The organism is Trinickia dinghuensis (assembly GCF_003367175.1).
Lineage (GTDB): Bacteria > Pseudomonadota > Gammaproteobacteria > Burkholderiales > Burkholderiaceae > Trinickia > Trinickia dinghuensis.
In genome coordinates this window covers 778,820-827,646 of the sequence record NZ_QRGA01000001.1, presented here as the reverse complement: position 1 = coordinate 827,646, position 48,827 = coordinate 778,820, and the positions used below count along the sequence as shown (strand labels likewise).

The window sequence follows — 48,827 nt, the reverse complement described above, 5'->3', positions numbered from 1 at the left end:
GTCGCGCGCTCAAGTCAAGGCTGAACTCATTCAGTTCGAACAAGCCGGTGGCCGCGCCAACATGAGCAACGACCCGTACTATCCGGAAGATGCTCAAGTTGCCCAAGCGCGCGTCATTGCGCAAAACGGCAACAACGAAGGTTTCGGCGGCGTGCAAGCCGGTTCGTCGGCTTCGGGCTCCCCCGCGCACGCCGACGGCGTGAAGCCGGTGTTCTTCGGCCAGTAATCGGCTTTAGTCAGAAAGCTCGCTCGGCGGCGCCAGAAATGGCGCCGCCGTTGTCATTTGGGCGACGGAAAGCCACCCGTCGACGCACCGAGCGACAGTCGATTATGAACAAAACGGCAATGGTGATTTATCAAACTAGGCGTTAACCCTAGGCACTCCAGCCTCTACACTGCAGTCATCGGTTCTCGCAACGAACACGATGCAAATAGCAGCAAGACAAATAAACTCTGGAGGTAGTAATCATGAAATCGCTCATTCAAGCCGTTGTTATCGCCGCCGCCATCTCCGCTCCGGTGGCCGTTTTCGCCCAATCGAACGCGCCGCTTACCCGCGCTCAAGTCCAAGCTCAACTCGTTCAGTTCGAACAAGCCGGCGGCCGCGTCAACATGAGCAACGATCCGTACTATCCGGAAGACGCGCAACTCGCCCAAGCGCGTGTTAATGCACAAAGCGGCAACAATGAAGGTTTCGGCGGTGTGCAAGCCGGTTCGTCCGCCTCGGGTGCACCGACGTATGCGGCCGGCGTGAAGCCGGTGTTCTTCGGCCAGTAAGCCGTGCCGAAGTCGGTCGCGCGGGTGGGCCGAGAAAATCGCCCGCCGCGCGGCATAAAAGATTTTCGCTGAATCGAATTGAATACGGCTTGCGTCGGGTAACGACAGCAAGCCGTTTTTACATCGATACCTCCGCCGCCGGTCACCGGCGGTTTCCGCCTAGCCCTTCATTCGGCTAGGCGCCTTTTTCCGCAAAAGTCTCCGCGAGCCAGTCGTGCATCATCCGATAGGATCGAGCAGCGGCCTTTGCGTCATACCGGCAAACGCCCGTCTTCGCCGCCACCGCATCGTCATAAACGAGCACGCTTTTGAAGGTCGTGCCGTCGAGCTTCCAATCGACGGGCTTGGTCACCATCTTCGCAAACACGGGCGCTGCCATGAGAATGCCAAGCAGGATAAAAGCGGAGCGCACGAGTCGCAGGTCGGTGTTCTCTCATTGGGTTGAACGGGCGTTTGGATGTCGAAACCGGCGCACCGGCCTGACGAGCGGGCCGTTGAGTGAGCCAGATGCTGCCGATGATGCACACAATACCGACGATGTGGATTGACGTCAGCGTTTGATCGAAATGCGCGTCAAACCTCGTCCTTCAGGCGGCGAGGAAGGATGGTGCGGGTTCGCTGCTGCTCGATCCGCTGACGCACGATCTAAGTCGGCGCCCCCGGTCGTCGCCTCTAGGACATCTCTCATCGCCGATTGGCTTGCATGTATTCTTGCGACATCGTGTTCGCCTAACAAGGCAACTGTCGTTACCGGTATCAGCAATACCCCGCTATCCAAGGTCGACACATGGCCCAAAACATCTACGACAATCCCGATTTCTTCGCCGGATACCGGCAATTGCCGCGACAGGTACAAGGACTGGATGGCGCCCCTGAGTGGGCCACGGTCCGGGCCATGTTGCCCGACCTGAGCATGAAGCGCGTCGTCGATCTCGGGTGTGGCTTCGGATGGGCTTCACGCTGGATGCGCGAACACGGCGCGGCATCAGTGCTCGGCATCGATCTCTCGCAGAACATGATCGATCGAGCCGTAACGACTACGAACGACCCGGCGATCGAATATCGCATCGCCGATCTCGACGCGCTGGAGCTACCCGACGCCGCGTTCGACCTCGCTTATAGCTCGCTGGCGCTTCATTACGTGAAGGACTTCCGTCGCATCGTACGGATGATTCGTCACGCGCTCGTCCCCGGAGGCCATTTCGTATTCACGATCGAGCATCCGATCTTCACGGCAGCGGCCCATGCACATTGGATCACCGACGAAGATGGCCGCAAGACTTGGCCTGTCAACCAATACTTCGCCGAAGGCGAACGTCGACGGGAATGGTTCGTCCAGGACGTACTGAAATATCACCGGACGCTCGCAACGACCTTGAACACGCTGATCGATGCGAGCTTTCAAATTCGGCGAGTCGAAGAGTTCGCCCCGACCGCCGAACAAATCCAGCAGATGCCGGGACTGGCAAAAGAGTTGGAGCGCCCCATGATGCTCGTTGTCTCCGCGTCCGCGTAGCGAAGAGGCGATGAAGCGGAATCGCCGGCCTAAGGCTGAATGACGGTTATATTGAACGGTCCGCCGTGCGCGGCCGCGTGATCGACCGCCTCGTTCGCCGCGTCGAGCGCGAATGTCGTCACGTCGAAGTGTCCAAGGTCGAGCAAGCCGGCCCGGATCAACCCCGCCATGCGCGTCACCGCTTCGGGCGGACACATCCACTTGCCGCGCACCGTAATGTCGTTGCGCATGAGCCACGGATACGGCAGGCTGAGTTCGTCGCCACCGAGCATGCCCACGCCGCCCATCAAAATCACGCGGCCGTAGGGACGAACAGTCATGAGCGCCGTGCGGACCACCTTTGTCGGTGCCGACGGCGGCAGCAGATCGAGGACGCAATCGATCGGACCCGGTGCGGCCAGCAGCATCCGTGCGCGGTCTTCGTCCTCATCGCCTGAAAGCCGAACCGTTCGCACGCGTTCGCCGAAGCGGCGCTGCAAATCGTCGAGTACTTTTTGATTACGACCGGGTGCAACGACACAGCGAGCGCCCATCGCAAGCGCGACAGCCACGCAAGCGCTTCCGAAATTGCCCGTTGCCCCGCTCACCAGCAATGTCTCGCCGGCTTGGAGCGAAGCAGCAAGCAGCCCACCATAGGGCACGAGCAGAACAACGAGCGCGCACCAACGCGCGGCATCCGTCGGATCGATATCGCCGATACGAATCGCATTTTCCGTCGGCATGCGAATCATCTCGGCTAATGGGCCATCATGGTAGAACCGCTGCAAACGCAGCCCGCCTTCGCTGCGCGCGCTCCAGCCCTGCAATGTGATGTCGGGCATCAAGGCGTCGTCGCGCGAGCGCACGGTCGGATCGCAGAACACCCAGTCGCCCACCTTCAAATGCGTTGCATCGGGTCCGCTCGCCCTGACCCGGCCGATCGCGCCGCAGCCGGGCACGATCGGCAATTCCATCGAATAGCGGCGCTCGCCGCTGAACACCTCGTTTGCGTAAGGCAACACCGGTGCCGCGACAACGTCCACGATCACTTCGCCCGTGCCCAGTTCAGGGGCGGGTATCTGCTCGATCGCGAGCGGCTGGCCGAGTGACTTCAGAATGGCGGCTTTCATCGTCTACTCCGTGAATGATGGTTGGACGAGACGATTCTGGCAGGCCTAGAATTGGGAACAAGGCCTGGTACTATCCTAGGATTCGTCGATACCACCGTGAGACATAAAAACGAGCATGCAGACATCGAGGCGAAGCGAGTTTGGAGAGTTCTTGCGGTCGCGCCGGGAGAAGCTATCGCCGGACGCGCGCATGCTCAAAAGCGGGCGACGCCGCCGTACCCCGGGCTTGCGTCGGGAAGAAGTGGCGGAGCTGGCCGGAATCGGCGTGGATTGGTATGTGCGGCTCGAGCAGGGAAGAACGGTCAGTCCATCCGATGCAACCCTCGATGCACTTGCTCACGCGCTACGACTGAATAAAGCGGAAGCCGCGCATCTGCGCGCGCTCGCGCAAGGCGATGAACATCGGGCATTCGTTCCCGAGCGCGTGCCGCCGGCGATCGAGCGGATGGTGTCACGTCTGTCGCTGCCCGCCTATATCACCGGCCGGCGCTGGGACATTCTGGCGTGGAACCGAGCCGCCCATGATCTATTCGGCTTCGGTCGCGCGGCGCAGGCCGACCGCAACGTTCTGATCTTCATGTTCATCGAACAGAGCGCGCGGCAACTGTTCGGATCGACCTGGGCCGATGAAGCGCGCCGCATGATTGCGCTCTTTCGCGCGACGCACGACCTCCATGCTAGCGACCCGGCGTTCGTGGAATTGGTCGAGCGGCTGCGGTCGGCGAATCCACAATTCGCGAAATGGTGGAACGCACATGACGTGCGCAGCGGCGCGTCGGGACAGAAAGTACTGGAGCACCCCAAGCGCGGCACGCAGCGCTACGAATATGCGACATTCCAAGCGAACGACGACCCGGCCCTGAAGCTTGCGATTTATACGCCGGTGTGAAGACGCGGCAGCGTCGTTTGGTCGGCACCCGCAAGAAACAACGTCACCACCACTTCGTCGAACGAAGTCGCGAACGCAAACGGGAATTCGAAGCCGGTCAGCATCATCAGGCAAGTCGTTCATCGTTCGTCTCACCTCGGTTTTTCTTGCTGTTTCTGATTCTGTTTCCGCTGCCGCGCTTGTTCCGATTGGCTCCATCGACTAGCGAGCGCCGCACTTTCCTTGCGATCCAATATAATCGGCCACGGTTCCATGGGACGGAGCCATTTCATTATTCCGAAGGGAACCACTTTGGATACGATCATTCTGTCGGACTGGCTCGCGGCCCGGCTCGAGCGCGGTGCGGCGGAGCCGATGTATCGTCAGGTGCTGCGCCTCGTGCAGCACGCGATCTTGACGGGGCAACTGGCTCCCGGCACGAAGCTGCCGAGTTCGAGAACGCTGGCGGACGATCTCGAGATCGCGCGAAACACTGTGCTGCGCGTGTACGACCAATTGACGGCCGAAGGGTACGTGCTGTCGACGACGGGCAGCGGCACCTATGTGGCCGATACTCGTCCCGACGCGGCCGCGGTCCGCCCTCGGTCTTCGCCCCGCGCGAGCGAGCCGGGCATGTCGCGCGAAGCGCTGGCCCAGCAAAGCCTGTCCACGCGTGGACGGCGTCTGATCGGCCGGGCGGGCGTAGCGCCGAAGCAATGGGGCGCCTTCATGCCGGGGGTACCGGACGTGACCGAATTTCCGTCGCGCACATGGAGCCGCTTGCAGGCTCGGCTCTGGAAATCGGCCAATCCCGAGCTTCTGACCTACGCGCCCGGCGGCGGCTATCGGCCGTTGCGGCGAGCCCTATCGGATTACCTACGCGTGGCGCGCTCGGTCAAATGCACGCCCGATCAAATCATCCTCACCACCGGGATTCATCAGTCGATGGATCTTGCCGTGCGGCTGCTCACCGACGTCGGCGATCGCGCGTGGGTCGAGGAGCCTTGTTATTGGGGGGCGCGCAGCGTACTGCAATCGACGGGGTTGGAGATCGATCCGATCCCGGTGGATAGCGAGGGGCTGAATCCGCGCGAACGCGAGTTCGGACCCGCCGCACCGCCGCGTCTTGCGGTGGTGACGCCTTCTCATCAATATCCGCTCGGCATGGTGATGAGCCTGGCCCGCCGGCGGACCTTGCTCGAATACGCGCGCCAGCACGGCGTTTGGATCCTGGAGGACGACTACGACAGCGAGTTCCGCTACGGCAGCCGGCCGATCGCTTCTCTGCAAGGGCTCGACGAAGCCGGTCGCGTCATTTACGTCGGCAGTCTCGGGAAGATTTTGTATCCGGGGTTGCGCATCGGCTATATGGTCGCGCCCGAGCATTTGGTGGATACGTTCCGCACGGGCGTGGCCGAACTCTATCGTGAAGGCCAGCTCATGCATCAAGCGGTGCTGGCCGAGTTCATCATGGACGGCTATTTGACGTCGCACGTGCGCCGCATGAGGGCGTTGTATGGCGAGCGCCGGCAGATCCTCATCGACGCGGTCACCTCGCGCTTCGGCAATGCGCTGCCCGTCATGGGCGACGAAGCGGGGCTGCACTTCGTGCTCGGACTGCCCGAGGGGGCCGACGATCGCGCCATGACTTCGGCCGCGTTCGAGGCGGGCGTGATCGTGCGGCCGCTGTCGGCCTACTACAGCCAGGAAAGCGCGGCGCAATCGGGGCTGCTGCTCGGCTACGCCTGCGTGCCGCACGAGCGGATCGCGCCGGCGTTCGATGCGCTGGCGCGGGTCATCGAAAAGGAGATCGCGTCCGCGGCAGCGCGGGTGGTGTAGCAGGCCTCGCTCGTTGCACGCCTTAGTGCCCCGCCCCTCCATCAAGCGCCGCTGCGCGCAGCGCCTGTGCCGGATCGGTGAACACCCGTTGCCGTAGCTGCGCCACCTGCGCATCGCGATCGGCAGCGGACAGGCCCATCGCGTCGATGCGCGCGCGTTGCGCTGCGTAGTCGGCGTATTTCGCGTGCCATGCGTCGTTGTCCTGCTGCATTTTCACGATCCGTTCGGCCGCCTGCGGTCCAAGCTTCTGCGTCGCTTGCGCGCGTAGCTGATCGAGCGTCATCCCCTGCTGCGCGAGTTGTGCCACTGCATGAACCTGCGCCTGCGCATGTCGATCTCGGTCGAGTGCCGCGCGCTCCTGAGGCGGCAGACTTTCTTCAAGTGCTTGTAGGCGAGCGGCCTTTTGGGCGTCGGTCAAAGTCGGATCGCGCTGAACGCGCCAGCGCTCGATCATGTAATGCGCGTGCCGCCAATCGGGCCCGAAGAACGCCTCGTTCCAATCGGGGCCGAGCGTTCGGCTCGCCAGCGCAGCACGCTGGTCGAGCGAAGACTGCATCGCATCGAGGTCGCTCGTGCGACCGACGGCATCGGCAGGTGCCTGTGCGGAAAGCATGTCGAGGCTGCCCAGCGCCTTGAGGTAGGCCTGATAGCGCTGCCATACATCGAGCGCTTCGGGTTCGGCCACCGTGCCGTCGAGTTGCGCGGCAATCTCCTGATGCACGAGTGCATCGAGCGCCTTGTGCGGCATCTGGTTCTGCGCCGTCAGGAAATAGTCGAAGAAATCGCGCACACTGCGCGCTTTGCGCAAATGGCCTCGCTCGTCGAGCGGCAGCCGCGGCGGCATCGAGCCCGCCAGAGCGCCGGGCAACGACGGCGCGGCCGGAATCGACCCGGCCCGCGCCGCCTGCGCGAGCGGCGCGGCGGCCGCCGTGGCGATGGGCTGCGCGCCCGCGTGCGGCGCCCTGGCCGGCGCGTTGAAATACCAGACCACGGCAGCCGCGGCGAAACCGGCGAGGCCGAACAGCGCGAGCGTACCCGCGGTCTTCTTTGCATCGGCAGGGCGCATCGTCATTGTTACAGCCCCTGGAGTTTCAAACGATTGGCATGCGTGCGAATGGCCGCGACCGGATCTTCGGCGTTTTGGCCCAGCACGCCCAGCACTTGGTTGATTTCGTCGACGTGATCCCAGTGGTAGCTCGTGCTCAGCACTTGGCCGAACAGCGCGCTACAGACCGATACGAGACCGTCGTTCGGGCCCGAGTTGCGATTGATCATCACCGTGCCCGAACCGAGCAAGGTAAGCGTCGACGGGTCCAAGACATTGGCCGGATCGAACGGTCCGGATACGCTCGTGTCGCTCGCGCCCTGCATGCCGAGTGCCGACCAAGTGGGTTGAATCGCGCTGCCGGCCCACGAATAGAGGTAGTGCAAGTTGCCGTCGACCATTTCCGTCGGCGCGCCCGTCTGACACGAGCCGGGCGCCCCGAGGCCAGCGCTCGGCACCGCTTGGTTGAATTGAGCCGCGCCCGAAGTCGTCAGCGCGGTCAATGCGGCGATTGCATCCTGGTTCGTGTTGAAGTTGCTGCTGAACAGCGTGCCCAGCAGATTGGCGAACTGCCCAATCAACGGCTCGGCCAACCCCGTCGGATCTTTCGCCAGGACTCCGGCGACGAAGTCCGCGAATTCCGAACCGCGATGCGGCGTACCGATCGTCGTCACGGACGCGACCAGTTGAGGCGCCACCGCCGCCACGTACCGTACGTCGAGTCCGCCTTGGCTGTGACCGATCAGGTTGACCTTTTGCGCGCCCGTGGCGGCGAGCACTTGCTGGACGTAGGCGAGCAATTGTTCGCCGCGGCCGTTCGGGCCCAAATCGCCTTGGAAGCCCGACAAGTTCGCGACGTAGACATGCGCGCCGTGCGATTCGAGATCGGATGGGATGCCGTACCAGTAGTCGATCACGTTCGCGTAACGGTCGGTGCCCGAGAGACCGTGGACCAGCACGATCGGATATTGCGTCGCCGCGTAATTGTCGACCGACGGTGCGGTGTCGGCCATTGCGGCGCTCGGTGCGGCAAGCGAAAGAAATACCGTCAAAGTTGCGAAGCCGGCAAGCGGGGCACTGCCGACCGTTAATGCAGTCAAACCGGTCAGGATTTTTTTCTTGAAAGACCTGGTCATACCACTTCCTCCAATTTATTCGGCAAAACGCCGATTGACATTCATACGGTGTTTTAAACGATGCCGCGATGGAACCCTTAGCGGGTGCGCCGGACGGCGAATTGGAGTGAAGCAGCAAACTGCGTTTTGCGTAAGGGAAATTCTCTGATTAGATAGGTGTCACTAATCTTATCTAACTATTATGTATGATAAATTTTCGATTACATTACAATGAAATGCATTAACACGGAATTTCATTTCAATCTATCGATTAAGGATTCAAATAACAAATTTACTACCAATTTCTTTAGGCAAATTCGACGCTTTCATCGCATCGGCTCCAGGTAGCGACAGGCGAGATGAAGGCGAAAAAAAGCCGGCGCAGAGCCGGCTTCCAAGGCGATTGTGAGATTGCTCAAGCCACGGCCGCCGCCGTCGCTACCGGTTCGGCCGGGGACACCGGCCGTGCGTCGAGCCCCTTCGTCAACTCGAGTGCCTGACGTTCGAACAACCGCCGATACAAGCCGTGCTCGAGCCGGATCAGCGCATCGTGATCGCCTTCTTCGACGATGCGTCCTTTGTCGAGCACGAGCAAGCGATCGAGCGCCCGCACGGTAGAGAGCCGGTGCGCCACGACGAGCGTCGTGCGTCCCACCATCAACCGCTCCATCGCCTCCTGAATCAACGCTTCGCTCTCGCTGTCGAGGCTCGACGTGGCCTCGTCGAAGATCAGCACGGGCGCATCGGCGAGAAACGCCCGCGCGATCGCGACGCGTTGCCGCTCGCCGCCCGACAGCTTCACGCCACGCTCGCCAACCAGCGTGTCATACCCCTTCGGCAGCGACGTGATGAACTCGTGCGCGTTCGCGAGCCGCGCCGCACGCTCGATTTCCACGGCCGAAGCGCCGGGCCGGGCATAGGCGATGTTCTCGGCAAGCGACCGGTGAAACAGCAGCGGCTCTTGCTGGACGATCGCAATCTGCGCGCGCAGCGAAGTTTGACGAACGCCGGCGATGTTTTGCCCGTCGATCGTGATCTCGCCGCCCGAGACATCGTACAGACGTTGAATCAGCTTGATGAACGTCGTCTTGCCCGAGCCCGAATGGCCGATCAGCCCCACGCGCTCGCCCGGCGCGATCCGCGCGGAGAAGTCGGCATAAAGCGGCGCCGCATGCGCGTCGTACCGGAACGTCACGTGTTCGAAGCGGATTTCGCCGCGCTCGACCACGAGCGAGCCGGCACCGGGCTTGTCGTCAATGCCGAGCGGCTGGCGCGTCAGCTGCGCCAGCTCTTCCATATCGTTGACGGACCGCTGCAGTTGACGCACGAGCATGCCGACGTCGCGCAGATAGCCTTGCAGAACGAGGAACATCGTCAGTGCGAACGCGATGTCGCCCACGCCGGCCCGCCCGTTCATCCACAGATAGAGCGCGACGCCGAGCATCGCCGCCTGCATCCCCGCAAGCATGACGTTCTGCACGCTGCCGTTGACGGTACCGCGCACCCATGCCCGGCTCGTGCGATGCCGCCACTTGCCGATCACGCGCGCGAAGCGTTGCTCTTCGCGCACTTCCGCGCCGAACGCCTTGACGACTGAATTACAGGTGACGGCGTCCGCCAGCGCGCCGCCCATGCGGGTGTCCCACGCATTGCCGAGACGTGCGGCCGGCGCGACCAGGCCGATCGTCAGCGCGACGGTAGTCGCGATATAGAGCACGGCGCCCGCGCCGACGACGGCACCCATCACCGGCCAATGCATGCCGAGCAAGACCGTGGCGCCGACGAGCATGACCACCGACGGCAACAAGCCGAGGATCAGCGTGTCGTTGAGCATGTCGAGCGCCCACATGCCGCGCGTGATCTTGCGCACGGTCGAGCCGGCGAAGCTGTTCGCATGCCAGTCGGTGGACAGGCGCTGCACGCGGTGGAACGCGTCGCCGCCGATCTCGCTCATCATCCGCAGCGTCAGCGCGATGATGCCCGCGAACGTCAGATAGCGGAGCAAGGCACTGCCGAGCGCAAGCGCGATCAGCGCCGCGAACGATTCGAGGGCGCCGTGCAGCGCGCTCGCTTTGGCATGGCCCGCACCGGCCAGTGCATCGACGAGACGTCCCGCGAACAGTGGCGTCAGCACGTCGACCAAGGCCATCGACAATGCGACCGCGACGATGCCGGCAATTCGCCAGCGCTGCCGCATCCAGTAGGTAAAGGCGAATCTAAAGACGTCCTTGAACGTCTGTCCGCCAAGATCGAGTATCTTGCGAGTCATAGGCGCTCCGCCCGGGGAACATGCCGCACCCGGGGCCATTGAAATGAAAAGAAAACGCTTCGCGACGCAGACGGTAAACGTCGGCGACGCCGCTACGCCGCTTGGAGCGGCGAACTAGTTGGAATGCAGGAAATGCAAGAAAGCCGGTTTGCGCGCCGGATGACTCCGGCTGAACGCGGCGACGAGAATCGCGACGTCAGCGTCGCATGCCGCGAGGGAGAACACGTGCCACGTTCGGGACGGCTGCAAGCGCGGTTTTGGACATCGAACGCCTCCCTAGGTGGTTGAGTGTGGTGGATAGGATTGATACGACGATAGCGCGACTAGTGTAGCAGCGTCGCCCAATTTCGGTGCAAATGCCACGGCGCGGATGCGGCTATTACGCAACAGCGATCACGGAACAAAAAACAGAGAACGGAAATCCGTGATCGAAGGCGGCCCGCCGCCGGCGCGCAAAGGCGCTCGGCAGCGAGTGCCTCGCCCGATCGTCCGATCAGCTCGCCGGCGCGAGATCGACGCGTGTTGCCGGGCCGTTGTCCTTCATGCCCTCCGTCCCAAAATGCGGCGCGACGATCGTGAGCCGGCTCGCATCGATTTTCTGGCTCAGATATTGGCGAACGTTTTGCGCGCGCTGATCGGCGAGCGCCTGCACGCTCGTGTCGTTCACGGGCGCATGGAAAGCGAGCGCTCGCTTCATGTCCTCATCGGGAAGCGTCTTCGTTAGGCCTACGAAATTTCGTGGCTTCTTGAAATCGGCATCCTTGTACACCTGGACCAGGTAGCGGTGGTATTCGTCCGGGCTGACCGTGACGGTCGACGGATCGACAGGCTGCCCGCCGCTTCCCGATGCTTTCGCCTTCGCCTGTTTGACGAGATCGTCGACATAGGCCATCCGCAGGCCCGGCGTATCAACGTTCTGGTCGGCGCGCCCGCTCAAATCGAGCTTCACGCCGGGCTTTTCGCCGAGCAGCTTGACGAGCGTATCGAGCTTCGCGCGCGCCGAATCGGACAGCGCGGCCGAGCCCGGCGCGAACGCGATGTATTGGAGGTTCGCCGCGCTGGCCGAGCCGTTTCCACCACCGCCCAACGCGTTCGCGAGCAGCGAGAACGGCGCGGTGACGGCCCGCTCGATCAGGTGCCTCACGGCGCCCCAGATCACGCTGCCCAAGCTGAACTGCGGATTCGACAGCGATCCCGAAACCGGAATGCGGACATCGATCTTGCCGTGCGAATCCTTCAGAAGCGCGATCGCCAGGCGGACCGGCAAGTGGGTCTCGGTGCCGTTTTCGACGTGATCGCCGAACGTCAATTGATCGATGACGAGATGGTTTTCGGCGGTGAGTTGATCGTTGTCGAGCTTGTAGTGCAGATCGACGTCGAGGCTGCCCTGCGTGATCGGATAGCCTGCGTACTTCAGCGAGTAAGGCGTGAGGTTCTTCAGTTCGATATCGTGCGCGCTCGCGCTCAGATCGAGCGTCGGCTTCGGTGCCAGCGGGTTCGCCGTGCCGCGAATCGCGATCGGGCCGTTGTTGGCCAGGCTCGCGCTGATATCCACCGGCGCCGGCGTCGCGATGTCGGTGCCGAACGTGCCGATCGTGCCGGTGATGTCCTCGAGGTCGGCCTTGTAATTCGGCTTGACGAAGTCGTCCGTGTAATTGACGTGACCCTGCTGCAGCAAAATCTGGCCGATGCGCGCGTGCAGCGGCATCGACGGCGCGCTCGGCGCCGGCGTTTGAACTTGCGCGGTAGCCGTCGGCGCCTTCTGCTGCTTACCCGCCGGCTCGTTCGATGCCTCGCGCTGCCGCGCCAGCACATCGTTCAGGTTCAGCTTGCCTTGCGGATCGAGCAGCACCTGCCCGAAGAAGTGCGCGAAGGTCACGCGCGCGATGTCGAGGTTCAAGCCATGCGAATCGTAGCGCGCGTTGATGCCGCCGATTCCCAGCGTGCCCCAGCCGGCGAGCGGCGCCGAGTTCGTACGGTCGAGCAAGCGCACGTCGACGAGCGACGCGAAGCCGCGATAGCTGTAGGACGGCGCACCGCTCTTCGGCATGACGGCCTTGACCTGGCCGCGCGCGTTCAACTCCGCCTTGGCGATCTTCGCATTGAGGCTGCTGCCGAAATACGGCTCGAACGGCGAGAGATCGAGCCGGTTCGCCTCCACCGTCAACGAAGCGTCGAGCGGGCTCGGCACGATATTGCCGCCCACGTCCAACGTGCCTTTGCCATTGAGCGATGCCTCGAGTTTGATCGCGAGCGGCCGGCTCAGGTCCTCGGTGATGTTGCGGACGTCGAGCTGGATCGGCGCAACGTGCAGCTTCGCGGGGCTCGGCGCGGCTTCGTCGGTGATGTCGGCGGCGCCGTCCTTCAGGAGGAGTTCGCCGATCCGGTAGTGCCAGCCGGATTGCGCCGATTTCGTCTCGGTTGCCTTGGTCGGCTCGTCAGCGCGATGCGCGTTCGAATTCGCATGCGGATGATGTTCCGCCCCATGCTCCGAAACCTTCTCCGTTTCCGCCCTTTCCCTTCGTTGCGCTTGTTGCGCTTGTTGCCTTTGTTCCTTCTGCGTCGCTCGCGGCGGCTGGGCAAGTTCGGCGAAGCTGATACGGCCATCCTTCTCGCGCGAGCCGGACACCGTGAGTCCGATCGCTTCGACACGCTCGATGTCGGCCGACTGCGCCGCCATATCGACGCTCTTGATGGCGACGCTGCCCTGCGTCAGCGCGACGGCCGGCGCGGCGCCTTTCGCCGTGTCGGGGCCCATCACCTTCAGCGATTTGAGCGTCACCTCGCCGGCGCCGACACGCAGCTGAGTGGTTGCTTTCGACCAGTCGGCATCGAGCGCGAGCTTGGCGCCGAGCGTGCCGTCGGCCACGCGGGCACCGGTGACCCCATCCAAGTAAGGCTGCGCCACCGGCAAGGCAAGGCTGTCGATCGTCAACTGAGCATCGGCTTGCTTTGCCGCCAAGCCGAGCGCACCGGTCGCCGCGATGGAGCCGCCTTGTTTGAGTGCCGTCTGAATCGAGTAGTGCGCTTTGTCCGCGCCCACGGTCGAAAGATCGTCGACCGTCGCCGTCAGTTTCGTGAGATCTAGCGATACGGCCCGATCAAGTACCCGATCTTCGAGCGCGATGCTGCCGTCGTTCAAAGCGAAGTGCTTGATCGACACATCGAGCGGAGCCGGCTGGGCCGCGCTCGCCGCGGCCGGGGCAGATGCGCCCGAGCCGGAAGCGGCGGACGCCGCAGAAGGGGCGGAGGCAGCAGATGCAGCAGAGACCGCAGAGGCAGTAGAAACCGTAGAAGCCGCGGAGGCCCGCGTCGAGGCAGAACCGGCCGGCGCGGATGCGGCGGCGGCACCCGATGCATCCGAAGCGGCTTGCGCTTGGCCGGCTTTCCCATCGGCAGGATGAGACTGCGAGGCGAACGCACTCGCGATACTCAGCGCGCCCGAATGTTCGCGCGTCAGATGCAACGACGGCTGATCGAGACGGATTTCGTCGAAACGATAAACGCCCGCGAGCGGCTGGAGCCCCGCCGCCGCGACGTGCAGCGCCTGCGCCGAGAAAAACGGCGCCTTGGTGGCGTCGAGGATCTGGGCATCGGTCAGATCGGCCGTGCCCGTGACCGTCAGCGTCGGCTTCTCGGCCGACATCACGAAGCGGAGTTTGAGATCGCCGGCGAGCTTGCCGCTCTGCACCTCGAGCGGCAGCTTCGTCGGCACGTAGGAAAGCAGACGCGGCACGTCGAGGCCGCTGAACGTCAATGCCACGTCCGACTCGCGCGATTTCGCGAACGGCTTGGTCTTGCCGCTGATCGAAATCGGCGAGCCGTCTACGCGCGCCGAAAAACTCGGATCGACGAAGATGTCGGTCTGCGACGGCAACGTCGCAATGAACGGCACGCCGAGCGAAAGCTGATCGACGACGTGCTTCGCGCCGAGCAGGCGGTCGTCGAACGTCACATGACCGTTGTCGACCGCGATGTTGGACACCGAGAACAGCGTCGGGCCCGACGACGGCTGCGCCGACGGTTTCGCGAATTTCTCGGCGATGTCGCTGAAATTGAAGCGCTGCGCGTCGTAGCGCACCACGTTGACGCTCGGAGAATCGACCCGCAGCTCCGTCACGATCGGCGCGAAACGCAGCAGCGTCATCCACGACACGCGCACGACGAGCCGCCCGATCGACGCGAATTCACCGGCGCCGCCGCGCTCGGCCACATGCACGCCGTCCACTTCGAGCCGAAGCGTGTAGGGATTGAGCGCGACCTTGCCGATCGTCGTGGGCCGATCGAGCGTCTTGCCGAGTTGCTGCTGGGCGACGTGCCGAATCAGCGGCGGCGCCGCGAAAAAGCCGAGCAACCCGTACAGCGCCACGGCAATCACTACGCCGATCGCCGTGCGGCGAGCGCCGCGCGACCGCACCTTATCGCCCAGTCGGCTCGCCAGGCTGCCCTTCGGCTCGCTCGTCATCGCACGGCTCCAGTCACGCTCGCTCACTCCACTGCATTCGCTTCAAACCTCTGACGTTACTTCGATGCTATCGACGCACGACCGCCGGCGGCATCCAGCTTCCGTCCGTCGCCGACGCCTGCGGCGCATACAGCCGCATGACGAGTTGGAACGGACCCTCGGGAGCCGGCAGCCAATTCGCCGCATGCGCCCGGCCCGGCGACTTCGACGACACGTAGATGTCGATGGAGCCGTCGCGGTTGCGCCGCAAGCGATCGTGCGAATCGATCGAACGATGCGGCACATGCCCCGCAACCAGCGCGCCATCCGGCGTGTAGGCCGTGATCGTCCAGTATGCGCGGGCCGGCGGCAACGCCTTGCGCGTGAAATGCATCACGTAGTCGTTGCTGCCGTCGAGCGGCTTGCCGTCTCCGTCGACGAGCGCCGTCGGGAACACTTCGTCGTGCGAAGTCGCGGCGCCCGCGTGCGAAACCGTCGCATAGGCCCGCAGCGCGTAATCGTCGCGGTAGTTGCCCGTGCCGTCGCCGGTCCAACTCCAACCGTTGCCCGACACGGCATTGACGGGCGGCTGCTGCACCCGCTTGACGCCGGCTGCCACGCCTGCCGCGATCGCCGTAGCCGAACCGTTGGGGAAGTGAACCGCGTCGCCCGGCTTCACGCCGATATCGGCCAGCTCTTTCAACGCATTGCCGTCGGCGTCCGACGGAGGATTGTCGCGCATCGCGTCCGCGAGCTTTCCAAAGAATCCATTCGCGTCGAGCTGCGTGACGGCGGCCGCGTTCGCGTCGAGGCCCGTCGAGACCACGGCGACGCTTTCTTGCGAATCGTCGTCGCGGTCACGCGCGGCGATACGCTCGCGCTTGCCGTGCTTGCCCTTGCCGCGAGCGGCATGGCGTTCATGCTCGTCGCTCACATAAGCGGACAGCGGCGCGACCCGCACTTCGTTCAGCAGCCGGCGTGCCCACGGTACTTCGCGCGCATCGAGCGCGGCAATGCGCACGCCGAGCCACAGGTTCTTGCTCGGTGCGTCGACACGCTCGACCCCCGACGGCAATTGGCCGTCCCAGCCCGGCGGAACGAGCGCGATCGTCTGCGCCTTGGGCGCGCCCGTGCGCGCGTTCGCTCCCGCGCCCGTCGACCAGACGACGTTCGTCCACATGTCGAGGACGCGCGCGTCGAGAAAACGTCCGCGCGTATTGGGCACCGAGACGATCACGGGCTCTTGCGACAGGTCGAGCCATGCGTTGGCCGATAAGGTGTCGACGTCGGCCAACGGCGGCAGATCGTCGCCCGCCGTTTCAGTCATCGGCATGGCGTGGAGCGTGTTCAGCGCCGCCCCCGCATCGGTGCCCGCGGCCGCGACGGCCTGGGCGCGCGCCGTCGACATGACGACGAGCGGATAACCGAACACGTAGGAATCGACGACTTCGTCCTGGGTCCAGCCGCTCGTGCTCGACGCCGGGGGCGCCTTCTGAGGCGCGGCACACCCCGCGAAGACGACGGCGGCAACGCATGCCAGCCAAGGACGGGCCCCCACGGGCAGCAGTGGTTTTCGATTTTTAATTGTCATGTGTACGTTCTGTTTTAACTAGGCATCGGGCGGCCTAGTGTCCGCCTTGCACCGTATGCGGCGTCCGATCCGGCCGGGATCTCGCGCTACCTCGACTCTGCTTCGGATTGTGCTTCGAATTCCCCTTCGAATGACGAATAACAAATCACGAATCGCGAGAGCGTTTTATCGTATCCTCGGCCGCGAAGCAAGAAGTAGCCCAAACTCGAGGATAAAACGGCGATGTGACGTTCAGTCCGTTGCGCGTCGGGCATCGCGGCACCGATCCCACTATCTATCGCTATCGGCTGCTATCGGCGCGCTCCCTTGCACCGATGCGCATGCGCACGACGGACCCCGTTCAAGCGCTTGACCTTCCCATCATGGGAAGGATGATAGTGTGTTCATTGCAGCAATCGCCCGCCCGTTTTTGTCGTCTCAGCCATCATGACCGACTTAGTCTCTCTCACCGGCGTCGACGTGTCGACGACCGAACTCGATATCGAAGGCATGACGTGCGCCTCGTGCGCCGCGCGCGTCGAAAAAGCGCTCGCGCGTGTGCCCGGGGTGACCGGGGCCTCCGTCAATCTGGCCACCGAGCGCGCGACGGTGCGAGCCGCCGCACCGGCTGCACCCGGCGACGTGCAACAGTTCGTCGACGCCGTCGTCCGCGCGGGGTATCAGGCACGGCCCGTCGTGCACGAGCAGGACCCGAGCGGTGCGGACGAGCACGCTTCGACGAACATAGGCGACACTCGTGTGCGGCAGGCGCGGCGAGAGCTGGGCGCGCTCGTGCTGGCGGCACTCCTGAGCGCACCGCTCGCGCTGCCGATGCTGACCGCACCGTTCGGCATCGCGTCGGTGCTGCCGGCATGGCTGCAGCTCGCGCTGGCCAGCATCGTCCAATTCGTCTGCGGCGCCCGGTTTTACGTCAGCGCCTATCGCGCCGTGCGGGCACGGGCCGGCAACATGGATTTGCTCGTCGCGCTCGGCACGTCGGCCGCATACGGCTTGAGCGTCTGGCAGATGGCCGCGCACCCCGGCGATGCCATGCACCTGTATTTCGAGGCATCGGCCGTCGTCATCACGCTCGTGCGGCTCGGCAAGTGGCTCGAAGCCCGCGCCAAGCGCGAAACGACCGACGCCATTCGCGCGTTGGCCGCGCTGCGGCCCGACCGGGCACGGGTCAAGGACGAACTCGGCGACGTGCGCGAGGTACCGCTCGAACAGGTGCGTGTCGGGACGATCGTCGTCGTGAGGCCCGGTGAGCGCGTGCCTGTCGATGGGCTCGTTGCCGCGGGGCAAACGCACGTCGACGAATCGCTGATCACCGGAGAAAGCCTGCCCGTCGCAAAAGGTCCCGGCGAGCGCGTGACCGCCGGATCGGTCAACGGCGAAGGCACGCTCGACGTGACGACGACCGCCACGGGCGCGGAAACGACACTCGCACGCATCATTCGGCTCGTCGAGAGCGCGCAAGCGGAGAAGGCGCCGATTCAGCGGCTAGTGGACCGCGTCAGCGCCGTGTTCGTGCCGACGATCCTCGTGCTCGCGGCGGCAACGCTCGCGGGGTGGCTGCTCGCGGGCGCGCCGGCGCAAACCGCGATTCTCGACGCGGTATCCGTGCTCGTCATTGCCTGCCCCTGCGCACTCGGGCTCGCGACGCCGGCGGCACTGATGGCCGGCACGGGCGTCGCCGCGCGCCATGGGGTGCTGATCAAGGACGCCGAGGCGCTCGAACTCGCGCAGCGCGTATCGATCGTCGCGTTCGACAAGACGGGGACGCTGACGACGGGCAAACCGACGCTCGTCGCATTCGAGTCGTTCGGCATCGCCCGCGATGCCGCCTTGGCCCTCGCCGCCGCGGTCGAGCACAACAGCGATCATCCGCTGGCACGTGCCCTCCTGGCCGAGTACGACGCACAGTCGGCGCCGTCACGGTCTCTCGACGAGGGCGAAGACGAGGGCGAGCTACGCGAGCCGTCTTCGAGCCTGCCCGCCGCCCGGCACGCGCAGGCGGTTGCCGGGCGCGGGATGCAAGCCGAGATCGGCGGGCGCATCGTTTGCGTCGGCAACGACCGCTGGCTCGGCGAACTCGGCGCCGAGCCGCCCGCGCAGGCGCGTGCCCGCGCCGAGCAGCTGGAAGCCGCGGGCAACACCGTCTCTTGGCTCATCCGCGCCGGTGCCGGCGAGGTGCCGGCGGAAACGCTCGCGTTGCTCGCCTTCGGCGATACCGTCAAACCCAGCGCCCGCGCCGCCGTCGAGCAACTGGCCGCGCGCGGCGTGAGGAGCGTGCTCGTGACGGGCGACAACCGAGGCGCGGCAGCCAGCGTCGCGGCCGCACTCGGTATCGACGAGGTCCATGCGCAGGTCCTTCCGGAAGACAAAGCCGTCATCGTCGCGCAACTCAAGGCGCGCACGGGCCAGGTGGTCGCGATGGCCGGCGACGGCATCAACGATGCGCCCGCACTCGCAGCGGCCGACATCGGCATCGCGCTCGCAACGGGCACCGACGTGGCCATGCATGCGGCCGGAATCACGCTCATGCGCGGCGATCCCGCGCTCGTGGCCGATGCGATCGACATCTCGCGCCGCACGTATCGGAAGATTCAGCAGAACCTGTTTTGGGCCTTCGTCTACAACTTGATCGGCATTCCGCTCGCGGCGCTCGGGCTGCTCAATCCGATGTTTGCCGGGGCGGCGATGGCGTTTTCGAGCGTCAGCGTCGTGACGAACGCGCTGTTGCTGAAACGATGGAAGGGAGTCGAACGAGGATGATGGAAGCTCCGGCGCCGCACGCCATCGGCGGCGCCGAGCGGTTGCCCGGCGCCACGGCCGGGCAAGTCGAAGCGGGATCAATGCCCGGCTAAATCAGTGCCCGGCATACGTGGACCGCATCCATTCCCTTTCCGCTTCCGTTTGCCTTGCCCGTACTCTGCGATGCCGCGCGTGAGTGGACTTGGCATGGTGCGCCGGATGCTGCTCGGCGGCATTCGCCGCGGATGCCACGGGCGCCCCGTCAGGCGCCGTCACCTGGCCATCGCTCGTGTGCAGGCCCGCCGACAATGCCGACGGAGCGCTCGCCAAGGCCGTCAACGTGGCTTGCTGCTGGTTCAAGGCCGACTGCTGCTGATCCTGCGTGGCTTGCAGACGATTGTCGAAGCCGAGCAGCGCAACGATCAGGCCGATGGCCACGACGAGGAGCACTGCCAGCCCTCCCGCGGCAAAGGTCAGCCCGCGCCGCATACGGTGCAAGCGCGCTTCGGCCGCACCCCGCTCTTCGACGAAAGCCTCCTCCAGCGAGGCGAGGTTCATGGCGAGTGCGGCCGTTTCGGATTTGCCGAACCCGAGCGAGCCTTCATCGACGAAATACGTTGCGGCGCCGGTAGGCGGCCGACGGATTGAACGTCCGCCGGCCTGCATGGCACGCGCGGCGTCGCCGAGCGCGCCCGGTCTTGCTCGCGCGGGCTCCGGGCGGGACTCCCGCTCCGGCGTCGCGACCTTCGCAGGGGAAAACGCAGCAGCGGAAACGGCATCATCGCGCGCAGCTTCCTCGTCCTGCATGGGCGGCGCCGCTCGACCCGCGGCAGCCGGTCTCTCGGCTGCGGCAAGCCTTTCAATCGCTCCCGGTTTCTCGTCGACAACCGGTTTCTCGATCGTTGCCGGCTGCTCAACTTCAACCGGCTCCTCCACCGCAGCCTGCTTCTCGACCGCAGCCTGCTTCTCGACCGCAGCCGGCTTATCAACCGTTGCCGGCTGCGCAACTTCAACCGGCTTCTCAACCGCTACCGAGTCCTCAACCGCAGCCGGACTCCCCTGCGCGGCATCGCCGGCTTCTCCCGCCGCCGCCGGCTCGGCAAGGACATGCTCGTTCTCAGTCGTCATCGTCATAGCGACCACCCTATCCACCCTATCGGCCGGCAGCTCGAAGCCCAGCAGCGTGCCTTGGCGCGGATCGAAGTTCTGCAAGGACGCCAAAGAGCCGTCCTGCTCAAGGTTATCCGCGCGCGCCGTCTGCCGTTCCGGCTCGGCCGCGGTGCGTGCGGGTCGGCGCTCTTCGCTCGACGAAGCGGCGCGCGCCCGGCTTTTGGCGGGCGAAGCGCCTCGCAAACGGGAGGAAGAGGATGCTGCTGAATCTGCCATGGCGTGTGGTGACGGCCGCGCTCGCGCGCGACTCGTTGGAATTGTTTTCAAGCATATTGCGTACCCGGTATTGTCTCATGATCGGTTCGCCCCGCGACCTCGGCGGCAAGCAGCGAATAGCCGCCTCCCTCGACGGCCGTGCCCCAAGCGAAAGATCTCAGCGGCCGTCGGCTCGCGCATCTTCGCTGCCGTTGCCGCTCTCGCCGTTCTCGATCTCTTCGCGCAGGTCCCGCACGCACGACGCACGACGAAGCAGGTCGCACAACTTGATGAACTCGTCGTTGGAGACGCGCGAGAAGCCGATCACGACGTCGTCGTACTCCGGCTCCTCCTCGCTTTGCTGAACGATGAATTGCTTGACCCGCTCGCTCGAGCGCCCAAGTATTGACCGCAGCGAATCGAGCATGAGCGCGCCGTGCTCCACCCGCAATGTCACGCGCCGCCGTAGCCGCATGGAGATGTAGTGCCGCTCGATCGGCTTCATTCCGGCCAGGATCGCCAGGATGATGACGGTTGCCGCGATCGCGGCCGTATTGAGCCCCGCGCCGACCGCCAAGCCGATCGCGGCGACGGCCCACACGCTCGCCGCCGTCGTCAGCCCGCGAATCACCTCGCCGCGCAGCAAAATGGCGCCGGCCCCAAGAAAGCCGATACCTGACACGACCTGCGCCGCAATCCGCGATGGGTCGAGCACGACGTTCGGGCGGCCTAGCACGTCGGCAAAACCGAACGCCGACACGATCATGACGAGCGCCGAACTCACGCAGACGAGCATGTGCGTGCGCAAACCCGCCGCCCACGACTGCCGCTCCCGCTCGAACCCGATGACGCTGCCGAGGATGGCGGCCAGGATCAGCCGCATGATGAGTTCGCTGTTGCCAAGCATGGTCCAGCCTCCTTTCTCGTCGCCGGGCTGCCTGCCGCCGCGGCTTTGCATTATCCTTTGCGCTTCGCGCGGCGCCATATCGCCGTATGGGCGCGCGCCGTTTCGTCCCCAAGCCAAACCGCATCATGTCCATTTCGATCGAGCGTTCGATCGCGGCCGAGGCCGCAGCCCTGCACGCACATTACGTGCAAACCGTCCTACCAATCTGGCGCGGACCCGGCTACAACCATGCCCTGCAATTACCGTACGAGGCCGTCGGCGCGGACGATCACGCGCCGCTGCCGGTCCTGCGCTACCGGGCCATGGCCTGCGCGCGGCAATTGTTCGTATTTTCGGCGGCGGGCGATGCGGCGCATGCCGAGCAACTCTTTCATGCGATGCGCCGGTATTTCCATGATGCGAAGCACGGCGGATGGATTTACAGCGTCGACGCGCAAGGCGCGCCGCTCGACACGACGAAGGACCTTTACACGCACGCGTTCGTGATTTTTGCCTGCGCGCAGTACGCCGCCGCGACGGGCGATCGCGATGCATTGCGTGTCATCGACGAAACGGCCTCGCTCGTGCAGGCACGGTTCGCCGCGTCCGATTCGCTGCTGCATGCCGCGCTCGACGCCGATTTCTCGACGCCGCGCACCGGTCCGCTGCAAAACCCGCTGATGCATTTGACGGAGGCCTACCTGGCCGCCTACGAGGCAACGGGCGAGCCCGGCTACGAAGCTGCTTTGAAGGAATTGACGGGCGCCGTGGCGCGCGGCTTCGTCCATGCGCCGACGGGGGCGATCGCCGAGCTGCCGATCGGCAGCGCCGACAATCGGCTCGAGCCGGGGCATCAATTCGAATGGTTCTATCTGGTCAAGCGGGCAGGGCCGGTCGTCTCGGCATCGGGGCTGGAAGGCGACCTGGCGCGCGCGTTCGATTTCGCGCAGCGGCACGGCGTCGATCACGCAACGGGCGGCGTGTGCGCGGCGCTCGACGAAACGGGTGGAGTCAAAGACGCGACGCAGCGGATCTGGGCGCAGACGGAATATCTGCGCGCGCTCGCCACGCGAGGTCGTGCCGAGGATTTGGAAACGCTGGTGCTGCAGATCCCGCGCTTCCAAGCACGGTTCTTGCACGCGCGCGGCTGGTACGAGTGCCTCACGCCGGCCGGCGACGTGGCGCGCGCCGACATGCCGTCGACGACGCCCTATCACCTGGCCACGGCATACGCCTCGCTGACGGTTTGAGTGTCTCTTACGCGAACGCGGCACGCGCGGCATAGGCGAGCCGGTTCGGACGATATGAGCCGGTTCGGCGGCCATGCAGACCGCCGAAATCGCCGAGACGGCCGAAGGACTGCGAAGTTCAGTAGGCGAGCATCGGCCCGCTGGAGGCCGCATGCGCGGCGGCGGCGAAGCGCGCGTCGCCGAGCACGGCCGGCGAAATCTCGAATACCGAGACGGCTTCCTTGAGCTGGCGCGTCTGATCGTGCAGCGACGAGGCCGCCGCGGCCGCCTCTTCCACGAGCGCCGCGTTTTGCTGCGTCATGTGGTCCATCTGCACAACGGCCTGATTGACCTGCTCGATGCCCGTGCTCTGCTCATGCGAGGACGCGCTGATCTCGGCCATCATCTGAGCGACGCGCGAGATCGACGTCGACACCTTCTGCATGGCGCCGCCGGCACGCTCCACGAGTTCCGAGCCGCCTTCGATCTGCGCCACCGATTCGCTGATGAGCGCCTTGATTTCCTTGGCCGACTGCGCGCTGCGCTGCGCAAGGCCGCGCACCTCGCCCGCCACCACGGCAAAGCCGCGGCCCTGCTCGCCCGCGCGCGCCGCCTCGACGGCCGCATTCAGCGCGAGGATGTTCGTCTGGAACGCAATGCCGTCGATAACCGTGATGATTTCGGCGATCCGGTCCGAGCTTTGCGCGATGCCGCGCATCTTGTCGACGACGCTGTCGACCACGCTTGCGCCCTCCGACGTCGAACGCAGTGCGTCGTCCGCCAGTGAATTCGCTTCGCGCGCATGTTCGGCATTCTGACGCACGGTGGCCGTCAGCTCTTCCATGCTCGATGCGGTTTCTTCGAGCGAGGCGGCTTGATTCTCGGTGCGCGCAGAAAGATCGACATTGCCCGTCGCGATCTCGTCGGCGCCCAGATGAATCGAGTCGGCGGAGTCGCGCACGGTCCTCACGGTCTGGGCCACGCTCGCCTGCATGCGGGCGAGACCGTCGAACAGACGGCCGATTTCGTTCGTGCCGCGCGAGGCGATCGGCTCGACGAGCTTGCCGCGCGCGATGCGCTCGAAGTGGCGTCCGGCTTCCTCGAGCGGGGCGACGACGCCGCGCTTGAGAGCTGCATAAACGGCGGCCGTGCCGGCGAGCAGCGCGGCGAGGATCGCCAGGCTCACGCCGCGGAACATCGCCAGGCGCGAATCGATTGAATCGAGCGACGCGCGGCTCTGCGCATCGCCGAATTGCGTGAAGGCGTGCTGCTCGCCGACGAACGCGTCTTGGAACGACTGCGTCGGCTGATCCATGAACGCCTTCACGTTGTTGGCGTCGAGATACTGAGACAGCTCCGTGAGCGCCGTGTGCAGCGCTTGGTATTTCTCGGCGAGGGCCGCCGCATGCGCGCGGTCTTCATCGCTCGATTTCGGCGCGGCGGTAAACCGCGCGAACGATTTGTCGGCAAGCGCAAGCTGCTCGCGCGCGTGATCGACGATCTGCGTGGGTTCTGCGCCGCCGCCGACCATGCGCGTGCCGGCGCGCGAAAGATTGATGCGCGCGTCCATCAGGTGCTGCGTCGTTTCGTTGACCGCGTTGACTTGGACGAGCGCGACGTTGTTGAGGTCGCCGACGTCGCCGTGGGTGCTCGTCAGAAACCAAAATCCGATTCCGCCCGTCACGAGCTGCAGCAGGCAAAATGCGGCCAATACGAACAACAGGCCGGAAGCGAGCTTAATCTTGCTGAACATCTAGAACATCCGAAAGAAAAACGAAAGGAAAGCCGATACGGCACTACTTAGGGTTAACGGCAGGTCGTCGGCTTGCTTGAGCCCCTGGTCGGGAGAGGCCGCCGAATGCGCCGCTACTTCGCTACTTCGCTACTTCGCTACTTCGCTACACCGCTATTCGTCGAAGCCGCGGAACGAAATGAGAAACAACCGCTCGCTTCCTTGACGCAACGCGGCTGCCCTTCCTAGAGTGGAACGCGACACGACACGGGGCCTCGCCCCGAAGGGAGCCGGCATGACCGATTTTTTCGATCTCGCGCGCAGTGCACTTCACGCTCAGCCGTTCAGCACCTTGCTCGGCACGGAACTCGTGGAGATCGGCGAGCGCGAGGTGACACTGCGGCTGCCGATCCGCGACGAGCTGCGTCAGCAGCAGGGCTTTGTGCACGGCGGCGTCACGAGCTACCTGGCCGACAACGCATTGACGTTCGCCGGCGCGCTCGCGCTGGGGCCGCGCGTCGTCACGGCCGAGTACAAGATTAATTACCTGCGGCCGGCGGTGCGCGGCACGCTGCTCGCGCACGCCGAACTCATCTACGCCGGGCGCGGACACGCCATCTGCCAGTGCCGGATCGTGGTGGTCGATGGAGAAAAGGAAGCGCTCGTCGCGTTGGCGCAAGGCACGATCAACCGCGTCGGCGACGGGCCGAACGCTTCGCTGCCGCACGCGGATCACGAGATGCACGACGACGAACGCGCCTGAGCCTAACGAATATTCGGCGCCCCTGGATCGCGAGCGCCAGGAACGCTAAAATGGCGGCCCTTCAAAAAAGCGCGCGCGGCCTCGTTTGCGCGCGCCGTCGTTCGATCCCATGGCAAAACTTCTGACTGATACCGAATTCCAGCGCTTTTCCGAACTGCAGCAAAAGCAAGCCAGCTTCACCATCACCGCCGAGGAAGCCGATGAACTGCGCGGCATCGTCGAGCGTGCGCAGCAAAAGCGCGACGATCGCGCCGCGGCCATGCAGGCCATCGAGACCTATATCGCTCAGTTCGAAATCACGCCCGACGAGCTGTTTTCGCCCGATCAGATCGGCGAAGCGGCACGGGCCTACGGCCTCATCGCGGCCACGAAGAAAGAACGCACGCTGCCGCCCGCGCTGACGCACAACGGCAAGACCTACCAATGGACGCGCGCGCTGCCCGACGACATTCGGGTGCCGCTGTTCGACGCGTTCAAGGCCGGAGAGTCGATCAAACCCTTCCTCGCCACGCCGAAGGACACGACGCGCAACGCCGCGACGATCGCGCGGCTCGAGCGCGAGACGGGCAGCGTCTACGGCGAAGCGTGGCTCGAAGAGCTGTCGATCCCGCGCAGCCTCATCGAGGAAGCCGCGTCGAAGCTCGCCGCCTGAGCCGGCAGCCGGCCCTAACCCTCCGCCGCCATGCGCGGCGGCGCCCCACGCGCGCCCTGTACCCGCCGTACCTGCTTTACCCGCTTACGGAGCGCGCGTGTCGTCCCGCAGCCGCATCAATACCTCGACAACGGCCGGGTCCGCCGTCGAACTCGTCGCGAAGCCCACCGCCTTGGCGAGCCCCAGCATCGGGCGATTCTCGCGCAGCACCTCCCCGACGATACAGCCCGTGCCGCGCGTACGGACATAGGCCACGATGCGCTCCATCAGCATCCGGCCCAGCCCCTTGCCCTTCATATCCGATCGCACGGCCAGCGCGAATTCGGCGCATTCGTTGTCCGGATCGGTGATCGTACGAACCACGGCCAGCGTGGTCGCTCCACCGCCCTCGCCGATCGTCGCGATCAACGCCATCTCCCGGTCGTAGTCGATCTGCGTCATGCGCGCGAGCTGCGTGTGGTCGAAGCCGCTGACCGCACCGAAGAAGCGCAGGCGCAAATCGTTAGGCGTCATCGCGGAAACGAACGCGCTGTGGGCAGGCTCGTCTTCGGGGCGAATCGGCCGTATCGTCAATCGCTCGCCGTGCCAATCGATCGTCTCCTCGAGTTGCCGCGGATACGGCACGATCGCGAGCCGGCCGCGCGTGCGCGCCAGCGTGACCCGCGGCGCCACGAGGCGCGCATGCGCGCGGGTCACCCGAATCGTCACCGTCAAGCCGACCATCTGCTCCACGCAGCAGACCGCTTCCGACAAGGCCGTCAACGCTTCGAGCACGGGCGTGACCGGCGCACGCCGCGCGTAAGGCGAGCGCGAGACAATCTCGCGCGCCAGCATCGGGTTCAGCGGCGGCAGACCGTAGAACGCGAACGGCGCCGACGCCCCATCCGCGGCCGGCGTGGCGAATTCGAAGACAGGACCGAAATTCGAGTCGTCGCGCAGGCTCACTGCGATGTCGACGATATGCTCGTCGTCGCCGAGACGATCCACGGCCGCGAGCGCCAGCTCGTCGTCGGCGACCTGCAATCCAAAACCCCGCAGCAGCCGCGCGGCCTCGCCGCCGGCCAGCGCGACCGTGTGCTCCGATCCGAGCGCCGCGCTGGCCTGAGACTGCGCCGCCTCGATGCAGGCAGGCACTTGGGCCGGCAAACCCTGCGGTGTCTGCATCAGCAGCTCGCGGCCGAGCCGGTAGTCGACCAGACGCGCGAACGCACGAGCGAGCCGATGCGGCGTCGAATGGACCGCGATGCCGTGGGCGCGCAGCGCATCGCGCGTCTGTTCGTCGACGCCGCCGAAGAAGCAGGCCAGCAGCCCGCGATAGGCAAGGCGTTGCCGCTCGATCAGCACGCGCGCGACGTCGGCGGCGGGCGCGCTCAACGTCGACGCATGAACGACGAACGCCGTCCCCGTATCGCGGTGCGGCGCGAGCGCCTCCAGCGCCAGCCCGAAATGCTCCGCCTGGGCATCGTTGCCCAACACGAGCGGATTGCCGGGCGCGGCGTGCGGCAGCGCAGCCGCGATCGAGTCCGCCGCCGCGCCCGGCCACTCGGCGAGCGTCGTACCCGCCTGCGCGAACGCATCGGCGGCGAGCGCCGCGACCCCGCGATCGCTCGTGACGAGCGTGGCCGACGAACTCGCCGCGATGCGGCCCACGCCGAGCGTTTCGATCTCGTCGATCAAATCGTCGAGCGATTCGACCCGCACCATGCCCGCGCGCCGAAACGCGGCAGCGTAAAGCGCATCGTCAGGATCGGCGCGCCCCGTGCGCAGTACGAGCACCGGCTTGTTGCGCGCGGCGGCTCGCGCGGCCGACATGAACTTGCGCGCCGCGCGGACGGTGGATAGCTCGACCAGAATCGCACGCGTGGCGGGATCGCTCGCGAGGTAGTCGAGCACGTCGCCCGCATCGACGTCGATCTCGCGCCCGAGCGCAATGGCGTGCGAAACACCCAGCCCGCGCGCCTGGGCCCAGCCGAGCACGGCGTTCGTCAGCGCATTCGACTGCGATACCCATGCGGCTCCCCCGGCTCGAACCATCGACGACGGCGCACCCAAATGCGCATTGAATTCGGGCGTCACGACACCGAGACTGCCGGGCCCGACGATTCGCAGCAGATACGGCTTGGCCGCGGCCAATGCGCGCTCGAGCGCCGGCGATCCTGCCTCGCGTTTCGTATCGCTGACGATAATGGCCGCGCGCGTGCCCAGCCGGCCGAGCTTGCCGATCACGTCGGGCCAGGTCGCGCTCGGCGTGCAGATCAGCGCAACGCACGGGGCTTCGAGCAGATCGGCGGCATCCGAGAAGATGGTGCGTCCGTCGAGTTCCGTGTACTTCGGATTGACGGGCCAGACGGGGCCTTTGAAGCCGCCGTCCAGGACGCGGCGCCACACCTTGGCGCCGACGCTCCCGGGTCGAGCCGATGCGCCGATGACGGCGACCGATTTGGGCCGAAACAAGAGATCGAGGTTGCGAACGGTCATTGCTGCGCGCACCTGGCGAAGAATGGGAATAGGAATAAACAACCGCGACGGAGCCGGTTGTCGCCCCGTCAGCATAGGCGATGCGGGTGCCTATTCCTATCGCCCTATGCCCTGTCGCGTGCTGCGTGCGAATCAGGTTCCAACGCCGTCGGGTGTCTTTTTATGTCCTGTCATAACGGCGCAAAGTTATGCGCATAAATGTTATATTGCACCATAACATTTACCTCCCGGACCGGACGTCATGCATTTCACGGATCAGCTTGTGACGCTGCGCGCACGTCGACGCATGAGTCTGGCCACGATCGGCAGCATCGTCGGCATGGCGGTGCCGAATTTGTCGGCCGTTCTGCGAGGTCGCGGAGATACCAAGGGCTCGACGCTCGACTCGATCGCGTCCGCGCTCGGCGCCGAGTGGGTACTCGTCCCGAAAGAGCACCGTGAGGAAGTGCGGCGGATCGTCGACGGCGCAGCCCCAGGTCCCGCGTTCACCGCCCCTGCGCCGCGGACGATCGAGATTTTCTCGGAGAAGAAGTAACGCCCGCTTGCCCAACCTGCATCGGCACCGCCTCAATGTCATGCGCCTGAGCAATGGGCAACCGAATGATGAACGTCGAGCCTTGCCCGGGCCCATCGCTTTGCGCCTCGATCGTCCCCGCGTGCATTTCGATGAGCCGCTTCGCCACGGAAAGCCCGAGGCCCAAACCGCCCTGCGCCCGATCCATCGATTGCTCCGCCTGAGCGAACATTTCGAAGATACCCGTCAGCATGGCCTTCGAAATGCCGATGCCCGTATCGCGAATCTTGACGACGACGCGATCGCCGGACGACTCCGCCGCGAGTTCGATACGCCCGCCTCGGGGCGTGTACTTCGCCGCGTTGTTGAGGACATTGCTGAGCACCTGCGCAACCCGAGTCAAATCCGCGTCGAGCCACACGGGCTGCACCGGTATCTCGACCGCCAACCGATGCTCGGCTGCCACCAGCAGCGGCCGGCTCGTCTCGAGCGCGCTTTCGATGACGGTTCGCAGCTCGATGCGCTCGCGCTTGAGGACGATCAGGCCACGGCTCACGCGCGACACGTCGAGCAAATCATCGATCAGCCGCACCATGTGCGCGAGTTGCCGCTCCATCATCGGCAGCACGAGCGGCACCGCCTCGTCCTTGCCGATCTTGAGCACGGCCAGGCCGTTCTGAATCGGTGCGAGCGGATTGCGCAGCTCGTGCGCGAGCGTCGCGAGAAATTCGTCCTTGCGCTTGTCGGCTTCGACGAGTTGGCGAGTCCGCAACCGCAATGCCTCTTCCGCCGTCGTGCGCTCGATAAGATCCGCAGCCTGCCGAGCAATGATGTCGAGCAGGCGCAAACGGCGTTCGGAGGGTTGATGCGGTTGCTTCCAGTGAGTGGAAATGACGCCGAGCAATGCGCCGCTTCGTGACAGAAGCGGTGTCGACTGCACCGACCGAATGCCCGAATGCCGAAACATCGCAAGTTCGGCGGCGCCGATATCGGGGTGGCTTTCGAGATCCGTGGCGATCACCCGCGCCCTGCTGCGCAACGTCGCGCCACAGGTGGTGCCCGACGTCACATGGACCCACCGCCAATGCTCGGCCGCTTCCGGAGGAAAACCGCGCGAGGCCAGCAGTTCGAGGCCGTCGTCTCCGTGAAAGCGCTGCATGCTTGCGAAATCGGACCGCATGATGCGCGACGCCGCTTCGAGCAACCGTTCGTAAAGACCTTGCACCGCCGTTTCGTCGAATAACGTCGAGCTGATTTCCTGCAGCAGGTGCGCGTCGGCCAGTTCCTCCTCGAGCTGGCTCAGTACATCTTGTTCTTGTGCACCGTGTACCGACTTCGACCCCTCTTTCATGAGTGAGGCTCTCCTGAATGCATCCGGTCCGCGCTCGTCGAACGTTTCCGTATGAGCACGCATTGAAATGGAGCATACACAAGAAAGGGAAAGGCGAAAACGCGTACGGCGGCTAGGCCGTACTTCGCACAAAGACTAAGAGCAAGCTGTAGTCACCTTTATCCGCCGCACGCAAAGCAGCTAGGTAATCCGACCTCGCGTTGTCCGCTTTCACCAATGTCCCGCCGCCGCCCCACGAAAACGGCTCCTGTTTCATGCTGCGCAAGAGTGCGTCGGCCATCATTCGCGAGTGTCGGCCGTTGCCGTTTGGAAAAGGATGTATCCACACCAGATCGCGGTGGAAACGCGCGGCAATCTCATCGGCCGGGAATGTGCCGTTGTCGACCCACCACCGCGTGTTATCGAAAAGGTTTCTCAGCTTGACGCTGACCTGTGTCCAATCACACCCGATGTTCTTGTCGGACTTGCGGAACGAGCCTGCCCACGACCAAGTCTGGTCGAACATTTTCTTGTGAAGGTTGCGACAGAAGGCTTCGCCGAGGACATCGACCTTGCGCTGACGGCGAGCCCATTGCGCGGCTCGCAGAATGTTCTCCTGCTCCCAGTCATTGAGATCGCCCTTCGTGGCCAGATGCGTCGGTATCAGCCCTGCGAGTTCGTCAGGGTCGAGCGGTGTCTGGCCGTCCTGTTCGGCTAAACCTATCGCCATAGATCGGACCAGCGGCCCCGGAGTAATTCCGCCGCTCTCTGCTCAACCTGTTTGCGAAGTCGGTCGGTTGCCGGACGCTGGTCTTCCAGACTCATGCTGTGCGCAACGCCACTCACTTCCTGCAGGGCGATCGAGCGCGCCCGGTCTTCGACCACTTGAGTCAGCGGCTTTCTGGGCACCAGGGCATAGACCAGTTCGCAGTCCAGCCCGTCAGCCAACTTGCGCAGTTGTCCGAGCGTGATTCGCTCCTCGGCTTCCGCCAACTCCGACTTGTGCAGGGTCGAACCGGTAATGCCTAACCGCTCGGCTTGCTGCCGCTCGGTGAGCCCTAACGACTCTCGGATGGCCTTCAGCCATCCACGCGTCGGGGGCCGACGATGGGTCAAATCCGAGTACGCCGCGACTGACGCCTGGACCTGCTCGAGGCGGAGCCGTCTCATTCTGGAGTCCATGTTGCTGCTCTATAGGCTATCAAGAATACGGCAAATGCTATCTCATAATGAAGCAATTACCAAGTTTTTGCTTCATTATGACGAAGCGCCCTACACAACTTTGCGTCAGTATAGTGAAGCAAAATAGAGCAATATGCTTCCCTCAAATGAAGCACAGAGCACCAGGCCGCTTCATGGCATGGCATGCAGATTTCGCAGGATTGCTTCGTTTTACGGAAGCACGGGAACAGCATTAGCCGCCTAGAACGCGGCTTGCTGGATTTCTCGCCGAGGAAGGCGAAGGCTATCGCCGAGGCGCTCGAGATGAGCGTGACGTCCGGGCACGAGGATCCGGCACCCATCAGCCATCAACGGGTGCACGCAGAATTTGGCGAAAAGGTCCGTCCATTTCAGACCAAGTACGGCCTGAAACGGCGGAGAGTCCGGCTCAAAGATTCTTCTTGAACGGCGCGCCCGAGTGCTCGCGCAACTCGTTGAAAACGATATTGGGCCAGGCCTTTTGCGCGACTTCGATCTCGGAAATGTGCGAAGCGAGATACGTCGGTGCATTGGCCGCGTCGAGCGCCATGCGCGCCGCGTACGCATCCGTGAAGCGGCGCAGCTCGGCGGGATCGCTGCAGGTCACCCAGCGCGACATCCGATAGCGCGCCGGCAAGATGCGCACATCGACCTTGTACTCGGCGGAGAGCCGATGTGACACGACTTCGAACTGAAGCTGACCGACCGCGCCAAGAATGATCGAGCCGCCGTGCTCGGGACGGAACACCTGAATCGCCCCTTCCTCCCCGAGCTGCTTCAGCGCTTCGCCGAGCTGCTTGGCACGCATCGGGTCGACCACTTCGACTGTCTGGAAGATTTCCGGCGCGAAAAACGGCAAGCCGACGAATTGCAGCATTTCGCCCTCGGTCAGCGTATCGCCGAGGCTCAGCGTCCCATGGTTAGGAATGCCGATGATGTCGCCGGGATAGGCCTCGCTGACCGTCTCTCGACGCTGCGACAAAAACGTGACAACGTTGTTGGCGCGGAACGTCTTGCCCGAGCGGGTGACCTTGAGCGCCATCCCGCGCTCGAACCGGCCCGAGCAGACGCGGATGAACGCGACGCGGTCGCGGTGCGCAAGGTCCATGTTGGCCTGCACCTTGAACACGACGCCCGTGAATTTCGGTTCGTCCGGCTGCACGGGGCGCTGGACCGCCATGCGCATCGAGGGCGGCGGGGCCAGATCCACCAACGAGTCGAGAATCTCTTTGACGCCGAAGTTGTTGATGGCCGAACCGAACAGCACCGGCGACTGCTGGCCCGCCAGGAACGCTTCGCGATCGAACGACGGCGTCGCCGCGCAAATCAGGTCGATCTCTTCCTTGGCTTTCTTCCAGGCAAAACCAAAGCGCCGTTCGCCCTCTTCGTCGTTGAGCGCCGACAGCGTTTCGACGGCGCCGCCCGCCGTATCCTGACCCGCGCGAAACACGCGCACTTGATCGCGGATGATGTCGTAGACGCCCTGAAATTCCTTGCCCATCCCGATCGGCCAGGTGAACGGCACGGCCGATACGCCCAGGTGCTGCTCGATCTCGTCGAGCAAATCGAGCGGCGCGCGCACTTCGCGGTCGAGCTTGTTGATGAACGTGACGATCGGCGTGCGGCGGCTACGGCACACCTCGAGCAGCTTCAGTGTCTGCGCCTCGACGCCGTTGGCGCCGTCGATCACCATGACGGCCGCGTCGACGGCCGTCAGCACGCGATAGGTATCCTCGGAGAAATCTTCGTGCCCCGGGGTGTCGAGCAGATTGATGACGGCATTGCCGTACTCGAACTGCATGACCGAACTCGCCACCGAGATGCCGCGCTGCTTCTCGATCTCCATCCAGTCGGAGGTCGCATAGCGATTACTCTTCCGACCCTTCACCGTACCCGCGATCTGGATCGCACCCGAAAACAGGAGGAGCTTCTCGGTGAGGGTGGTTTTCCCGGCGTCGGGGTGGGAAATGACCGCAAACGTGCGGCGGCGCTTGAGTTCGGCAACTGACATCGTATGAATGGGGCTTTCGGTATTGAGCGGCGCGGGGGCGATGATACACGTGTCGCCCCTCGCGCGCCCGATGCGGGCTACGCCGCCCCGATCAGACCGACACGTCGGCCGTGCGGCCCAGCGTGTCCCGGGCATCGCCCGCCCACTGCGCGCCGCCACCCGGACGCCCGATCGAGTGATACTCGAAGCCGAGTTCCTCCATGGCCGGCGGCTCATACAGATTGCGGCCGTCGAAAACGATCGGCTGCTTGAGGCGCGCCTTGAGGCTGTCGAAGTCGGGACTCTTGAACGCCTTCCACTCCGTCATGATGACCAGGGCGTCGGCCTTCGAGGCGACGTCCATTTGGTCTTCGACGAGCGACAAGCGGGCGAGGGCCTCGGGCCGGCCGCGTAGATCGGACGCCAACGCGCGTTGCGCCTCCTTCATCGAGACGGGATCGAATGCCGCCACGCGCGCGCCGCGCTCGAGCAGCGCCGCGATGAGCACGCGGCTGGGCGCCTCGCGCATGTCGTCGGTGCCCGGCTTGAACGCGAGCCCCCAGACACCGAACGTCCGGTCGCTCAAGTCTTCGCCGAAGCGCGCGACGATCTTGTCGACGAGCACTTGCTTTTGCGCGGCGTTGACCTCGGACACCGCATCGAGGATGCGCAGCGTTTGTCCCTCATCCCGCGCCGTCTGCATGAGCGCGCGCACGTCCTTCGGAAAGCACGAGCCGCCGTACCCGCAGCCGGCATACAGAAAGTGATAGCCGATGCGCGGATCCGACCCGATCCCACGCCGCACCGCTTCGATATCGGCGCCGACTCGCTCGGCCAGATTCGCGAGTTCGTTCATGAACGAAATGCGTGTCGCAAGCATCGCGTTCGCGGCGTACTTCGTGAACTCCGCGGAGCGCACGTCCATGAACAGCATCCGATCGCGGTTGCGGTTGTACGGGGAATACAGGCGCTTCATCGTGTCGCGTGCGCGTTCGCCCGGCACGTCGTCGTCGCAGCCGACGACGATCCGTTCCGGACGCGTGAAATCCTCGATGGCGGCCCCTTCCTTCAAGAACTCCGGATTGGACACGACCGAAAACATCGGGTTGGCGCCGCGCTGCGCCAACTGTTCGGCGATCGCCGCCCGCACGCGGCGCGCGGTGCCGACCGGCACCGTCGACTTGTCGACCACGACGGTGAAGCCTTCGATATGGCGCCCGATTTCGTGGGCGGCGGCGAGCACGTACTGCAAATCGGCCGAGCCGTCTTCGCCGCTCGGCGTGCCGACGGCGATGAAGATCGCCTCGCGATGGGTCATCGCGCGATGTGCATCCGTCGTAAACGACAGCCGGCCGGCCGCCTTGTTGCGTGCGACGATCTCATGCAAGCCCGGTTCGTGAATCGGAATGCCACCCGATTCGAGGATGCCGATCTTGTCCTGATCGACGTCGTAGCAGCAGACATCGTTACCGACGTCCGCGAGGCAAGCAGCCGTTACGAGGCCGACGTAGCCGCAGCCGATGATGGTCACATTCATGGTGATGGCCCTTCAAGGAACTAACGAGAAAACGGGAAATGAGCGGCGGGCCGGCGTTGGGCAGACGCACGCGAGGCTAGGCCGACAAACACGCCAACCGGCAAAGCCTTCATCAAGCGATAACAAAAACCTGACGGCAAGCGAAGCAAATTCCAAAAAATTCGGCGCCTTTGCATGGGCCGGCAATCTTTCGAATTTTTTTGTGGCACGCACAAGGAGCCACATGCAAGCGCGCTTGCGTGGATGCCTGCGCGGCTTCCGCAGCTTCCGCGGCTGTTACGGTTTTTTTGTCGATTTACTTCCTGTCACACTTCACTTGGTCCGATTCGATCGATGAAGTCCGATGAGTTCTACCCTTCGTTCCAAATCGTCTGACGCAATCAGTGTGGATGCCGCGCGATTCGCGCTCGCGGCCGACGGGGTCGCGCGAGCGCATTGGGGGAAATGTACGTGCAAGTTTTACAACGCACGCGTCAAGCGTGATACAGCAGTTCGGGCGGCTTCGTATCTCCGCGGCTGTCCGCGTGCGAGTGAAGGAGCCACTCGGGCGTACGGCTACGAATCATGCTTGGATCGAGCGCGCGTGCGCTCTGGTTCGTCGGCACTGCAGCCAGGGCAGATGCCGGCGTGCCGGGCTGGGGGTCTTGCGTGCTCTGCTGCGTCTGGGGCGACACGGCAGCAGGATCGGCATCGACGGGCTGCGAGCAGGCCTGCTCGGCCGCGTCGTGACGATCGATCCAATCGCGCGCCCATTCGACTGCGTAGGCTTCCGCCGTGTAGTTATCGGGGAAGCGCGGGCCGATCAACCCTGAACGCTCGATGCGACGGCCGTCTTTCACGATCTCGGCGGAGGCGCGGTAGCACAATTGGAGCTGCTTTTCGACAGGCTGCGCCGACGCATGGATGACGTAGTCCCGGTAATCGTCGGAACGTCGGGTCACAGCCATCGACTCGATCAGCGGAACGTCGTTCGGATGCTCGTCGGCCGCACGCTGCGCGATGCCGGGCGTCGGCGCGCGCCGCGAAGAAGCGACGGGCAATTCCCGGCGGACGGCGTTCGCGCAGGCAGCGCTCACGCCGTTCAGGTCGACGACATCGACCGCGTCGACGATGCCGGCGGCATTCAGCGCATCGGTGGTATGAGTCGCATCAGCGGTATCGGGCGCTTCGTTGCCCGCATGCCACGACTCCGGATTCGTCCAGAACACGCCGCGCAAACGCGGCGATTCGGGGGCCGGCAACGGCGCGTCGGCCTTCGGCACAGCTTGTACGGAGGCGTCCTGCTGCGGCACGTAGGCGAACGTACGGCCGAACTCGGACAATACAGCGACGAGCTGCGTGAGCGTGCCGTCCGCGAGCCAGTCGTCGAAACGGCGCCGGCAGGTGGGCCCGGAAGGATAGCGCGCGGGCAGCTTCGACCAGCGCTCGCCCGTAGTCAGGATCCATAGCACCGCGTTCGTGACGACGCGCGGTTCGGCCCGAGGCCGGCCGCGGCGATGCGGGTGCATGGGCTCGTCGGCAGCCAGGGGCGCCAGGCGGGTCCACTCGTCGTCGGTCAATTCCTCAAAGAACATGTTTTTCTCCACGCAGCCTGGCCGGGCTGCGACACTTGGTCGTCGGAAATGGCCCATTCCCGGCGACCGCCAGGTTGCACAAATCGTGTTGTTCTCGGTTACCGCCAATCAAAATCGCACGCACGCTGCGCAGCTTTGCCCTCTGTTGACGCACAAAAGGCTGCTGCGCTCGTGCATGGGAAAATAACGCAGAAAGCATACCATCGCATGACATAAACCAAATTCATGCCACGGCTAATGCGCGCATAACGGTGGCCGAGCGGGGCTCACCGGCATGCGTAAGTGTATTCGTGAGAGGTGTCCATATTAGAATATTTTTCGCGGACCGCGATCTCAACATATGTAACGAAGTGATTCCAAAACGACTGCCCCGCCCATAATGATTCGCAAACCTATCATTTCGCGCAACGAATCATGCACGCAATCGTTTGCGTGGAGCAAGCGTGCCCCAATTTATTCGAGGTCGGAAACTAGGGCTTTTCGGACAATTTCATCGATGAGGCTTGGTGGCACAGGGTAATGCGGGTGATCGCAGCCCACCCATAATGGTGCGCCCGCCTGTAGCGCGGCCTTCATCGAATCGGTCAAATTGAAACATAAAAAATGGACAGCGGAAGTTTTTTCACTCGTCTCGCGTTCGAGATCTTCGTCCGCAACGGCATAGACGACCGACTCGTCGTCACCGACGCGTAGAAATACCCGATCCTCGATGCCAATTAGGCGCCCAAGTGCCGCGCGCCGTTCGGTTTCGTTCTCATATTCGATCTGCATCGTCGCTTTCAAATTGTTACCATTGGGCACGAGTGGTAAATATGCCTCCAATTCGGCATCGATTCCCGCTTCATCGAAAATTTTTTCGATGTGCAGCATTTCTTGTATTTGATACCGGATAGTTGTCTCGTCCTCGAACAGAAACGTCAGATGGTTCCCGAGTTGAACCACCCTTTTTTTCTTGTGCTCGATAACTTCGGCGCGCGCTCTATCGCGTGTTTTCGCATACGCCTCAAGAGTTAATAAAGAATTGCGTGAGATGGTCATTTACATTTCCTCGCATATACGTAACACAATTTCATGTTAGATCCCGTATGCCTTGCGCAGCAGAGACAGCGGGTGCGCGAGCGGCGCGCTCCTGGCCCCGCTTTCGCCAATGCCCTGCTCAATGTGATGCCCCGCGAGCTGGCAATCGGAGGCGATATATTCAGACGAATGCTCCGACATTGCCTTAAACACCGGCTTCCCTATGCGCATCGCGGTCTCATGGAATTCTTTCTTCACACCAAAAGTTCCGGCGTGCCCCGAGCATCGCTCGACCACCTTTAGCTCGGTGCCCGGTATCAGCGAAAGCATGTCATACGTTTTTCTGCCCAAATTCTGCACTCGTCCGTGACAGGGAACGTGATAGGAAATCGTGCCGAGCGCCTCTTTGAAATCCGTCCTCAAGAGGCCGTCGCGATGACGCGATACGAGGTATTCGAACGGGTCCCAGAACGCTTCGGCTACCGCGCGCACTTCGGCGTCTTCGGGGAACATCAGCGGAATTTCCTGCTTGTACATCAGCACGCAGCTCGGGACGGCCGCCATCAGCGCGTAGCCCTCGCGCGCGTAACGGGCGAGCACCGGGATGTTTTTGGCTTTTTTTTCTGCCACGCCCTCGAGGTTGCCCTGCTCGAGCAGCGGCATGCCGCAGCACGCCTCCTTGTCGACGAGCACGTACGGAATCTCGTTGTGCTCGAGCACGGCGAGCAGATCGTGGCCGATCCCCGGCTCGTTGAAATTGACGTAACAGGTCGCATAAATGGCGATTTTGCCCGGGGTGCGCTCCCCGTCGCGCACGGGAACCTTGGGCGACGCTTTGGCGTGCGGGCGAAACTTACGCGGTGCAAACGGCGGCAGCCAAGCTTTCCGGTCCACGCCGAGTGCCGTTTCCATGGCCGCGCGCGCGGGCTTCGTTCCGTTCACCGCATTGACCGCCTGCGTGACGATCGGGATGCCCGCGAAATGGCCGAGCGCATCGGTATTCGACAGCACCTTGTCGCGCAGCGGCACGTCGCCGCGCTGATATCTAGCGGCCTTGGCGCGCAGCATCAGATGCGGGAAGTCGACGTTCCACGGGTGCGGTGGCACGTACGGACACTTCGTCATGTAGCAAAGGTCGCATAGATAGCATTGATCGACGACCTTCGGAAACGCCGCATGCTCGACGTCGTGCGCCTCGCCGCTATCCGTTTCGTCCACGAGATCGAACAGCGTGGGAAAGGCACCGCACAGCGACACGCAGCGCCGACATCCCGCGCAGATGTCGAACACGCGGCTCAGTTCCGCGTCGATGGACGCTTGGTCGTAGAACTCGGGTGAGCGCCAATCGAGCGGGTGGCGCGTGGGCGCCTCGAGATTGCCTTCTTTATGGGGCATGGGATGACGCTCCGTGACGTCGCGCGCGTTGCGACGAACGCGCGCAAACAGTCTAGCCCGCGACGCACGGGAAACGAATACGCCGCGTGCGAGGGCGCGCCGTCAATCGAAGGAAGCGACGGCGCGCAGTGAAACGACGCTTGGGGCCGCCCGCCGATCAATCCGACAGGGCTTCGAGCGCCTTGGTATAGCGATTTGCGTGGCTGCGCTCGGCCTTCGCCAGGGTCTCGAACCAATTGGCGATTTCGTCGAACCCTTCTTCGCGCGCGGTCTTCGCCATGCCGGGGTACATGTCCGTGTATTCGTGCGTCTCGCCGGCGATGGCCGATTGCAAGTTCTGCCGAGACGAACCGAAAGGTAGCCCCGTCGCGGGATCGCCTACCGCCTCGAGATATTCGAGGTGTCCGTGCGCGTGCCCCGTTTCGCCTTCGGCGGTCGAGCGGAACAACGCAGCCACATCGTTTTGACCTTCCACGTCGGCCTTCGCCGCGAAATACAGATACCGGCGATTCGCTTGCGACTCGCCGGAGAACGCCGCTTTGAGATTGTCTTCCGTCTTGGAGCCTTTCAACTGTGCCATCGTGAGCCTCCTTCGTGGATCGGCGCGCGGCGCGAGGCGCGTGGCCGATGTCTTGTGCGGGATCGGGGGAATGGGTGCGACACGGCGCCTCGCTCCGCGAGGAGCGCCGCTCTTCCAATCTAGGACGCGAAGGAACCGTTCCCCAATTGGCATTTTCTATGCAGGCGATAGGATTTTCGACGGCGGCCTGCAGGCCACGCCGGCAGCCAGCCGAGCCGCGCTCGACCGGCCGCCCCACCTCACGTCGGCAGCCAGCTAGTCAGTACTCCCGATCACTGCCCTTTGAGCCGGATATCGCGCGAAGACGCCCCGACATAGAACTGTCCGCCGGTAGCCAGCTTCCAATCGTTATGGCTCGTATCCCAGACACGGCGCATTTGCGCGGGGATTTCCACGCGCACGCGGCGCGTCTCGCCCGGGTTCAGGCTCACCTTGTCCCATCCGACCAAGCGCTTCGGCGGCTCCACCGGGTCGTTCAGACCCGCCAGATACACCTGCGGCACTTCCGCGCCGGCAACCTGCCCGTCGTTACGCAGCGTGAACGAGACCGTCGCCGAATGATCCCCATGCTGATGGACGCGCAGATCCGAATAGGCGAAGTGCGTGTAGGAGAGACCATGGCCGAACGGGAACATCGGCTGAATGTGCTCCGCGTCGTACCACCGATAGCCCATCTTGAGCCCTTCCGAGTACACCGGATTTTGCGCGATCGAGCCGCCGTCCCAGGTCGGGATATCGGCATCGCGCAGCGGGAACGTCACCGGCAGCTTGCCCGACGGATCCACCTGGCCGAACAGGACGTTCGCGATCGCGTTGCCGCCGCCTTCGCCCGGATACCACGCTTCGACGATCGACGAGACTTGATCCTTCCAAGGCATCAGCACCGGATTGCCGCTTTCGACGACGACGACGACATGCGGATTGGCCTGCGCGACGGCCTCGACCAGCGCGTCCTGATTCGACGGATTCGCGAGCGCGAGACTATGCAGTTCGCCGAAATCCTCGCCGGAGGACTGCGTGACGAAGACGATCGCCACATCCGATTGCCGCGCCAAACTCACCGCCGCATCGATTTCCTGCTGCGTGTACGCCCTGAACGGATTGTTCATGTCCTCGCTGCCGGCGAAGGTAACGGTCGCGTTCGGCGCGAGCTTCTGGATCGCCGCCGTGATCGGCGTGGGCAGCTTGATCCACGGATTCGGCCACCAGCCGCAGCCGGTCGACGTCGGGAACGTCAGACCGCCGCAGCCCGGGAACGCGCCAGTCACCGGGTCCCGCGTATCCCCCGAGCCCCCGCCCGTGATCACGCCGACGTCCGCATGGCCGCCGATCACCGCGATACGCTTCACCGTCGACGCATCGAGCGGCAGCTGCCGGTCCTCATTCTTTAGGAGTACGATCGATTGCTCTTCGGCATGCTGCGCGAATGCGCGGGCAGCATCGAAGTCGATCGGCTGGCCGCCTTGCGGGGGATCGTCCATGACGCCCGTGCGGATCATGACGTACAGCTTGCGGCGCACCATGTCGTCCAGTCGCGCTTGCGTGATCTGATCGCTGGCGAGCGCTTGCTTCACGAGCGTGGGCGTCAGGAACACCGTCGGCCCGACGTCTTCTTCCTCGTCCAAGCCGGCGTTGATGGCCTTGGCCGTGCTATGCGCGGCGCCCCAATCGGATTGGACTTGGCCCGGGAAGTGCCAGTCGCCTTTCAGCACGTCGTTGAGCACGTGCTGGTTTTCGCACGCATAGTCTCCGTTGACCTTGTTGTAGCTGCACATCACGCTGCCGGGATGTCCCTGCTCCACGGCAAGCTCGAACGGCAGCAGATAGAGTTCGCGCAGCGTGCGCTCGTCGATCGTGTCGTTGCCGCCCATGCGATTGGTTTCTTGTTCATTGCCGACGTAGTGCTTGATCGTCGCGATGACCTTGTGATCCTGCGTGGCGCGCGTCCGTGCCGCCAGCATCTCGCCCGCCAGCACCGGATCTTCGCCGAGGTATTCGAACATCCGGCCGCCGCGCGCCTCGCGCGCCAGGTTCGTCCCGCCGCCGAGCCCCATGGCGAAGCCTTGCTCGCGCAGCTGATGAGCGATGGCGGCGCCGAACTGATAGGCGAGCATCGGATCCCAGCTCGCGGCAAGGGCAAGCGTGGCCGGGAACGTGGTGCTGGGTTGAACGGTACTACCCGAGCCCGTGGCCGAATCGACCATGTTGATGCTCGGGATGCCTAGCCGCGGCACACCTTGGATGTAGCCCGCGCCGCCGCCCGGCACGTCGCTCATTTGGTACTCCGAGTGAATCAGCTGCAGCTTCTCGTCGAGCGTCAATTGCTTCACGAGCGCATCGGCACGACGGTGTGCCATGTCATCCGTGAATGTGGTGCTCGGCGCCTGACCTGCGGCATACGAAGCACTTTGCGCAAAAAGACAAATCGCCGCGGACGCGATGGCGAGGGATAAACGCTTTACCTGCATGGGTTCGTCTCCGTGATTAATGACGTGGTTATGCGCCGCTTCGCAACGCGCGTGCTTCGCCGCGCAAGGGCGAGCGAAAGCCCGAGACGGGCGTCTCGTTGCAAAGCGTTTTACGGATGAAACTCAGTCATGCGGCGCGGGCCGCCGTCGAGGCCGACGAGCACGATCGGCGAAATCGGCTTACCGCGGGATGTAGCGAAACTCCGGGGTTAGTAATAGCGCATAAGTAGCCTGACTACAAGCAAAGTTTCGATCGATTTTCGGGCAGCGACCGTCAAATGACGAATCAGGAATTCTTTACTTGGAACGTTTCGATTATTTGGGAAAATTCAATACGATTCGGAAATTTTTATCTCAATCACGATCGAAGAACGACTCGCAGCGACACGGAAAGCTTGATAGAGGGGCGTTCTATAGCCAGATCGCATTGCACGTCGGAAAACATGCATCTTAGGGATGAGATCCCAGAACGGCGTTTCGAAGTTCGCCGCAGCAGTGGCGGGCCGAAAGGTCCGACTTTATGTTGTTACTGAAAAGTTGCCGGCAGGTGTGCCGACACCTTCGCCCGCATTGGCATCGCGACCGAAGAACAAGCGCCCCAAGCGCCCCGCATTGCGCGGACTTCGATCACATTTTGATATGATTTTTCTCAATGAGGCACGCACTCACGCACAATTGGTGCACAATACCCGAAAATTAAATCCTAGCAGCTCCATTCGATTCACTGAGAGGCCTCATGTTCGTGCGACGCCTATGCGATTTGATGCGACACGGCGTCCGCGACGCATTTGCTCCGGCATTGCGCAACATCCAATACGTCGAACGGCGGTTGTTGCCATTTTCGATACTCGCAATTGTCGGATTTCCGCTCTATTTCTACATCTGGCACGACCTGTTTCCGCAGCCCTATGAGAACCTAACGCTGCGCTTAATCGGCTCCGTCCTTTTCGTGCCCGTCCTGTTTCACAGGCAATGGCCCGCGCAGGCAAAGCGATACCTGCCGTACTACTGGTACGCCGTCATTCTTTACGCGCTGCCGTTCTTCTTCACGTTTATGTTGCTGAAGAACGACTCATCGCAGGTGTGGGTCGAAAGCGCGCTGATCGCGTTGTTCGTCATGGTGCTGCTGCTCGATTGGCTGATGCTGATCTTGAGCTTTGTCGTCGGCGTCGGTATCGCCGTGCTGGCCTACTGCATGACCACCACGCCGATCCGGCTGGACGGGGTGCTCCTCGCGCACCTTGCGATTTTTTCCTTCGCGCTCGCGATCGGCGCGATCGCCAATTACGACACCGCCCGCATCCGAATCGAGCAAGAGCGCGCCATGCTCGCCACGGCGGGAAGCGTCGCCCACGAACTGCGCACTCCCCTGCTCGCCATTCGCGCGGGGGCGGCGGGGCTCGCCCGCTTCTTGCCGACGCTGCTCGCCGGCTACGGCGCGGCGCAAAGCCGCGGGCTCGGCGTGCCGAAGATCCGGATCGCGCATTTGTCATCGATGCACGGCGTGCTCGAGCGCATCGAGCGCGAAGCGCTGCTGTCGAACTCGATGATCGACATGCTGCTCGTCAATGCGCGCATGACGGGCGGGTGCGATCACCCGGCCGGTCGATGCTCCATGGCCGAGTGCGTTCGAACGGCGCTCGAGCGCTATCCGTTTCGGCCGCGCGAGCGCGACCATCTGCAATTCGACGTCAGTCACGACTTCATGTTCGACGGCTCGCAGACGCTGATGGTGCACGTCCTGTTCAACCTCATCAAGAACGCGCTGAGATCGCGCGCCAGTGTCGAAAACGCCCGGATTTCAATCCGTCTGGCGCGCTCCATCGGCGGGAACCACGTATTTTTTCGCGACAACGGCGCGGGGATATCCCCCCGCGTTCTGCCTCATATCTTCACGCGGTTTTACACGTCTTCCACGCAAACCGACGATGTTTCGCTCGGCGCCGGCATCGGTTTGGCATTCTGCCGCGACGTCATGCGTTCGATAGGCGGTGCGATCGAATGCACGTCGACGGAAAACGAGTACACCGAGTTCGTTTTGACCTTTCCATTGCGATGACAATGACCATGATCCAGCCGTTCGCCTTTCCGACCACTGTCGGCTTCGTCGACGACAGTGCGGATTTTCTGGCCAATCTGAGCCTGCAACTCGACGCGCGGCTTGCGTTTAGATTTTTCAATTCGGCGGAGCACGCGCTGAATGCGATCAACTGCGCCGAGGCACAGTCGCCGAGCGTCGATCGCTTTCTTTCGCGTTATCACGACCGAACTGAGCAGAGCGATGCGCAGGAAGTCATTGCGATGCGCGTCGATGCGATCAGCCAGCAAGTGCGCAACGCACGCCGGTTCGAATGCACGTCGGTGGTCGTCGTCGATTACGACATGCCGGGGATGAACGGGCTCGAAGTATGCCGGCGGATCACGCACCCCGCCGTCAAGAAGATCGTGTTGACCGGCAAGGCGGACGAGCACCTCGCCGTCAAAGGTTTCAACGAAGGCATCATCGATCGCTTCATTCGAAAGCAGGACCCCGACGCCATCACGGCGCTCAACGAGGCCATCGACGAAATGAAAGAGGCCTACCTGCGGCACACGCAGCGTACCGTCGCCGATGCCCTCGCGCTCTCGGAGTACCGCTTTCTCAACGACCCGGCGTTTGCGGCGAAAGCGCGCGAGATTTTCAGGGAACGCGATATCGTCGAGCACTACCTCTGCGTCGGGCCGAGCGGGCTGCTCATGCTGGACGGCGCCGCCGTGCCCTATTTGCTTGCGGTCTATCCCGAAGATGCCTTGCGCGCGACGCGCGAAATCGCCGCGGAGTTGGACGCCCCGGCCGAATTTCTCGCCGAACTGGACGAGCATCGGAGCGTGCCTTACTTTTGGGAATCGGACGGACTCTTTCCCATCGGCCGCGAATCGTGGCGCGAATACATGCATCCGGCGTTCGTCGTGCAAGGACAAGAACGCTATACCTGCGCGTTGATCGAACGGCCACCGGGTCTCGACCTAGAAACCGTCGTCGCCTACGACGAGTATCTGGACCGTCTCGACCGTGGAGAACATTCCGTGGGACTCACGCATGCGAGTCCCACGAACGGCCTTAGCGCGACTTAGTCAGTTCGCGATTGCGCCGTGTTACTCCGCGTCACGCCGCATACTTCGCGGGTTCCAGCTCGGCGACGGCGACCGGCGTCGCGCGCATTCTGCGCGTCGACGCCCAGTCTGCAAGACCGACCGCCTCGCGAATCGCTTCGCACGCGTGAACGATTCGACGAAGCTGCCCTTGCGTCAGCGATGCATGAACGGACAAGCGCATCAGCGCGCGATTCTGCGCCGTGGCGGGGGCACAGAAGACCGAACCGAAAATGCCGCGCGATTCGAGTGCATCGCGCAACAAAATCGTTCGCTGCTCCGTGCCGGACTCGAGCGCGATGATCTGCGAGGCACTGCCGTTGAGGTTGTAGCCGAGCCCAGTCAACTGCGCGCGCAGATACTGCGCATTCGACTCGACCTTGACGCGCCGCCAAGACTCGCGCTCGATTACACTGATCGTCGCATCGAGCCCCGCGATTTCGTGCGGCAGCAGCGTCGAGCTGAAGATTGCGGGGCGCGACTCGAACTTGAAATACTCCTGAAATCGCGCCGAGCAGCTAATGACGCCCGCACGAGCGGCAAACGCCTTCGCCAGGCTCGCCGTCCTGAAATGCACGCGATCCGCGAGCCCGAGCGCCACGACCAGCCCTGCCCCACCCGGGCCATGCGTGCCTAGCGAATGCGATTCGTCGACCACCAGCACACATCCGTGCTCGACGCCCGTCTCGACGACGGCCGTCAACGGACACATGCTGCCGTTAGTGCTGTAGACGGAATCGACGATCACGACACCGGGCCCGTTTCGCCGAATCTGACGCCCGAGATGCTCCGCGTCGTTATGAGAGAAAGCAATCGCTTTGGCGCCTGCCGCGCGTATGCCCTCCCATAACGACATATGCGCCATCATATCGACATAAACTGGCGTTTCCGGCGTGGCGATGGATTGAATCAAGCCCGTATTTGCCGCGTAACCGGATTGACACAGAATGGACGCTTCCGACCGCATGAAGCGGGCGAATCGATCTTCGAGCGCCAATAGCGGATTGTCCCCGTGCAGGAAAATCCCCGACATCAATAGCCCGTTACCTTCGGACTGAATGCTGTCGCTCATCGCGCGAAGAATGTCGGGGTGTTTGGAAATCGAAAGGTAATCGTTACTCGATAGATGCAACGCATCCGGTCCGGGCTGGCGCCCGCGCATGATGTGCCCGCCGGCCCATGCCTTTCCTACCCGGTCATCAAAATAACTCGTGACGCGTGTGGCGACAAATTCTGGCAATGACGCGCCCTCTGCGCCGGAGGCCGTTTTTTCTTCGAAGTGATTCTGCATTCTTTGGCTCCTTAAAAGTCACTGCGCTTATGCGCAGCGGCTTGATAATGAGCCAGGTGCTAGGTTGGCGAATCGTTCTTAATGACCCAGGCAGTAAAACGCGCCCTAAAGTCGTATCGATAGATGGATTAGTTTGAGATATCAGTTCGCGCAATCGATTGCGCGAACTGATTATTATCGATTGTTACCCATGTAGTCCCGAAAAAGCGGGGCGGGCGGTTTTGTATGTCCGCTTCCGCTAAGCCTTGAACCCGCTGACTTCGGCGGACAACGTGGCGGCGTATTCCTGTAGCGACTGAGCGGAAGCGGCCACCTGTTCCACGAGCGAGGCATTTTGCTGAGTGGCCGTGTCGAGCTGAGTGACCGCGTTGTTGACCTGCTCGATGCCCCTCGTCTGCTCCTTGCTCGCTTCCACCACCTCGGTCATGATGACCGCCGCGCCGGTGGTCGACTGGATGATTTCCCCCATCGCCTCGCCGGCCCGCTGCACGAGCGCATTGCCTGCCTGCACGTCGTCGGCCGCATTGGCGATCAACGCCTTGATTTCCTTTGCCGAGGCGGCCGCACGCTGCGCGAGGCTGCGCACCTCGGCGGCCACGACCGCGAAACCTCGGCCCTGTTCGCCCGCGCGGGCCGCTTCGACGGCCGCGTTCAGCGCGAGGATGTTCGTCTGGAACGCGATGCTGTCGATCGTGCCCGTGATGGCGACGACCTTGCGCGACGACTGATCGACCGAATCCATCGTCGTGACGAACTGCGCGATCACTTCCCCGCCCCGTTCCGCCGCGCGGGACGCTTCGGTCGCGAGCTTGTATGCGCCGTCCGCATTGTCCGCGTTCTGTTTGACCGTCGCGGTCAGTTGCTCCATCGATGCAGCCGTCTCTTGCAGCGAGGCCGCCTGCGCCTCCGTCCGGGCCGACAGGTCGCGGTTGCCGGCGGCAATTTCGCGCGAGGCCGATTCGAGCTGCGCGGCATTCGAGGCGACATTGCGCACGAGCCGCTGCAATCGTTCGATGAACGCATTGAAACTGCATGCGACCGCGGCGAATTCCTTCCCACCCGCCTCTTCGAGACGCCGCGTGAGATCCGCCTCGCCGGACGCGAGTTCGTCGATATTGGATTTCAGTTCGTTGACCCGGCGCATGAACAGCCGGATTCCCACGATCAACAGTGCCACGAGCACGATACCCATCGGGATCTGCACCGAGGCAAGGCGGCCGAGAATACGATTGCTGTTGACCGTCAGCGCCGAGTCCGGAAGGCTTGCCGCGATCAGCCATGGGCTGTTAGGAATCGGCGTCAAAAACAGCGTGCGGCTTTCGCCATCGGCTTCGTAAGCGGTTCGAGCATTCGGTGCCGTGCCATCGCGTGACAGTGCGCTTCGTACCTGCGCTGCCATCGGCACGCTCCGTGCGATGTCGCTCAGATGCTTGAGCACCAGATCGCCTTGAATTCGGCTGCTGTTGCTGACGATCGTGCCGTCTGCCTCGACGATCAGAATCTGCGCGCCGATGCGGCGCTCCATATTGGCCACCAGGTCGTTGAAGAAGCCCAGTGAAACGTTGATGGTCGACACACCGTAAAACTCATTCCCCTTGTAGATCCCCATTGCACAGGCGGTGCGCGGTTGCGGGCTCGCGTTGTCGCGAAAGGCCTTCGACCAGCCGCATGCACCCTTCGGCGCCTGCTTGCCGTTTTCGTACCAAGCCTGCTCCCAATACTTCAGCGAGTCGGGTTGGTTCCAATAGGTATTCACTTCGAGCTTGCCCGTGGAGGCGTTCCGAACGAGAAAACTGCTGAAGCGGTCGCGGCCTGCTTGCCGCTCGTTCGGCATCGGCCAGATGCCGCCACCCGCCACATTGGTATCGCCATACTGGTCGATCAGCCCCGGCAGGATCGCATCGATCTGGTCGCTGCCGACGAGCGCAACCGTCTGCGTAATCGCACGCTGCTGTGCCTCGACCCTTCTCAGTTGATCGCTCACCGCAACTCGAATCTGGGCGATCTGGTTTTCGACCACACTGCTCTCCAGCGCCGCCAAATCCGGTTGGACGAACAGCCGGATCATCGAAAACGTCGCCACGGCGATGATCGCAAGCGCCACGCATCCCGCCACCGTGAAGCGAGACTGGACAGAGGAGAGCATGTTCATGATTCGCAGTTTTCCCCGTTAAGCAGCGAACGCCGGCCGTCGCGGGCACCGTCGAAGCTCACCTGCTTCCGCATCGATACGAATGGCCGGACGCAACCAGTCAGCAGCCGAATCGTCGCGTTCGACGGGCTGACAAAAAAGAAACGAAACGAACTGAATCGGAAAGAGCGACGCGAGGAGCGGAAAATCGTGTCGACGCGTCGCTGTTTTCTACGAGCGCATTAGCTCGCTAG

36 protein-coding genes and 1 pseudogene (1 of these 37 cut by a window edge) are annotated in these 48,827 nt (G+C 63.5%); 12 read left to right on the top strand and 25 right to left on the bottom strand.

Features of this window, described 5'->3' with window-relative positions; genetic code table 11:
• Together DWV00_RS03680 and DWV00_RS03675 are read left to right on the top strand one after the other, a co-directional pair.
• Positions 1-226 (top strand): DUF4148 domain-containing protein (locus tag DWV00_RS03680; protein ID WP_147297836.1); only part of this gene is annotated, 226 nt, incomplete at its 5' end.
• Positions 227-468: 242 nt separating this feature from the next.
• Entirely contained in the window at positions 469-777 is a 309-nt protein-coding gene (locus DWV00_RS03675) for a DUF4148 domain-containing protein (RefSeq protein WP_115532123.1), read from the top strand.
• A gap of 175 nt (positions 778-952) precedes the next feature.
• Here the strand turns inward: DWV00_RS03675 and DWV00_RS33910 are convergent, their stop codons facing one another.
• The gene (locus DWV00_RS33910) at positions 953-1,156 is read right to left on the bottom strand and encodes a hypothetical protein (RefSeq protein ID WP_181885338.1); all 204 of its coding nucleotides are present in this window, start codon (positions 1,154-1,156) and stop codon (positions 953-955) included.
• 408 nt (positions 1,157-1,564) lie between these two features.
• On the opposite strand from DWV00_RS33910, the gene DWV00_RS03665 reads away from it, so the two are divergent.
• Positions 1,565-2,293: a class I SAM-dependent methyltransferase gene (locus DWV00_RS03665; protein WP_115532122.1), complete on the top strand. Its 729-nt coding sequence runs from the start codon at positions 1,565-1,567 to the stop codon at positions 2,291-2,293.
• A 29-nt stretch (positions 2,294-2,322) separates the two neighbouring features.
• Here the strand turns inward: DWV00_RS03665 and DWV00_RS03660 are convergent, their stop codons facing one another.
• Entirely contained in the window at positions 2,323-3,402 is a 1,080-nt protein-coding gene (locus DWV00_RS03660; protein WP_115532121.1) for an alcohol dehydrogenase catalytic domain-containing protein, read from the bottom strand.
• Positions 3,403-3,517: 115 nt separating this feature from the next.
• Between DWV00_RS03660 and DWV00_RS03655 the strand changes: the two genes are divergently transcribed.
• On the top strand, positions 3,518-4,291 hold the full coding sequence (locus tag DWV00_RS03655; protein ID WP_115532120.1) for a helix-turn-helix transcriptional regulator: 774 nt from the start codon (positions 3,518-3,520) through the stop codon (positions 4,289-4,291).
• On the opposite strand, the pseudogene DWV00_RS03650 reads toward DWV00_RS03655, so the two are convergent.
• Positions 4,279-4,371, bottom strand: a pseudogene (locus DWV00_RS03650) (ABC transporter permease); the annotation flags it as partial. The gene DWV00_RS03655 and the pseudogene DWV00_RS03650 overlap by 13 nt on opposite strands.
• Before the next feature lie 211 nt (positions 4,372-4,582).
• Between DWV00_RS03650 and pdxR the strand changes: the two are divergent.
• Positions 4,583-6,109, top strand: coding sequence for a MocR-like pyridoxine biosynthesis transcription factor PdxR (gene pdxR / locus DWV00_RS03645; RefSeq protein ID WP_115532119.1), 1,527 nt, complete (start codon positions 4,583-4,585; stop codon positions 6,107-6,109).
• 22 nt (positions 6,110-6,131) lie between these two features.
• Here pdxR and DWV00_RS03640 read toward each other — a convergent pair whose 3' ends face one another.
• The 5 genes from DWV00_RS03640 to DWV00_RS03620 all read right to left on the bottom strand — a co-directional run bounded on the left by DWV00_RS03640 (position 6,132) and on the right by DWV00_RS03620 (position 16,573).
• Complete coding sequence (locus DWV00_RS03640; RefSeq protein WP_245964697.1) at positions 6,132-7,181, bottom strand: lipase secretion chaperone; 1,050 nt, start codon at positions 7,179-7,181, stop codon at positions 6,132-6,134.
• A gap of 2 nt (positions 7,182-7,183) precedes the next feature.
• The gene (locus DWV00_RS03635) at positions 7,184-8,290 is read right to left on the bottom strand and encodes a triacylglycerol lipase (RefSeq protein ID WP_115532118.1); all 1,107 of its coding nucleotides are present in this window, start codon (positions 8,288-8,290) and stop codon (positions 7,184-7,186) included.
• A gap of 394 nt (positions 8,291-8,684) precedes the next feature.
• Positions 8,685-10,538: an ABC transporter ATP-binding protein gene (locus DWV00_RS03630; RefSeq protein ID WP_115532117.1), complete on the bottom strand. Its 1,854-nt coding sequence runs from the start codon at positions 10,536-10,538 to the stop codon at positions 8,685-8,687.
• Positions 10,539-11,031: 493 nt separating this feature from the next.
• Positions 11,032-15,003, bottom strand: coding sequence for a DUF748 domain-containing protein (locus DWV00_RS03625; RefSeq protein ID WP_115532263.1), 3,972 nt, complete (start codon positions 15,001-15,003; stop codon positions 11,032-11,034).
• A gap of 67 nt (positions 15,004-15,070) precedes the next feature.
• Complete coding sequence (locus tag DWV00_RS03620; RefSeq protein WP_115532116.1) at positions 15,071-16,573, bottom strand: DUF1254 domain-containing protein; 1,503 nt, start codon at positions 16,571-16,573, stop codon at positions 15,071-15,073.
• Between the two features lie 426 nt (positions 16,574-16,999).
• Here DWV00_RS03620 and DWV00_RS03615 point away from each other — a divergent pair, with 426 nt between their 5' ends.
• Entirely contained in the window at positions 17,000-19,330 is a 2,331-nt protein-coding gene (locus DWV00_RS03615; protein WP_115532115.1) for a heavy metal translocating P-type ATPase, read from the top strand.
• Positions 19,331-19,423: 93 nt separating this feature from the next.
• Here the strand turns inward: DWV00_RS03615 and DWV00_RS03610 are convergent, their stop codons facing one another.
• Complete coding sequence (locus DWV00_RS03610; protein WP_147297827.1) at positions 19,424-20,530, bottom strand: hypothetical protein; 1,107 nt, start codon at positions 20,528-20,530, stop codon at positions 19,424-19,426.
• A gap of 322 nt (positions 20,531-20,852) precedes the next feature.
• Entirely contained in the window at positions 20,853-21,581 is a 729-nt protein-coding gene (locus DWV00_RS03605; protein WP_115532261.1) for an MgtC/SapB family protein, read from the bottom strand.
• 125 nt (positions 21,582-21,706) lie between these two features.
• Here DWV00_RS03605 and DWV00_RS03600 point away from each other — a divergent pair, with 125 nt between their 5' ends.
• Positions 21,707-22,810: an AGE family epimerase/isomerase gene (locus tag DWV00_RS03600; RefSeq protein WP_115532262.1), complete on the top strand. Its 1,104-nt coding sequence runs from the start codon at positions 21,707-21,709 to the stop codon at positions 22,808-22,810.
• 118 nt (positions 22,811-22,928) lie between these two features.
• On the opposite strand, the gene DWV00_RS03595 is transcribed toward DWV00_RS03600, so the two are convergent.
• A complete protein-coding gene (locus tag DWV00_RS03595; RefSeq protein WP_115532113.1) occupies positions 22,929-24,542 on the bottom strand; it encodes a methyl-accepting chemotaxis protein in 1,614 nt (537 codons plus the stop codon).
• A 274-nt stretch (positions 24,543-24,816) separates the two neighbouring features.
• Here DWV00_RS03595 and DWV00_RS03590 point away from each other — a divergent pair, with 274 nt between their 5' ends.
• Together DWV00_RS03590 and DWV00_RS03585 are read left to right on the top strand one after the other, a co-directional pair.
• Positions 24,817-25,284, top strand: coding sequence for a PaaI family thioesterase (locus DWV00_RS03590; protein ID WP_115532260.1), 468 nt, complete (start codon positions 24,817-24,819; stop codon positions 25,282-25,284).
• A gap of 109 nt (positions 25,285-25,393) precedes the next feature.
• A complete protein-coding gene (locus DWV00_RS03585) occupies positions 25,394-25,936 on the top strand; it encodes a hypothetical protein (RefSeq protein WP_115532112.1) in 543 nt (180 codons plus the stop codon).
• An 84-nt stretch (positions 25,937-26,020) separates the two neighbouring features.
• Here DWV00_RS03585 and DWV00_RS03580 read toward each other — a convergent pair whose 3' ends face one another.
• Positions 26,021-28,414 carry a bifunctional acetate--CoA ligase family protein/GNAT family N-acetyltransferase gene (locus tag DWV00_RS03580; RefSeq protein WP_115532111.1) on the bottom strand — a complete coding sequence of 798 codons (2,394 nt, stop codon included), beginning with the start codon at positions 28,412-28,414 and terminating at the stop codon, positions 26,021-26,023.
• Positions 28,415-28,655: 241 nt separating this feature from the next.
• Here DWV00_RS03580 and DWV00_RS03575 point away from each other — a divergent pair, with 241 nt between their 5' ends.
• Positions 28,656-28,949, top strand: coding sequence for a helix-turn-helix domain-containing protein (locus DWV00_RS03575; protein WP_115532110.1), 294 nt, complete (start codon positions 28,656-28,658; stop codon positions 28,947-28,949).
• Here DWV00_RS03575 and DWV00_RS03570 read toward each other — a convergent pair.
• The 10 genes from DWV00_RS03570 to DWV00_RS03520 form a co-directional block, all read right to left on the bottom strand.
• Positions 28,900-30,279 carry a sensor histidine kinase gene (locus DWV00_RS03570; RefSeq protein ID WP_181885336.1) on the bottom strand — a complete coding sequence of 460 codons (1,380 nt, stop codon included), beginning with the start codon at positions 30,277-30,279 and terminating at the stop codon, positions 28,900-28,902. The genes DWV00_RS03575 and DWV00_RS03570 overlap by 50 nt on opposite strands.
• A 112-nt stretch (positions 30,280-30,391) precedes the next feature.
• On the bottom strand, positions 30,392-30,988 hold the full coding sequence (locus DWV00_RS03565; protein ID WP_115532108.1) for a mobile mystery protein B: 597 nt from the start codon (positions 30,986-30,988) through the stop codon (positions 30,392-30,394).
• The gene (locus tag DWV00_RS03560) at positions 30,979-31,440 is read right to left on the bottom strand and encodes a mobile mystery protein A (protein ID WP_115532107.1); all 462 of its coding nucleotides are present in this window, start codon (positions 31,438-31,440) and stop codon (positions 30,979-30,981) included. Before DWV00_RS03560 ends, DWV00_RS03565 begins: the two co-directional genes overlap by 10 nt.
• A gap of 427 nt (positions 31,441-31,867) precedes the next feature.
• On the bottom strand, positions 31,868-33,469 hold the full coding sequence (locus tag DWV00_RS03550) for a peptide chain release factor 3 (RefSeq protein ID WP_115532105.1): 1,602 nt from the start codon (positions 33,467-33,469) through the stop codon (positions 31,868-31,870).
• 91 nt (positions 33,470-33,560) lie between these two features.
• Positions 33,561-34,985, bottom strand: coding sequence for a UDP-glucose dehydrogenase family protein (locus tag DWV00_RS03545; protein ID WP_115532104.1), 1,425 nt, complete (start codon positions 34,983-34,985; stop codon positions 33,561-33,563).
• A gap of 473 nt (positions 34,986-35,458) precedes the next feature.
• Positions 35,459-36,559, bottom strand: a complete 1,101-nt coding sequence (locus tag DWV00_RS34470) for a transposase (protein ID WP_245964696.1) — start codon at positions 36,557-36,559, stop codon at positions 35,459-35,461.
• Between the two features lie 453 nt (positions 36,560-37,012).
• The gene (locus DWV00_RS03535) at positions 37,013-37,597 is read right to left on the bottom strand and encodes a DUF3501 family protein (protein ID WP_115532103.1); all 585 of its coding nucleotides are present in this window, start codon (positions 37,595-37,597) and stop codon (positions 37,013-37,015) included.
• Between the two features lie 36 nt (positions 37,598-37,633).
• Positions 37,634-38,971 (bottom strand): heterodisulfide reductase-related iron-sulfur binding cluster, encoded by a 1,338-nt coding sequence (locus DWV00_RS03530; RefSeq protein WP_115532102.1) that lies wholly within the window; start codon positions 38,969-38,971, stop codon positions 37,634-37,636.
• A gap of 157 nt (positions 38,972-39,128) precedes the next feature.
• Complete coding sequence (locus DWV00_RS03525; RefSeq protein ID WP_115532101.1) at positions 39,129-39,551, bottom strand: rubrerythrin family protein; 423 nt, start codon at positions 39,549-39,551, stop codon at positions 39,129-39,131.
• A 272-nt stretch (positions 39,552-39,823) separates the two neighbouring features.
• On the bottom strand, positions 39,824-42,019 hold the full coding sequence (locus DWV00_RS03520) for a beta-glucosidase (RefSeq protein ID WP_115532100.1): 2,196 nt from the start codon (positions 42,017-42,019) through the stop codon (positions 39,824-39,826).
• Positions 42,020-42,755: 736 nt separating this feature from the next.
• Here DWV00_RS03520 and DWV00_RS03515 point away from each other — a divergent pair.
• Positions 42,756-44,078: a sensor histidine kinase gene (locus DWV00_RS03515; RefSeq protein WP_245964695.1), complete on the top strand. Its 1,323-nt coding sequence runs from the start codon at positions 42,756-42,758 to the stop codon at positions 44,076-44,078.
• A gap of 2 nt (positions 44,079-44,080) precedes the next feature.
• Positions 44,081-45,133 (top strand): response regulator, encoded by a 1,053-nt coding sequence (locus DWV00_RS03510; protein ID WP_245964694.1) that lies wholly within the window; start codon positions 44,081-44,083, stop codon positions 45,131-45,133.
• A gap of 31 nt (positions 45,134-45,164) precedes the next feature.
• Here DWV00_RS03510 and cqsA read toward each other — a convergent pair whose 3' ends face one another.
• From cqsA to DWV00_RS03495, 3 genes are all read right to left on the bottom strand, one after another.
• Positions 45,165-46,442 (bottom strand): alpha-hydroxyketone-type quorum-sensing autoinducer synthase, encoded by a 1,278-nt coding sequence (gene cqsA, locus DWV00_RS03505; protein ID WP_115532098.1) that lies wholly within the window; start codon positions 46,440-46,442, stop codon positions 45,165-45,167.
• A gap of 238 nt (positions 46,443-46,680) precedes the next feature.
• A complete protein-coding gene (locus tag DWV00_RS34865) occupies positions 46,681-48,594 on the bottom strand; it encodes a methyl-accepting chemotaxis protein (protein WP_220274650.1) in 1,914 nt (637 codons plus the stop codon).
• A gap of 229 nt (positions 48,595-48,823) precedes the next feature.
• Positions 48,824-48,827: the final stretch of a dihydroxyacetone kinase family protein gene (locus tag DWV00_RS03495; RefSeq protein ID WP_115532097.1), read on the bottom strand. 1,712 nt of this gene lie beyond the right edge of the window; only the last 4 of its 1,716 coding nucleotides appear in the window; its start codon lies off the right edge, out of view; the stop codon is at positions 48,824-48,826.

Coding starts and splice junctions, on each gene's coding strand:
- DWV00_RS03675 (WP_115532123.1), top strand. CDS start 469: ATGAAATCGCTCATTCAAGCCGTTGTTATCGCCGCCGCCATCTCCGCT.
- DWV00_RS33910 (WP_181885338.1), bottom strand. CDS start 1,156: ATGGCAGCGCCCGTGTTTGCGAAGATGGTGACCAAGCCCGTCGATTGG.
- DWV00_RS03665 (WP_115532122.1), top strand. CDS start 1,565: ATGGCCCAAAACATCTACGACAATCCCGATTTCTTCGCCGGATACCGG.
- DWV00_RS03660 (WP_115532121.1), bottom strand. CDS start 3,402: ATGAAAGCCGCCATTCTGAAGTCACTCGGCCAGCCGCTCGCGATCGAG.
- DWV00_RS03655 (WP_115532120.1), top strand. CDS start 3,518: ATGCAGACATCGAGGCGAAGCGAGTTTGGAGAGTTCTTGCGGTCGCGC.
- DWV00_RS03640 (WP_245964697.1), bottom strand. CDS start 7,181: ATGACGATGCGCCCTGCCGATGCAAAGAAGACCGCGGGTACGCTCGCG.
- DWV00_RS03635 (WP_115532118.1), bottom strand. CDS start 8,290: ATGACCAGGTCTTTCAAGAAAAAAATCCTGACCGGTTTGACTGCATTA.
- DWV00_RS03630 (WP_115532117.1), bottom strand. CDS start 10,538: ATGACTCGCAAGATACTCGATCTTGGCGGACAGACGTTCAAGGACGTC.
- DWV00_RS03625 (WP_115532263.1), bottom strand. CDS start 15,003: ATGACGAGCGAGCCGAAGGGCAGCCTGGCGAGCCGACTGGGCGATAAG.
- DWV00_RS03620 (WP_115532116.1), bottom strand. CDS start 16,573: ATGACAATTAAAAATCGAAAACCACTGCTGCCCGTGGGGGCCCGTCCT.
- DWV00_RS03615 (WP_115532115.1), top strand. CDS start 17,000: ATGACCGACTTAGTCTCTCTCACCGGCGTCGACGTGTCGACGACCGAA.
- DWV00_RS03605 (WP_115532261.1), bottom strand. CDS start 21,581: ATGCTTGGCAACAGCGAACTCATCATGCGGCTGATCCTGGCCGCCATC.
- DWV00_RS03600 (WP_115532262.1), top strand. CDS start 21,707: ATGTCCATTTCGATCGAGCGTTCGATCGCGGCCGAGGCCGCAGCCCTG.
- DWV00_RS03595 (WP_115532113.1), bottom strand. CDS start 24,542: ATGTTCAGCAAGATTAAGCTCGCTTCCGGCCTGTTGTTCGTATTGGCC.
- DWV00_RS03590 (WP_115532260.1), top strand. CDS start 24,817: ATGACCGATTTTTTCGATCTCGCGCGCAGTGCACTTCACGCTCAGCCG.
- DWV00_RS03585 (WP_115532112.1), top strand. CDS start 25,394: ATGGCAAAACTTCTGACTGATACCGAATTCCAGCGCTTTTCCGAACTG.
- DWV00_RS03580 (WP_115532111.1), bottom strand. CDS start 28,414: ATGACCGTTCGCAACCTCGATCTCTTGTTTCGGCCCAAATCGGTCGCC.
- DWV00_RS03575 (WP_115532110.1), top strand. CDS start 28,656: ATGCATTTCACGGATCAGCTTGTGACGCTGCGCGCACGTCGACGCATG.
- DWV00_RS03570 (WP_181885336.1), bottom strand. CDS start 30,279: ATGAAAGAGGGGTCGAAGTCGGTACACGGTGCACAAGAACAAGATGTA.
- DWV00_RS03565 (WP_115532108.1), bottom strand. CDS start 30,988: ATGGCGATAGGTTTAGCCGAACAGGACGGCCAGACACCGCTCGACCCT.
- DWV00_RS03560 (WP_115532107.1), bottom strand. CDS start 31,440: ATGGACTCCAGAATGAGACGGCTCCGCCTCGAGCAGGTCCAGGCGTCA.
- DWV00_RS03550 (WP_115532105.1), bottom strand. CDS start 33,469: ATGTCAGTTGCCGAACTCAAGCGCCGCCGCACGTTTGCGGTCATTTCC.
- DWV00_RS03545 (WP_115532104.1), bottom strand. CDS start 34,985: ATGAATGTGACCATCATCGGCTGCGGCTACGTCGGCCTCGTAACGGCT.
- DWV00_RS34470 (WP_245964696.1), bottom strand. CDS start 36,559: ATGTTCTTTGAGGAATTGACCGACGACGAGTGGACCCGCCTGGCGCCC.
- DWV00_RS03535 (WP_115532103.1), bottom strand. CDS start 37,597: ATGACCATCTCACGCAATTCTTTATTAACTCTTGAGGCGTATGCGAAA.
- DWV00_RS03530 (WP_115532102.1), bottom strand. CDS start 38,971: ATGCCCCATAAAGAAGGCAATCTCGAGGCGCCCACGCGCCACCCGCTC.
- DWV00_RS03525 (WP_115532101.1), bottom strand. CDS start 39,551: ATGGCACAGTTGAAAGGCTCCAAGACGGAAGACAATCTCAAAGCGGCG.
- DWV00_RS03520 (WP_115532100.1), bottom strand. CDS start 42,019: ATGCAGGTAAAGCGTTTATCCCTCGCCATCGCGTCCGCGGCGATTTGT.
- DWV00_RS03515 (WP_245964695.1), top strand. CDS start 42,756: ATGTTCGTGCGACGCCTATGCGATTTGATGCGACACGGCGTCCGCGAC.
- DWV00_RS03510 (WP_245964694.1), top strand. CDS start 44,081: ATGACCATGATCCAGCCGTTCGCCTTTCCGACCACTGTCGGCTTCGTC.
- cqsA (WP_115532098.1), bottom strand. CDS start 46,442: ATGCAGAATCACTTCGAAGAAAAAACGGCCTCCGGCGCAGAGGGCGCG.
- DWV00_RS34865 (WP_220274650.1), bottom strand. CDS start 48,594: ATGAACATGCTCTCCTCTGTCCAGTCTCGCTTCACGGTGGCGGGATGC.